At 59.3% G+C, this 56,649-nt stretch carries 54 protein-coding genes and 2 tRNA genes (1 of these 56 only partly in view); 31 read left to right on the top strand and 25 right to left on the bottom strand.

Going from position 1 to position 56,649, the window contains the following annotated elements:
* Both Q0931_RS15660 and Q0931_RS15655 read left to right on the top strand, forming a co-directional pair.
* A protein-coding gene (locus tag Q0931_RS15660; protein WP_299261936.1) for a type II toxin-antitoxin system RatA family toxin crosses the window boundary here: on the top strand, positions 1-116 show its final stretch. 319 nt of this gene lie to the left of the window's left edge; only the last 116 of its 435 coding nucleotides appear in the window; the start codon falls outside the window, past its left edge; its stop codon occupies positions 114-116.
* Positions 116-424, top strand: coding sequence for an RnfH family protein (locus Q0931_RS15655; protein WP_299261935.1), 309 nt, complete (start codon positions 116-118; stop codon positions 422-424). Before Q0931_RS15660 ends, Q0931_RS15655 begins: the two co-directional genes overlap by 1 nt.
* 23 nt (positions 425-447) lie before the next feature.
* Here the strand turns inward: Q0931_RS15655 and Q0931_RS15650 are convergent, their stop codons facing one another.
* Positions 448-888 carry an outer membrane protein assembly factor BamE gene (locus Q0931_RS15650; protein ID WP_299261934.1) on the bottom strand — a complete coding sequence of 147 codons (441 nt, stop codon included), beginning with the start codon at positions 886-888 and terminating at the stop codon, positions 448-450.
* Positions 889-961: 73 nt separating this feature from the next.
* Here Q0931_RS15650 and fur point away from each other — a divergent pair, with 73 nt between their 5' ends.
* Positions 962-1,414 carry a ferric iron uptake transcriptional regulator gene (fur, locus tag Q0931_RS15645; RefSeq protein WP_086620854.1) on the top strand — a complete coding sequence of 151 codons (453 nt, stop codon included), beginning with the start codon at positions 962-964 and terminating at the stop codon, positions 1,412-1,414.
* A gap of 82 nt (positions 1,415-1,496) precedes the next feature.
* Here fur and recN read toward each other — a convergent pair whose 3' ends face one another.
* Positions 1,497-3,170 carry a DNA repair protein RecN gene (gene recN, locus Q0931_RS15640; RefSeq protein ID WP_299261933.1) on the bottom strand — a complete coding sequence of 558 codons (1,674 nt, stop codon included), beginning with the start codon at positions 3,168-3,170 and terminating at the stop codon, positions 1,497-1,499.
* A gap of 290 nt (positions 3,171-3,460) precedes the next feature.
* Between recN and grpE the strand changes: the two genes are divergently transcribed.
* From grpE to Q0931_RS15615, 5 genes are all read left to right on the top strand, one after another.
* Positions 3,461-4,087: a nucleotide exchange factor GrpE gene (grpE, locus tag Q0931_RS15635; RefSeq protein WP_299261932.1), complete on the top strand. Its 627-nt coding sequence runs from the start codon at positions 3,461-3,463 to the stop codon at positions 4,085-4,087.
* A gap of 145 nt (positions 4,088-4,232) precedes the next feature.
* The gene (gene dnaK, locus Q0931_RS15630) at positions 4,233-6,155 is read left to right on the top strand and encodes a molecular chaperone DnaK (protein WP_299261931.1); all 1,923 of its coding nucleotides are present in this window, start codon (positions 4,233-4,235) and stop codon (positions 6,153-6,155) included.
* An 87-nt stretch (positions 6,156-6,242) separates the two neighbouring features.
* Entirely contained in the window at positions 6,243-7,394 is a 1,152-nt protein-coding gene (dnaJ, locus tag Q0931_RS15625) for a molecular chaperone DnaJ (RefSeq protein ID WP_299261930.1), read from the top strand.
* Positions 7,395-7,518: 124 nt separating this feature from the next.
* Positions 7,519-7,923, top strand: a complete 405-nt coding sequence (locus Q0931_RS15620; protein ID WP_299261929.1) for an organic hydroperoxide resistance protein — start codon at positions 7,519-7,521, stop codon at positions 7,921-7,923.
* A 79-nt stretch (positions 7,924-8,002) separates the two neighbouring features.
* On the top strand, positions 8,003-8,410 hold the full coding sequence (locus Q0931_RS15615; protein ID WP_299261928.1) for a septal ring lytic transglycosylase RlpA family protein: 408 nt from the start codon (positions 8,003-8,005) through the stop codon (positions 8,408-8,410).
* A 45-nt stretch (positions 8,411-8,455) separates the two neighbouring features.
* On the opposite strand, the gene Q0931_RS15610 is transcribed toward Q0931_RS15615, so the two are convergent.
* The 8 genes from Q0931_RS15610 to Q0931_RS15575 form a co-directional block, all read right to left on the bottom strand.
* Positions 8,456-9,205 (bottom strand): ABC transporter ATP-binding protein, encoded by a 750-nt coding sequence (locus tag Q0931_RS15610; RefSeq protein ID WP_299261927.1) that lies wholly within the window; start codon positions 9,203-9,205, stop codon positions 8,456-8,458.
* The gene (locus Q0931_RS15605; RefSeq protein WP_299261926.1) at positions 9,199-10,269 is read right to left on the bottom strand and encodes an iron ABC transporter permease; all 1,071 of its coding nucleotides are present in this window, start codon (positions 10,267-10,269) and stop codon (positions 9,199-9,201) included. The genes Q0931_RS15610 and Q0931_RS15605 overlap by 7 nt, the downstream gene beginning before the upstream one ends.
* A complete protein-coding gene (locus tag Q0931_RS15600; RefSeq protein ID WP_299261925.1) occupies positions 10,262-11,119 on the bottom strand; it encodes an ABC transporter substrate-binding protein in 858 nt (285 codons plus the stop codon). The genes Q0931_RS15605 and Q0931_RS15600 overlap by 8 nt, the downstream gene beginning before the upstream one ends.
* A gap of 33 nt (positions 11,120-11,152) precedes the next feature.
* Positions 11,153-11,392: a hypothetical protein gene (locus Q0931_RS15595; RefSeq protein WP_299261924.1), complete on the bottom strand. Its 240-nt coding sequence runs from the start codon at positions 11,390-11,392 to the stop codon at positions 11,153-11,155.
* Positions 11,393-11,678: 286 nt separating this feature from the next.
* Positions 11,679-11,942 carry a formate dehydrogenase subunit delta gene (locus tag Q0931_RS15590; RefSeq protein WP_299261923.1) on the bottom strand — a complete coding sequence of 88 codons (264 nt, stop codon included), beginning with the start codon at positions 11,940-11,942 and terminating at the stop codon, positions 11,679-11,681.
* A 40-nt stretch (positions 11,943-11,982) separates the two neighbouring features.
* Positions 11,983-14,943: a formate dehydrogenase subunit alpha gene (gene fdhF, locus Q0931_RS15585; RefSeq protein ID WP_299261922.1), complete on the bottom strand. Its 2,961-nt coding sequence runs from the start codon at positions 14,941-14,943 to the stop codon at positions 11,983-11,985.
* On the bottom strand, positions 14,937-16,505 hold the full coding sequence (locus tag Q0931_RS15580) for an NADH-quinone oxidoreductase subunit NuoF (RefSeq protein WP_299261921.1): 1,569 nt from the start codon (positions 16,503-16,505) through the stop codon (positions 14,937-14,939). Before Q0931_RS15580 ends, fdhF begins: the two co-directional genes overlap by 7 nt.
* Positions 16,505-17,011, bottom strand: a complete 507-nt coding sequence (locus tag Q0931_RS15575) for a formate dehydrogenase subunit gamma (protein WP_299261920.1) — start codon at positions 17,009-17,011, stop codon at positions 16,505-16,507. Before Q0931_RS15575 ends, Q0931_RS15580 begins: the two co-directional genes overlap by 1 nt.
* Before the next feature lie 146 nt (positions 17,012-17,157).
* Between Q0931_RS15575 and Q0931_RS15570 the strand changes: the two genes are divergently transcribed.
* Entirely contained in the window at positions 17,158-18,249 is a 1,092-nt protein-coding gene (locus Q0931_RS15570) for a substrate-binding domain-containing protein (protein WP_299261919.1), read from the top strand.
* A gap of 33 nt (positions 18,250-18,282) precedes the next feature.
* Here Q0931_RS15570 and Q0931_RS15565 read toward each other — a convergent pair whose 3' ends face one another.
* Positions 18,283-19,257 (bottom strand): esterase-like activity of phytase family protein, encoded by a 975-nt coding sequence (locus Q0931_RS15565; protein ID WP_299261918.1) that lies wholly within the window; start codon positions 19,255-19,257, stop codon positions 18,283-18,285.
* An 89-nt stretch (positions 19,258-19,346) separates the two neighbouring features.
* On the opposite strand from Q0931_RS15565, the gene dapB reads away from it, so the two are divergent.
* The 4 genes from dapB to greA all read left to right on the top strand — a co-directional run bounded on the left by dapB (position 19,347) and on the right by greA (position 25,397).
* Positions 19,347-20,180, top strand: a complete 834-nt coding sequence (gene dapB / locus Q0931_RS15560) for a 4-hydroxy-tetrahydrodipicolinate reductase (protein WP_299261917.1) — start codon at positions 19,347-19,349, stop codon at positions 20,178-20,180.
* Between the two features lie 267 nt (positions 20,181-20,447).
* The gene (gene carA / locus Q0931_RS15555) at positions 20,448-21,602 is read left to right on the top strand and encodes a glutamine-hydrolyzing carbamoyl-phosphate synthase small subunit (protein ID WP_299261916.1); all 1,155 of its coding nucleotides are present in this window, start codon (positions 20,448-20,450) and stop codon (positions 21,600-21,602) included.
* An 88-nt stretch (positions 21,603-21,690) separates the two neighbouring features.
* Positions 21,691-24,921, top strand: coding sequence for a carbamoyl-phosphate synthase large subunit (gene carB / locus Q0931_RS15550; protein WP_299261915.1), 3,231 nt, complete (start codon positions 21,691-21,693; stop codon positions 24,919-24,921).
* Positions 24,918-25,397 carry a transcription elongation factor GreA gene (gene greA, locus Q0931_RS15545; RefSeq protein WP_299261914.1) on the top strand — a complete coding sequence of 160 codons (480 nt, stop codon included), beginning with the start codon at positions 24,918-24,920 and terminating at the stop codon, positions 25,395-25,397. Before carB ends, greA begins: the two co-directional genes overlap by 4 nt.
* A 96-nt stretch (positions 25,398-25,493) precedes the next feature.
* Here greA and yhbY read toward each other — a convergent pair whose 3' ends face one another.
* Positions 25,494-25,805 (bottom strand): ribosome assembly RNA-binding protein YhbY, encoded by a 312-nt coding sequence (gene yhbY, locus Q0931_RS15540; RefSeq protein WP_299261913.1) that lies wholly within the window; start codon positions 25,803-25,805, stop codon positions 25,494-25,496.
* 157 nt (positions 25,806-25,962) lie between these two features.
* Between yhbY and rlmE the strand changes: the two genes are divergently transcribed.
* The 15 genes from rlmE (at position 25,963) to pnp (ending at position 41,331) form a co-directional block, all read left to right on the top strand.
* The gene (gene rlmE / locus Q0931_RS15535; protein ID WP_299261912.1) at positions 25,963-26,610 is read left to right on the top strand and encodes a 23S rRNA (uridine(2552)-2'-O)-methyltransferase RlmE; all 648 of its coding nucleotides are present in this window, start codon (positions 25,963-25,965) and stop codon (positions 26,608-26,610) included.
* A gap of 87 nt (positions 26,611-26,697) precedes the next feature.
* On the top strand, positions 26,698-28,680 hold the full coding sequence (ftsH, locus tag Q0931_RS15530; RefSeq protein ID WP_299261911.1) for an ATP-dependent zinc metalloprotease FtsH: 1,983 nt from the start codon (positions 26,698-26,700) through the stop codon (positions 28,678-28,680).
* 95 nt (positions 28,681-28,775) lie between these two features.
* The gene (gene folP, locus Q0931_RS15525) at positions 28,776-29,630 is read left to right on the top strand and encodes a dihydropteroate synthase (protein ID WP_299261910.1); all 855 of its coding nucleotides are present in this window, start codon (positions 28,776-28,778) and stop codon (positions 29,628-29,630) included.
* 2 nt (positions 29,631-29,632) lie between these two features.
* Positions 29,633-30,994 (top strand): phosphoglucosamine mutase, encoded by a 1,362-nt coding sequence (glmM, locus tag Q0931_RS15520; protein ID WP_299261909.1) that lies wholly within the window; start codon positions 29,633-29,635, stop codon positions 30,992-30,994.
* 109 nt (positions 30,995-31,103) lie between these two features.
* Positions 31,104-31,853 carry a triose-phosphate isomerase gene (gene tpiA, locus Q0931_RS15515; RefSeq protein ID WP_299261908.1) on the top strand — a complete coding sequence of 250 codons (750 nt, stop codon included), beginning with the start codon at positions 31,104-31,106 and terminating at the stop codon, positions 31,851-31,853.
* A gap of 4 nt (positions 31,854-31,857) precedes the next feature.
* Positions 31,858-32,265: a preprotein translocase subunit SecG gene (secG, locus tag Q0931_RS15510; protein ID WP_299261907.1), complete on the top strand. Its 408-nt coding sequence runs from the start codon at positions 31,858-31,860 to the stop codon at positions 32,263-32,265.
* A gap of 147 nt (positions 32,266-32,412) precedes the next feature.
* Positions 32,413-32,499, top strand: a tRNA-Leu gene (locus Q0931_RS15505).
* 75 nt (positions 32,500-32,574) lie between these two features.
* Positions 32,575-32,651, top strand: a tRNA-Met gene (locus Q0931_RS15500).
* Positions 32,652-32,802: 151 nt separating this feature from the next.
* Positions 32,803-33,264, top strand: coding sequence for a ribosome maturation factor RimP (gene rimP, locus Q0931_RS15495; RefSeq protein ID WP_086623267.1), 462 nt, complete (start codon positions 32,803-32,805; stop codon positions 33,262-33,264).
* Positions 33,265-33,304: 40 nt separating this feature from the next.
* Positions 33,305-34,789, top strand: coding sequence for a transcription termination factor NusA (nusA, locus tag Q0931_RS15490; RefSeq protein ID WP_086620832.1), 1,485 nt, complete (start codon positions 33,305-33,307; stop codon positions 34,787-34,789).
* Positions 34,790-34,830: 41 nt separating this feature from the next.
* Positions 34,831-37,356 (top strand): translation initiation factor IF-2, encoded by a 2,526-nt coding sequence (gene infB / locus Q0931_RS15485; RefSeq protein WP_299261901.1) that lies wholly within the window; start codon positions 34,831-34,833, stop codon positions 37,354-37,356.
* Positions 37,357-37,383: 27 nt separating this feature from the next.
* Positions 37,384-37,788, top strand: coding sequence for a 30S ribosome-binding factor RbfA (rbfA, locus tag Q0931_RS15480; RefSeq protein WP_299261899.1), 405 nt, complete (start codon positions 37,384-37,386; stop codon positions 37,786-37,788).
* On the top strand, positions 37,788-38,708 hold the full coding sequence (truB, locus tag Q0931_RS15475; RefSeq protein ID WP_299261897.1) for a tRNA pseudouridine(55) synthase TruB: 921 nt from the start codon (positions 37,788-37,790) through the stop codon (positions 38,706-38,708). The genes rbfA and truB overlap by 1 nt, the downstream gene beginning before the upstream one ends.
* Before the next feature lie 75 nt (positions 38,709-38,783).
* Positions 38,784-39,053 (top strand): 30S ribosomal protein S15, encoded by a 270-nt coding sequence (rpsO, locus tag Q0931_RS15470; protein ID WP_086620828.1) that lies wholly within the window; start codon positions 38,784-38,786, stop codon positions 39,051-39,053.
* 154 nt (positions 39,054-39,207) lie between these two features.
* Complete coding sequence (gene pnp / locus Q0931_RS15465) at positions 39,208-41,331, top strand: polyribonucleotide nucleotidyltransferase (protein WP_299261956.1); 2,124 nt, start codon at positions 39,208-39,210, stop codon at positions 41,329-41,331.
* 60 nt (positions 41,332-41,391) lie between these two features.
* Here the strand turns inward: pnp and panC are convergent, their stop codons facing one another.
* From panC to dksA, 6 genes are all read right to left on the bottom strand, one after another.
* On the bottom strand, positions 41,392-42,243 hold the full coding sequence (panC, locus tag Q0931_RS15460; RefSeq protein WP_299261892.1) for a pantoate--beta-alanine ligase: 852 nt from the start codon (positions 42,241-42,243) through the stop codon (positions 41,392-41,394).
* Between the two features lie 18 nt (positions 42,244-42,261).
* Positions 42,262-43,056 carry a 3-methyl-2-oxobutanoate hydroxymethyltransferase gene (gene panB / locus Q0931_RS15455; RefSeq protein WP_299261890.1) on the bottom strand — a complete coding sequence of 265 codons (795 nt, stop codon included), beginning with the start codon at positions 43,054-43,056 and terminating at the stop codon, positions 42,262-42,264.
* Positions 43,057-43,102: 46 nt separating this feature from the next.
* Positions 43,103-43,588 carry a 2-amino-4-hydroxy-6-hydroxymethyldihydropteridine diphosphokinase gene (folK, locus tag Q0931_RS15450; protein ID WP_299261888.1) on the bottom strand — a complete coding sequence of 162 codons (486 nt, stop codon included), beginning with the start codon at positions 43,586-43,588 and terminating at the stop codon, positions 43,103-43,105.
* On the bottom strand, positions 43,585-44,928 hold the full coding sequence (pcnB, locus tag Q0931_RS15445; RefSeq protein WP_299261886.1) for a polynucleotide adenylyltransferase PcnB: 1,344 nt from the start codon (positions 44,926-44,928) through the stop codon (positions 43,585-43,587). The genes folK and pcnB overlap by 4 nt, the downstream gene beginning before the upstream one ends.
* Positions 44,929-45,807: 879 nt before the next feature.
* Positions 45,808-46,722: a tRNA glutamyl-Q(34) synthetase GluQRS gene (gluQRS, locus tag Q0931_RS15440; protein WP_299261884.1), complete on the bottom strand. Its 915-nt coding sequence runs from the start codon at positions 46,720-46,722 to the stop codon at positions 45,808-45,810.
* On the bottom strand, positions 46,723-47,154 hold the full coding sequence (dksA, locus tag Q0931_RS15435; RefSeq protein WP_299261883.1) for an RNA polymerase-binding protein DksA: 432 nt from the start codon (positions 47,152-47,154) through the stop codon (positions 46,723-46,725).
* 200 nt (positions 47,155-47,354) lie between these two features.
* Here dksA and sfsA point away from each other — a divergent pair, with 200 nt between their 5' ends.
* Complete coding sequence (sfsA, locus tag Q0931_RS15430; protein ID WP_299261882.1) at positions 47,355-48,047, top strand: DNA/RNA nuclease SfsA; 693 nt, start codon at positions 47,355-47,357, stop codon at positions 48,045-48,047.
* A gap of 2 nt (positions 48,048-48,049) precedes the next feature.
* On the opposite strand, the gene Q0931_RS15425 is transcribed toward sfsA, so the two are convergent.
* From Q0931_RS15425 to Q0931_RS15400, 6 genes are all read right to left on the bottom strand, one after another.
* Positions 48,050-48,457 (bottom strand): hotdog domain-containing protein, encoded by a 408-nt coding sequence (locus Q0931_RS15425; RefSeq protein ID WP_299261880.1) that lies wholly within the window; start codon positions 48,455-48,457, stop codon positions 48,050-48,052.
* 73 nt (positions 48,458-48,530) lie between these two features.
* Positions 48,531-49,121 (bottom strand): methionine biosynthesis protein MetW, encoded by a 591-nt coding sequence (metW, locus tag Q0931_RS15420; protein ID WP_299261878.1) that lies wholly within the window; start codon positions 49,119-49,121, stop codon positions 48,531-48,533.
* Positions 49,121-50,287: a homoserine O-acetyltransferase gene (locus tag Q0931_RS15415; protein WP_299261876.1), complete on the bottom strand. Its 1,167-nt coding sequence runs from the start codon at positions 50,285-50,287 to the stop codon at positions 49,121-49,123. Before Q0931_RS15415 ends, metW begins: the two co-directional genes overlap by 1 nt.
* Positions 50,288-50,428: 141 nt before the next feature.
* A complete protein-coding gene (locus tag Q0931_RS15410; protein WP_299261874.1) occupies positions 50,429-51,010 on the bottom strand; it encodes a YggT family protein in 582 nt (193 codons plus the stop codon).
* Positions 51,011-51,055: 45 nt separating this feature from the next.
* Positions 51,056-51,883, bottom strand: coding sequence for a pyrroline-5-carboxylate reductase (gene proC / locus Q0931_RS15405; protein WP_299261872.1), 828 nt, complete (start codon positions 51,881-51,883; stop codon positions 51,056-51,058).
* Between the two features lie 26 nt (positions 51,884-51,909).
* A complete protein-coding gene (locus Q0931_RS15400) occupies positions 51,910-52,638 on the bottom strand; it encodes a YggS family pyridoxal phosphate-dependent enzyme (RefSeq protein ID WP_299261870.1) in 729 nt (242 codons plus the stop codon).
* A 38-nt stretch (positions 52,639-52,676) separates the two neighbouring features.
* Here Q0931_RS15400 and Q0931_RS15395 point away from each other — a divergent pair, with 38 nt between their 5' ends.
* The gene (locus Q0931_RS15395) at positions 52,677-53,684 is read left to right on the top strand and encodes a type IV pilus twitching motility protein PilT (protein WP_299261867.1); all 1,008 of its coding nucleotides are present in this window, start codon (positions 52,677-52,679) and stop codon (positions 53,682-53,684) included.
* Between the two features lie 52 nt (positions 53,685-53,736).
* Here the strand turns inward: Q0931_RS15395 and Q0931_RS15390 are convergent, their stop codons facing one another.
* The gene (locus Q0931_RS15390) at positions 53,737-54,852 is read right to left on the bottom strand and encodes an anhydro-N-acetylmuramic acid kinase (protein WP_299261865.1); all 1,116 of its coding nucleotides are present in this window, start codon (positions 54,850-54,852) and stop codon (positions 53,737-53,739) included.
* Between the two features lie 129 nt (positions 54,853-54,981).
* Here Q0931_RS15390 and tyrS point away from each other — a divergent pair, with 129 nt between their 5' ends.
* Positions 54,982-56,187: a tyrosine--tRNA ligase gene (gene tyrS, locus Q0931_RS15385; RefSeq protein ID WP_299261863.1), complete on the top strand. Its 1,206-nt coding sequence runs from the start codon at positions 54,982-54,984 to the stop codon at positions 56,185-56,187.
* The last annotated feature ends 462 nt before the right edge of the window (positions 56,188-56,649 follow it).

Below are 56,649 nucleotides of genomic sequence, written 5' to 3'. Positions count from 1 at the left end.
AGTTCGAGTTTTCCAGCCGGCTTTTGGGGATGGCCTTTGGACGCCTTTTCAATCAGCTGGCGGGCCAGCTGGTGGATGCCTTTATCGAGCGGGCAGACAGGGTGTACGGACGCTAATGCATGACGAAGAGAAATACATTACCTGCGAGGTCGTCTGGGCGACACCGGAGTCACAGTATCTCGAAATCATCACGGTACCTTTGGGTACCACGGTGCTGGGTGCGCTCGAAACTTCGGGTTTTTGCAATCGAGTAAGCGAATTGAGGAATGTGCCTCTCAATACGTTGAAGCTGGGGATATTCGGCGAGCATGTAAAATCGCCCGCCGATCAGCCAGTGCATCAAGGGGATCGCATCGAGATTTACAGGCCACTACAGGTTGACCCGAAGCAGGCTCGTCGGGCCCGGGCCCGACGAAAGGTCTGAATGCCGGTTATCCAGTCGATGACCTACAGGGCCGGATCCGCCGCGCCACCTTCGGGATTTGATGTTGGCTGGCCCATCGGAGAGACGACCTCTCCAGGACCGGCTGCGGCGGCTGACGCAGGGGCGTCACCCTGCTGGGTCCGGGGGCTGGCATCGATATCGCCGGCGGTCTGAATCTCCGCCAGTTGATTGCCATTAAAGACGAGCGAAACCTGCTTTTCAGTGATATTGTCGTCAGCATCCTTCAGCCGATAGACATAATTCCAGTGTGAATCGTCAAAGGCGTTGTACATCAAAGGGCTCCCCATGACCTGTACCACCTGCTGACGGCTCATGCCGGGCTGCAGCTGCGACACCATGTCAGGAGTGATCAGATTGCCCTGTGGCAGGTCGCGCTTATAAACGCACGCCGCTAACAGGCTGATCAGAAAAGAAAAAATTATAATCTTGAGCGTGTTTTGCATTTGCCTGGGACTTTCCCTATCGTTTGCCTTGATCGATCATACCCGATACATCCAGAGACTGCGAAGAGCTACCATGGCCGATAGAAATCAGGAATTACGCAAGGCGGGCCTCAAGGTGACCCTGCCCCGCGTAAAAATCCTTCAGATCCTCGAGGCGACTCGGGAAGAGGATCTGCACATGAGCGCTGAAGACGTCTACAAGGCGCTGCTGGATTCCGGTGAAGACGTCGGTCTGGCCACCGTTTATCGTGTTCTGACACAGTTCGAATCTGCAGGCCTTGTTGTACGTCATAATTTTGACGGCGGCCATGCTGTATTCGAAATGTCTCAGGAAGAACATCACGATCATATGCTGTGTCTGGAAACGGGCGAAGTCGTCGAGTTCTTTGATCGCGATATCGAACGCCGTCAGCGCGAGCTTGCCGAAGAGCGCGGCTACGAGCTGGTCGATCACGCCCTCGTGCTTTATGTTCGCCCCAAGGGGTCCAGTGCGACGCGTCAGGATGGCGGTGGCAATCGCCGCTGATCAGAGGCGACGAAGACCTGGGTGATCATGAAAACGCCGCGAATGTTCGCGGCGTTTTGACGTCGGTAAATCGAAGGCCCTTCTAATGGGCGGATCGTTGGCTGACGTCCAGCATCTCGCGGGCATGGGCCAGCGTGCGCTCTGAAAGGTGTACGCCCCCCAGCATTCGCGCCAGTTCTCGTACACGCCCACCCTCATCAAGCAGTGCCATGGTGGTATGCGTGGTGCGCTCATCCGCCTGCTTTTCGATATGCAGATGCTGATGTCCCTGCGCGGCGACCTGAGGCAGGTGCGTGACGCAGAGAATCTGACCGTGACTGCCCAGTTGACGCAGCAGCTGTCCGACGATTTCTGCCGTGGCGCCTGAAATGCCCACGTCCACCTCGTCAAAGACCAGTGTCGGAATGGTGCTGTGTTGTGCGGCAACCACCTGGATGGCAAGACTGACGCGGGACAGTTCGCCGCCCGATGCCACCCGCGTCAGGGCACGTGCCGGTTGCCCGGGGTTGGCGCTGATCAAAAAGCTGACCCGGTCCATCCCGTCGGGCTGTGCCGTCTCCCTGTGCGCGACATCAACGGTAAAGTCTGCCTTTTCCATGCCCAGAAAGGCCAGCTGGGACTTCACTTCCTCGCCCATGCGGCGTGCCGCCTCGATACGCTGTTCGGAGATCTGGCGCGCCAGCTCGCGCCAGGCGTTGCGCGCGGTTTCTGTGGCCTCGACCAGCGTCTCCATGTCTTCCCCGCCCTCCTGAAGATCGGCAAGCTCCGCCTGCAGGCGTTGATGCAGCGCCGGTACTTCCTCGGGCATGACGTGGTGCTTGCGTGCAATGCGGTGAATTTCGGCCAGACGTGACTCGACCGTCATCAGACGATCAGGGTCCAGTTCGGTAGCATTGACGTAGCGATGCAGCTCATAGCCTGCTTCCTGCAGCTGAATGCAGGCATCCCCCAGCATACCCAGAATGTTGGCCAGAGCGCCGCTATCGCTGCCGGGCAACTGCTCCAGTCGCTGTCTGGCCTGAGTCAGCCGGGGCAGGGCGCCACTCTCATCGTCGTCGCAACAGTCCGCGGCGAACTGTGCCTGGGTGATAAGCTCTTCGGCATTGGCCAGACGGGTCTGTTCCTCTTCAAGTGCCGAAAGCTCTTCTTCACCCAGTGCCAGCGCATCGAGTTCTTCAACCTGATAGCGCAGCAGCTGACAGCGAGCCTGCTGCTCGTCACCGCTTTCCCGTGCATTTTTCAGTCGGCGGCTGGCCTGTTGCCACTGGCGATAGATCTGCGTGAGCTGTTCGACCTTCTCGCTGTGGCCTGCAAAATCGTCCAGCAGGCGCAGGTGCGTTTCCTCACGCATCAGGGTCTGATGGGCATGCTGACCGTGGATATCAATCAGATGTTCGCTGAGCACCTTGAGATCGGCAAGCGTGGCCGGTACGCCGTTGATCCAGGCCTTCGAGCGACCGTTGGCGGTAACCGAGCGTCGCATCAGGCACTCCGTATCGTCGAGGTCGCGCTCGGCAAGCCAGGTGCGTGCCTCTGGTAGTTTCTCGACATCAAAGCGCACAGCCAGATCGGCCCGCGAAGCGCCATGGCGCACGCTGCCGGCATCGGCTCTTTCTCCCAGACAAAGCGACAGGGCATCCAGAAGAATGGACTTGCCGGCACCGGTTTCGCCGGTGATGGCCGTCATGCCATCCCGGAAATCCAGTTCCAGATGTTCAACGATGGCGTAGTTACTGATGGATAGCTGAGACAGCATGGCCACTCCCGTGTGCGGTGTCGCAAATGACTGGGTTTAGTGGATGGAGACTGATTTTATATACAGTGAATGTGTTTTTATACAGCTGCTCTGAACGGGCTTCAATACCCTGAATTGGTAATTTCATCGTCGTCATGCCTTGAGATTGCGACCCGAATGCCCCATCTGGGTAAACAGTTTTCAGCATGAATGTCGCTCTACAGGATGACGCACTGACAGCCGGTCGCGTATGCCCGCGCAAAATGAGCGCCATGATTCAAATGGTAGACACAGCGAGTCAGGAGTGGGGTATGACCAACAAGCCGCATGATCCAAGGGATGAAGAACTCGAGCGTGCCGAGCGCGAAGGCGAGCCGCAACCGCTTGACACCGACAATACGGATACTCTCGAGGATATCGAAGGCGAGCTGGCCTCGGACGACGATGCCGTACTGAGCCAGAGCGAGCAGGAAGCCGACGTTCTGGCCGGGCGCGTGGCAGAGCTCGAGCAGGAGCTGGCGCAGGCGAAGGACCAGCAGGTTCGGGCTGCGGCCGAAGCGCAAAACGTACGCCGCCGTGCCGAGCAGGATGCCGAGAAGGCCAAAAAGTTTGCGCTGGAAAAGTTCGTCAAGGAGCTGCTGCCGGTCGTGGACAGCCTCGAAAAGGGCCTTGAAAGCATGAGCGAGGATGTCAGCGAGACGCATCGTGAAGGCGTGTCCATGACCCTTCGGATGCAGCTGGACGTTCTCGGAAAGTTTGGCGTCGAGCAGATCGACCCGCACGGCGAGCCCTTCGATCCCCAGTACCATGAAGCCATGACGCAGGTGGCCAATCCGGAGCTGGATCCCAATACGGTCATGGACGTCATGCAGAAGGGATACACGCTCAATGGTCGCCTGGTGCGTCCGGCCATGGTGGTGGTGAGCAAGCAGGCCTGATTACCCGGTTTCGGATGATTTGTCGACAACGATACGTGTGGGGTCTTGAAAAGCAGCGTAATGCCCACACATAGGTAGACATACACGCAGCGTTGGCTGCGCATCGACAGCAATTCTGGTTCAAAAGATTTTTCGAGGTGACACTATGGGACGCATTATTGGTATCGACCTTGGCACAACCAACTCCTGTGTGGCTGTGCTTGATGGCGACAAGACCCGCGTAATCGAAAACGCTGAAGGTGCTCGCACGACACCTTCCATCATCGGCTATACCGATGACGGCGAAACACTGGTTGGTCAGGCGGCCAAGCGTCAGGCCGTCACCAATCCGAACAACACCCTGTATGCGGTCAAGCGTCTGATCGGCCGCAAGTTCAAGGATGACGTTGTTCAAAAGGACATCAAGATGGTGCCCTACAGCATCATCGAAGCCGACAACGGCGATGCCTGGGTTCAGGTCAACGACAAGAAGATGGCGCCGCCGCAGGTCAGCGCTGAAGTCCTGAAGAAGATGAAAAAGACCGCAGAGGATTATCTCGGTGAAGAGGTCACGGAAGCGGTCATCACCGTACCAGCCTACTTCAACGACTCTCAGCGTCAGGCCACCAAGGACGCCGGTCGTATCGCCGGTCTTGAAGTCAAGCGCATCATCAACGAACCGACGGCAGCCGCGCTGGCCTACGGGATGGACAGCAAGGGCGGCGACCGTACCATCGCGGTCTACGACCTGGGCGGTGGTACCTTTGATATCTCCATTATCGAAGTGGCTGATGTCGATGGTGAAAAGCAGTTCGAAGTGCTCGCAACCAACGGTGATACCTTCCTTGGCGGCGAAGACTTTGACCTCAAGCTGATCGACTATCTTGTCCAGCAGTTCAAGACGGATTCCGGTATCGACCTGTCGGGCGATTCGCTCGCCATGCAGCGTCTGAAGGAAGCCGCCGAGAAGGCCAAGATCGAGCTGTCTTCTGCCCAGCAGACCGAAGTCAATCTGCCCTATATCACGGCCGATCAGACCGGTCCCAAGCACCTGGCCGTCAAGGTCACGCGTGCCAAGCTTGAGTCGCTGGTCGAAGATCTGGTACAGCGCTCGCTCGGCCCGTGCAAGACGGCCATGCAGGACGCCGGTCTCTCCAACAGCGAGATTCAGGATGTGATCCTGGTCGGTGGCCAGACGCGCATGCCGATGGTTCAGCAAAAGGTAGCCGAATTCTTTGGTCAGGAAGCTCGCAAGGACGTCAACCCCGACGAAGCCGTGGCCATGGGTGCTGCGCTTCAGGGCGGCGTACTGGGCGGTGATGTCAAGGACGTGCTGCTGCTCGACGTGACGCCGCTGACGCTGGGTATCGAAACGATGGGGGGCGTCATGACGCCGCTGATCGAAAAGAACACCACGATCCCGACCAAGAAGACACAGACCTTCTCCACGGCCGAGGACAACCAGACAGCGGTGACCATCCATGCGCTGCAGGGTGAGCGCAAGCAGGCGGCACAGAACAAGTCGCTGGGTCGTTTTGACCTGGCCGACATTCCGCCGGCGCCGCGTGGTGTACCGCAGATTGAAGTGGCCTTCGATCTTGATGCCAACGGCATCCTGAACATTACGGCGAAGGACAAGGCGACCGGCAAGGAACAGTCGATCGTCATCAAGTCCTCCGGCGGTCTCTCCGATGACGAGATCGATCAGATGGTCAAGGACGCCGAAGCGCACGAGGCCGAGGACAAGAAGTTCGAGGAACTCGTTCAGCTGCGAAACCAGGCCGACGGCATGATTCACGCCTCGCGCAAGACGCTGGAAGAGTCCGGTGACAAGGCCACTGATGAAGATCGTCAGAGCATTGAAACGGCCATCAGCGAACTGGAAGAAGCGCTCAAGAGCGATGACCCCGAGCAGATCCAGCCGAAGCTGGATGCCCTGACCGAGGCTTCCGGTAACCTGGCCCAGAAAATGTACGCCGAGCAGGGCGAACAGGCTCAGGGCGAGCAGCCGGAAGGCGCTCAAAAGAGCGGTGATGATGTGGTCGATGCGGACTACGAAGAAGTCAACGACGATCAGAAAAAGCAGTAAGGTTTTCCACGCCTGATCTGTACAACGCGGGAGCCTTGCTCCCGCGTTGTTTTTGCAGGTGTCAGACTTCGGAGGATTCGTTAGACCATGTCCAAGCGTGACTATTATGAGGTCCTCGGCGTCGAGCGCGGCGCCGACGACAAGGAAATCAAGAAGGCCTATCGTCGCCTGGCACAGAAGTATCATCCCGATCGCAACCCTGATGATGAGACGGCTGCCGAGAAGTTTCGAGAGGTCTCTGACGCCTATGAAGTATTAGCCGACAGTGACAAGCGGGCGGCCTACGACCAGTTCGGTCATGCCGGCGTTGATGGTCAGGGCGGCGGCTTTGGCGGCGGTGGCTTTGGTGGTGCCGGTGGCTCAGGCGGTTTCAGCGATATCTTTGGTGACGTGTTCGGCGACATCTTCGGGGGTGCCGGCGGACGGCGTGGCCCGGGTGGTGCCGCGCGTGGCAGTGACCTGCGCTACAACCTGGAAATCGATCTGGAAGAGGCCGTTGCCGGCACGACGGTCGATATTCGCGTGCCGCGGCTGGTGGAATGCGATCGCTGTCACGGTGACTGCGCCGAACCCGGTACCAGCAAGCGCACCTGCTCCACCTGTAACGGCATGGGTCAGGTTCGCATGCAGCAGGGCTTTTTTGCCGTGCAGCAGCCCTGCCCGACCTGTCATGGCCAGGGGCAGATGGTGGATACGCCGTGCCGCAAGTGCCACGGTGAAGGGCGCGTTCAGGAGACGCGGACCCTGTCGGTCAAGATTCCGGCCGGCGTCGATACCGGTGATCGCATTCGTCTCAACGGTGAAGGTGAGGCCGGCGTGAACGGTGGCCCGGCAGGCGATCTGTATGTGCAGGTGGCCATCAAGGCCCATGCCATCTTCGAACGCGACGGGCGTGATCTCTACTGCGAAGTGCCCATCAATTTCGTGGACGCCACCCTCGGTGGTGAGCTTGAAGTGCCAACGCTCGAGGGTCGCGTCAAGCTGCGCATTCCGCCCGAGACCCAGACCGGCAAGCTTTTCAGGTTGCGCGGCAAGGGCGTCAAGCCGGTACGTGGCGGCGCACCGGGCGATCTGATGTGCAAGGTGGTACTGGAAACGCCGGTCAATCTCGATGAAGAGCAAAAGCAGCTGCTGCGTCAGTTCCAGGAAAGTCTGGACGGCACGGACACGCGCCATTCGCCGCGTAAAAGCCGCTGGTTTGACGGCGTGAAAAAGTTTTTCGATGACATGCGCCCATAAGCGTCTGGATCGACATCAAAACCCTGCCGGTCGGCAGGGTTTTTTTATGTTTGTCTGCATGGCCAGGCGTCCTGAGCCGGTATCAACTACGCTTGCAGCAGGTTTTCAACACAGGAAGAGCATCATGTCAGTCATGTATGAAACCACCGTCAATGTCTCCGGCGGACGCAAGGGACATGCCAGAAGTGATGACGGCATTCTTGATGTCGACCTCGCCATGCCGGGCAGTGGTACAGATGCCACCAATCCGGAGCAGCTGTTTGCTGCCGGTTATGCTGCCTGTTTCTCCAGCGCGGCCATGGGCGTGGCACGCCAGCAGGGTCACAAGCTCGATGACATCCCGGTGGCCGCTCATGTCACGCTGGATGCTGAAAATCATGACTACAATCTGGCGGTTAAACTGACTGCGGAAGTGGCTCTGCCCCAGGCCGAAGCGGAAAAGCTGATCGCTCAGGCGCATGAGATGTGCCCGTACTCCAAGGCCACTCGAGGCAACATTCAGGTCGATATCGAAGTGAAGGGTCACTGAGACCACCGTGTGATCCCGTCAAAAAACGCACCGCAGCTCTGATAGACTGCGGTGCGTTTTTTTATGAAGAGTACGGGCCATGTCGATCGTATCAATGCCGGCAAAGTGCTGGCTGAAAGGGCAGCAGCTTCTGGCGCTGCTGTGTCTTCTCGCTCTTGCCGGGTGCGCTGGCAGGCAGCTGTCTGAGGCACCGGGGGCCACCGCCTCGGGTGAGGCCTCCTTTTACAGCGACCGCCATCAGGGTGCGCGCACTGCCAGCGGTGAACGCTACAACAAAAATGCCATGACGGCAGCCCATCGAACGCTCGCCTTCGGTACCCGGGTGCGAGTGACCAATCTGAACAATCAGCGCCAGACAGTGGTGCGCATCAATGACCGCGGGCCCTTTTCCAAAGGGCGAATCATCGACCTGTCCCGAGCTGCGGCCAGTCAGATCGGCATGATTCGCAGTGGCGTCGCGCCGGTCAGGGTGGAAGTGCTGAAGTAGCTGTTCGACGGTTCGAAGCCGCCTGCCGGCAGGTGTTGCCAGAGCCTAAAGCGCGGTCTCAACCACCAGCATCGGGCTGCCTCTGGAGCAGGTTTCGATGCGCCCTTCGACCTGATAGACCTCGCGCAGGAGTTCGGCGGTGACCACGGCCCGCGTCGGCCCGCATGCCTTCAGGGCGCCGCCGGCCAGCACAATGGCCTGATCGGCAAAGCGCAGCGCGTGGCCAAGATCGTGCAGAGCCACGATGATCAGCATCTGACGCTGTTCGGCCAGTCGGCGAAGCACGCTCAAAAGCCCGATCTGGCGATGCAGGTCAAGCGCGGACGTGGGTTCATCCAGCAGAAGAATGTCAGGAGACTGGACCAGCGCCTGGGCGGCACTGACCAGCTGACGCTGGCCGCCGCTGAGATCCCCGATATCGCGTTGGGCCAGTGGCTGAAGATTGAGCTCGTCAAGGGCAGCATCCACCTGGGCCAGGTCCTCGGGCTGCACCTTGAGACGGCGACCCTGCATGCGTGCCAGCAAAACGCTTTCGTAGACGCTTAACACCGCATCGATGCGGGTTTCCTGTGGCATGTAGGCCACGGGGCGCTCGGCGTTTGTCCCGGCGATGCGAACCTGCCCGCCACCGGTTAGCAGCCCCAGAATGCGTCGAAACAGCGTGGACTTGCCCGCAGCATTGGGGCCCAGCAGCGCCACCACCTGGCCGCCCGACAGCGTCGGAGTGGTAATGCTCGAGAGCACTTCACGCTTGCCGTAGTGAGCGGTCACCTGTTCAAGCGTCAGGCTTACCATATCGATTTCTTCTGGTTGAGAACAAGAAAGAGAAAAAACGGAATGCCGACCAGCGAGGTGATGATGCCGATGGGAATCACCGTGCCCGGAATCAGCATCTTGGAAATCACTGATCCCACCGACAGGATCAGGGCGCCGCAGAGGGCGGACGCCGGCAGGAAGAAGCGTTGATCCTCTCCCACCAGCATCCGCGCGATATGCGGCCCCACCAGGCCGATAAAGCCGATCGTGCCGACAAAGGCCACGGACACTGACGCCAGCAGCGATACCAGCATCAACACCTGAAGCCGGAGCCGACGCGGCCGCACGCCCATGCTTTCGGCCTTGGCATCGCCCAGTCGCATGGCGGTCAGCGCCCAGCCGTGACGGGCCAGCAGCGGAATCGCAATCGCCAGTACCGCAAGCGATACCCAGACCTTGGGCCAGGTCGCCTTGGTCAGGCTGCCCATGGTCCAGAACACCACGGCCGACAGGGCCTGCTGGCTGGCAAAGAACTGGATCAACGCCATGAGCGCGTTGAAGATAAACACCATGGCAATGCCCAGCAGCACGATGGTTTCAATCGTCACGCCCCGGCGCATGCTCAATAGGTGAATCATCAGCGCCGTGAGCATGGCGACCAGAAACGCATTGATCGGCACGATATAGTCCACTGCGAACGGCACGATCGACACCCCAAAGGCCAGCGCCAGCGCCGCGCCGAACCCGGCACCGGCCGAAATGCCCAGTGTAAAAGGGCTGGCCAGCGGGTTGCTGAGGATGGTCTGCATCTGCGCGCCGGCAATAGAGAGACTCGCGCCAACCACGATCGCCATCAGCGCCACCGGCATACGGATCTGCCAGACAATGACGCTGATCTGTTCACTGACCGAGCCGGGCGTGAGCAGCGCGCTCAGCACCTCTGTCAGCTCATATCGAGCAGGCCCAAGTGCCAGATCGACGCAAAAGCTTAAAAACAGGGCGCCCAGAAGCCCCAGCAGGATCACCTGACGGCGCAGGACCATGGTGCGATAGAAGGTGCGACCCTGTTGGGGAGAGGTCATGGCGGCCGTCGACTTATTCATCTTCCGCCTCGAGCGACACCCAGTACCCTGGCTGGTACGTCAAAGGCAAAAAGCGTTCATGAAGCTCGCGCAGGGTGGCATCCGGATCGAGATCCTTGAAAAGGTCCGGATGGAACCATTTGGCCAGCTGCTGAATCGCCACAAAGTAATAGGGGCTGTTGTAGAACTGATGCCAGATGGCATGGACACGATCGTGTTTGACGGCATCGATGCCGGTCATGGCCGTGCGATGTGTCAGGGCTTCGAGCTTGCGGCGGGCTTCCGTCATGTCAGCGCCCGGCCCGACACCCACCCAGGCACCGCCGGGGACATAGGCTTCCCAATCGCCACCGGTGACCACGACCTGCTGCGGGTTGGAGGCGATGATCTGTTCGGGATTGAGGGTGCCAAAGGTGTTGGGGATGATGTCGTCGGCAATGTTCTGGCCGCCAGCAATGCGAACGTAGTCACCGAAATTGTGCGGACCAAAGCTCATGCAGCAGTCATCAGAGTAGCCGCCGGCGCGGTCGATAAATACGCGCGGGCGCTCCGGGTCGGCCTGTTCAATCACATCGGTGACGCGCGCCATCTGCTGGTTGGAAAAGTTGATAAAGCGCTCTGCTTCATTTTCCTTGTCCAGAAGCCTCCCCATGAGCCGGATCGAGGCCGGGGTGTCCTTGATGGGATCTTCACGAAAATCCACATAGACAATGGGGATGCCCAGGGCGGCGAGCTTGTCCTCGTAGCCGGCATCTTCGGTGGCCGTTTGCGCCTCGATGTTCATGAAGACCACATCGGGTTTGAGAGAAGCGGCCTGCTCCACGTCAAAGGTGCCATCCTTGAAACCGCCAAAGGTCGGAATGTCTTTCAATTCGGGAAATTTTGCGGCATAGGCGGCGTATGTTTACGGATCGGCCTGCGAGAGGTTCTCGCGCCAGCCCACCACACCGTTAAAGGGGGTTTTCGGCTGCAGTACGCTCAGCAGATAGATCTGGCGGCCCTCGCCAAGAATCATGCGTTTGACCGGGGTCTCGACATGGACCTGACGGCCTGCCACATCGGTGACCACCATTTCCTTTGCCGAAGTGATGCCGGAGAACAGGACAAGCGCTACGAAAGCGGTAAACAGCAGGTTTCTTTTCATGATCGTTGTAATGGCCAGAGAGGGAAACACACGTTGTGAACGCGATACCGGTCAGCGTCCTGCCATGTGATGATAAGGTTTATCATTCGCATTTTTCGGCATTATGCGAGGTTTCACGCAGACCGTCGAGCGCCACGAGTCGGGAATCGCATTGAGGCAGGTGCGAAAGTAACAGAACCTTCTTTCAGGTCGCCTGAGGTATATAAGAGCTCCATTAAAATGGCCCCGTTCGCAGACTGCGAACGGGGCCATGGGCCTTGTGATACCAGATAAAAGAGCCCTTGGTTTATCCGGCGTCGGAGGTTTCCTCCCAGTCTTTGACCACATCCGACATGGTCTTCAGTCGTGCCACCGCAAGTCTGGAAACGGGATCGAGCTCACTGCCGTCATGATCGGCATAGTCGATGATCCGGCGCTTCATGTCGCGGGCCCAGAATTTCTTGAGATGGCCGGCAATCTGCTCGGCTGATGCCTCATCGCTGTCATGATGGCGATTATTGAGGCTGATCTGATTGACCATTCTGATCAGCGGTGTCACGGGATCGTTCATGTCCACCTCGCACTCTGGATGAATTCCGGGGTGACAGCGCTCACTTGAGCGCCGGCTCCGGTGACTCGGCACTGGCCAGATAGCCCTGCTGGCGTTCATCAAAACGCTGGAACTGCTGCTGCCAGGTCGACGGCTGCGAGACCTTCTCGACCTGCACTGCCGTCACCTTGTACTCGGGGCAGTTGGTGGCCCAGTCGGAGTTGTCGGTCGTGATCACGTTGGCACCACTGCCCGGATGGTGGAAGGTGGTGTAGACCACGCCCGGCGCCATGCGATCGCTGACCAGACAGCGCAGCACGGTGTGGCCCACGCGGCTGCGAATGCCCAGCCAGTCACCGTCACGCAGGCCGCGATCCTCGGCATCTGACGGATGGATCTCCAGCACGTCTTCCGAGTGCCAGCTGCTGTTGGCGGTGCGGCGTGTCTGGGCGCCAACATTGTACTGGCTAAGGATGCGCCCGGTGGTCAGCAGCAGCGGATAGCGCGCATTGACCCGCTCTTCGGTGGCCACGTACTCGGTGATGGCAAAGCTTCCCTTGCCGATCGGGAAGTCCACGCCGTGCATGGTGGGCGTACCCAGCGGGTAGTCGTCATTACAGGGCCACTGGATACTGCCCAGCTGCTCGAGCTTGTCATAGCTCACCCCGGTGAAGGTCGGTGCAAGGCTTGCGATCTCGTCCATGATCTCGGACGGATGGCTGTAGTGCATGGGATAGCCCAGCGCGTTGGCCAGATCCTGAGTGACTTCCCAGTCTTCCTTGCCGGCCACCGGCGGCATCACCCGCCGCACGCGATTGATGCGACGCTCGGCGTTGGTGAAGGTGCCGTTTTTCTCGAGGAAGGTGGCACCCGGCAACAGTACATGGGCGTATTTCGCCGTTTCGTTGAGGAAAATATCCTGCACGATCAGACAGTCCAGCGCTGACAGGGCCGATTCGACGTGCTGGGTGTTGGGATCGGACTGTGCAATGTCCTCGCCCTGCACGTAGAGCGCCTTGAAGGTGCCGTTGATGGCGGCATCAAACATGTTGGGGATACGAAGCCCCGGCTCGTCATCAAGTGTGGTGTTCCATACGGCTTCAAAGCGCTGGCGGATTGCCGGATCGGCCACGTGCTGATAGCCCGGCAGTTCATGCGGGAACGAGCCCATGTCGCAGGAACCCTGCACGTTGTTCTGACCGCGCAGCGGATTGACCCCGACGCCTTCCCGACCGATGTTGCCGGTCGCCATCGCCAGGTTGGCGATGGCCATGACCGTGGTCGAGCCCTGGCTGTGCTCGGTCACGCCCAGTCCGTAGTAGATCGCACCGTTGCCGGCGCTGGCGTAGGCACGCGCGGCTTCGCGAACGGCCGCGGCAGGAACGCCGGTGTCGCTTTCCACCGCTTCCGGGGCGTGGCGCGGGTCAGAGATGAAGGCGCGCCAGCGCTGATAGCCCTCGGTGTCGCAGCGACGGGCGATGAAATCAGTGTCTTCCAGGCCTTCGGTAACCACCACATGGCCCAGCGCATTGACCAGCGCCACGTTGGTCCCCGGCTTGAGCGCCAGGTGCAGGCCCTGACCGCCGTGAGGCGTTCTCAGCAGATCGATGCGGCGCGGGTCGGCGACGATCAATGTGGCGCCCTGGCGCAGGCGACGCTTCATCTGCGAGGCGAACACCGGGTGGGCATCGGTGGGGTTGGCACCGATGACCAGAATGGTGTCGGCCTTCATGACCGAATCGAAGGTCTGGGTGCCGGCGGACTCGCCCAGCGTGGTCTTGAGGCCGTAGCCGGTCGGCGAGTGACAGACACGGGCACAGGTGTCGGTGTTGTTGTTGCCCAGCGCGGCGCGAATCAGCTTCTGGACCAGATAGGTCTCTTCGTTGGTACAGCGCGACGAGGTGATGCCACCGACGCTGTCGCGACCGTACTGATGCTGAATCTCCTTGAGACGGCGAGCGGCAAAGCCGATGGCCTCCTCCCAGGAGACCGCACGCCAGGGCTGGTCGATTGAGTCGCGGATCATCGGTTCGCGAATGCGATCCTTGTGGGTGGCGTAGCCAAAGGCAAAGCGACCCTTGACGCAGGAGTGACCGTGGTTCGCGTCGCCGCCCTTGTACGGCACCATGCGCACCAGCTTGTCGCCCTTCATCTGTGCCTCGAACGAGCAGCCCACGCCGCAGTAGGCGCAGGTGGTGACGACGCTGTGCTCCGGCACGCCTTCCTCGATGACGCTCTTTTCCATCAGCGTCGAGGTGGGGCAGGCCTGAACACAGGCGCCGCAGGAGACGCACTCGGAGTCCATGAAGGGTTCGTTCTGGCTGGCGGCCACCTTCGAGTCGAAACCGCGACCTTCGATGGTCAGGGCAAAGGTACCCTGCACTTCGCCGCAGGCGCGCACGCAGCGTGAGCAGACGATGCACTTGCTGGGGTCGAAGCTGAAATAGGGGTTGGAGTCATCGATCTCGGCGTCGAGATGGTTGGCACCCTCAAAGCCGTAGCGCACCTCGCGAAGTCCCACGACGCCCGCCATGTCCTGCAGCTCACAGTCGCCATTGGCCGGACAGGTCAGACAGTCCAGCGGGTGATCGGAGATGTAGAGCTCCATGATGTTGCGGCGCAGTTTTGCGATTCTGGCGTTCTGCGTCGTGACCGACATGCCCTCAACCACCGGCGTGGTGCACGACGCCGGCATGCCGCGTCGGCCTTCGATCTCTACCGCACAGAGTCGGCAGGAGCCAAACGCCTCAAGGTTGTCCGAGGCGCACAGGCGGGGGATGGTGATGCCGGCCAGCGCCGCAGCGCGCATGACCGAAGTCCCTTCCGGAACGCGAATGGCGGTGCCGTCGATGGTCAGCTCGACCGGCGTCTCGGACGTGCGCGCCGGCGTGCCCAGGTCGCGGTCGAAAAAGGCCGGATTGAAGGTGTTCTGATGGTCACCGACGCCACCCAGTCCAGCATTGAAGGCGTGTGGGTCGGCCTGTTTGGGATCGACTGTCTTGGGATCGAAGTAGTTCAGCATGTCGTACCTCCCGCCGTGACGGCTTGTCGAGGTGTCAGATCATCGGGAAAGTGCTGCATGACGCTCTGGACCGGGAACGGGGTCATCCCGCCCATGGCACATAGCGATCCATCGACCATGGTGTCGCAGAGATCGGTGAGCAGGGCGAGGTTCTTGTCAAACGACTCCCCGGCGCGGATGCGATCAATGACCTCCACGCCACGCACGGCGCCGATCCGGCACGGCGTGCACTTGCCGCAGGACTCCACGCTGCAAAATTCCATGGCAAAGCGGGCCTGGTCGCCCATGTCGACGGTGTCGTCGAACATCACCACCCCGCCGTGGCCCACCACGCCCCCAAACGCGGCGAAGCCTTCATAATCGACCGGATGGTCCCACTGGCTTTCTGGCAGATAGGCACCCAGTGGGCCGCCGACCTGAACGGCCTTGAGCGGACGACCGCTCAGGGTGCCGCCGCCAAACCCTTCCATCAGTTCACGCAGGTTGGTGCCGAAGGCGAGTTCCACCAGTCCGCCGCACCGGACGTTGCCGGCCAGTTGAATGGCCAGTGTCCCGCGCGAGCGTCCCAGACCGTAGTCGGCGTAGGTCTGACCGCCCTGATCCAGAATAAAGGGCACTGCCGCCAGCGACAGTACGTTATTGACCACGGTGGGCCGGCCAAACAGCCCCTCGATGGCGGGCAGCGGCGGTTTGGCCCGCACCAGCCCACGCTTGCCTTCGAGGCTTTCCAGCAGGGACGTTTCTTCGCCGCAGATATAGGCACCGGCCCCCAGACGCACTTCCAGATGAAAGGCGCGGCCGCTGTCCAGAATATTGTCACCGAGATAGCCGGCCGCCACGGCGCGCTCGATCGCTTCATCCAGAATGGCATGCGCCAGCGGGTACTCGGAGCGCAGATAGATGTAGCCCTGATCGGCGCCCACGGCGAGGCCGGCAATGGTCATGCCCTCGATCAGCATGTAGGGATCACACTCCATCACCAGGCGGTCGGCGAAGGTGCCGGAGTCGCCTTCATCGGCGTTGCAGACCACGTATTTCTGCCCCGGCGGCTGATCGTGGACGGTCTGCCACTTGATGCCGGTGGGGAAGGCCGCCCCGCCACGACCGCGCAGGCCGGAGGTCTTGACCTCATCGACCACGGCCTGGCTGTCCAGTGCCAGCGTCTTTTTCAGGCCTTCAAAGCCGCGCAGGGCCGTGTAGTCCTCGATCGATACGGGGTCGGTAATGCCAATGCGCGAGAAGGTCAGGCGCTGCTGGCGCTTGAGGTAGGCGATCTCTTCGGTCAGCCCCAGTGCCAGGGGATGATCCTGTCGGCCCTCGAGCAGTCCGGCCTCCAGCAGGGCGTCGACATCACCGGGCGTGACCGGACCGAACGCCACCCGGCCCTCGGGTGTATCAATCTCGATCAGCGGTTCCAGATAAAACAGGCCACGGGAGCCGTTGCGCACGAGGTTGATCTCGACATCGCGGGCTTTTGCGCCGCGCTGGAGACGAATGGCGACCCGATCGGCACCCAAGGCCAGCGCCGTGGTGTCCCGGGGGACGTAAACGGTAACGGTCATCACTTCACCTCCACGACGGTCGCCGACAGCTCATCCGTCAGTTGATCGAACCGCTCGGGCGTCATGCGCCCATACACGTCGTCATTGACGCGAATGGACGGTCCGCAGGCACAGTTGCCCAGACAGTAGACCGGCTCGAGGGTGAGTTCGTGATCCGGCGTGGTCTGGTGGTAGTCGATGCCCAGCGCCTTTTTCGCATGCGCCTCGAGCTGGCGGCTGCCCACCGACTGACACGCCTCGGCGCGACAGATCTGGACGACGTTGCGTCCTGCCGGATGGGTGCGAAAGTGATGATAGAAGCTGATGATGCCGTGCACTTCGGCGCGGGTGTGGCGCAGGGCGTCGGCGATCATGGGCACTGCCGCCTCGGGTATGAAGCCGAAACGGTCCTGAAGGGCGTGCAGCGTTGGCAGCATGGCGCCCGGTCTCTCGCGATGAGCGTCAATCACTGCCTGAATTTGCGCCGGCGTCCAGGCATCGGCGACGGGGGATGGGGTCTGTGACATGGCCGGATCTCATCAGGTCGGAGGATGCAAGCGACAACGCTCATCCGATCGTCTTATAGGAATCGTTATGCATAACTGTTTTTAAGTCAGGGTCACGCTCTCGACCAAATTAGCACTCTCTATACGGCGGCAAAATATGAATGAAAATGCTTAGCAAAAAGTTGAATATCGCCCCGGCCTGGCGTTTTTATCGCGAGGATGGCGAGCTGCTCGACCCGGTGTTGTTCGTGCTTCTGGCGGGGCTGCTCGATACCGGCAAGCTCACCCACGCCGCCAGCCGGGCCAATGTTTCCTATCGTCATGCCTGGAATCTGCTCAATCGGGCCGAGACCTTTTTTGGCATGTCGTTGGTGGAGATGCGCCGTGGCCATGGCACGCAGCTCTCGCCGCTGGGGGAGAAGCTCTTGTGGGCGGAGCAGCGGGTACGTGCGCGGCTGGGGCCACAGATCGACAGCATGGCCTCCGAGCTTAATCACCAGCTGCAGCAGCTGTTGGACGGCGCGCACCCAGTGCTGCGTCTTCACGCAAGTCATGGCTATGCCGTGGCCCTTTTGCCGGAGTTTCAGGGCGAGCTGGATCTGCGCTACTGCTCCTCCATTGAGGCACTAGAGGCGCTGCGACGCGACGAGTGTGATCTGGCAAGCCTGCATCTGCCGGTGGACCCACCTCTGGCCGAGCAGGTCATGACGGTCTATCGTCCCTGGCTGTCCGGCCAGAATTTAAGCGTTATCCGCTTTGTGACCCGGTGCCAGGGACTGATGCTGCGTCATGAGGATCATCATCGAATTCGTACCATGGCCGATCTGGCCTGTGGCGATATTCGATTTATCTATCGCAATGAACGCTCAGGGACCCGCATGCTGTTCGATCTTCTGCTGGCGGAGCATGGCGTTGATGGGACCGAGCTCCCCGAGGCACGCCATGAGGAGTTTACGCATACGGCGGTCGCCGCCTACGTGGCGGCGGGCATGGCAGATGCCGGCTTTGGGGTAGAGGCGGCTGCTACGCAGTTCGGACTTGATTTCGTTTCCCTGGCCACCGAGCACTATTTATTGGTCTGTCACACCGAACGGCTGGCTCAGGAAAATATGCAGGCGCTGCTGGGCTATATGGCCTCGCGTGGCTTTCTGGCCGAGCTGGCGAGCCTGAATGGTTACGCGCCGGACCGCTGCGGGGAGGTGATGACCCTTGAGACGCTGTTGGCAGAAAACGCGGCCGGTCCTGAAGCGGAGTGCTGATGACCGGTGGCTCCAGGGCCGGCACCGGGGTGGTCACTCTGCAGGTGTCGGGACGTCAAAACACCACAGAAGCGAGCGCTGTAGCCAGCTGAGGTTATCGTCGCTGATCATCAGATAGCGCTGTGGCGCGATTTGTGCCAGCCCTTCAAAGTTGTCCAGCCGCCAGCCCTCGTCGCTGGCCAGACGGGCAATGGTGCTGCCGGGAACAACGCTGTCCGGTGCAGCGCCTGAAAGCCGGGCGCGACGCAATGAGATGATCAAGGGACGGCCGATCTTGAAGTTGCGCTCCAGCAGCAGTAGATCGTCGCCCAATGGGGCCATCGCCGTCAGGCCGCTTTGTGCCTCGGTGCGCTGCCAGCGCCACTGACGGCCGTCGAGATCAAACAATCGACTTTCATGGTCAGTCATTCCCTTTGAGGCAAACTCGAGCCCGGCAATAATTCCATGGTCGGGATGGTTGACCAGCGCTTCCAGACTGCCGTTGTCGCGCGCGCCTTCCAGCGCCGAAGGCTGTATCGCCTCTCCCAGTGGTCTCCCGTCAAGCGTGAAACGCTGCAGCCGATGGCGACGCTCAAACCCGATCAGCAGCTGTGGTTCTCCCTGCTCCCCCTTGATCAACACCATGGATTCACTGTCGGCCCAGGGCATCTCAAGCGGTTTTCCCGTTTGATCACGAAGCGGTGTCGAGTCGAGCAGCTCAAGGCGCGTCAGTTGCTGGCGGTCGTCGAAATGGGGGCGTGCCCGATAGAGCCGGGCACGATCGGAAAGCATGTACAGCAGATGGTTTTCCTGATCAAACGCCAGCTCCGACAGTCCTCCGAGGGGTTGACCGTCGGGCATGCGATCCGGCAGCTCCAGCATGCCGCACCACTCAAGGCGCTCGGGAGATGAGCCGCCCGGCGGGCCGCCCGGGTCGACAACGCCTGCCCGGGTGCAGCCGGGCAGCAGGGCCAGCCACAGGGCCAGGGCAGCTGTAGAAAGGAAGTGTTGGGTACGTCTGTCCGCCATGGGGTCGTCCGGTTGCGAGGTCTGATGGGTTATAGTGGCAGAGATGAGCACGAGTAAATGACGAACATGAGCAATGAGCAGGGGGATGTGTGACACGAATGGCCATCATGGGCGCGGCAGGACGCATGGGCAAAATGCTGATCGAGGCGGTCAGCGGTGACGATAACGCTCGATTGACGGGCGCCGTTGTCCGTCCGGACAGCTCGCTGAAAGGGGCCGATGCCGGTGAGCTGGCCGGGCAGGGGCGTCTGGGCGTGATGCTGGCCGGCAGTCTCGAAGACATCATTGATGACTTCGATGTCCTGATCGACTTCACCACGCCGGCCCTGACGCTGGATAATCTGGCGATTTGCGCCGAGTACGGCAAGCGTCTCGTGATCGGGACAACCGGGTTCAACGAGGAGCAGTTGAAAACGCTGGAAGGCTACGCCTCGACGGTACCTTTTGTGTTTGCCGCCAACATGAGTACCGGCGTCAACCTGTCGCTCAACCTGCTGTCTACGGCGGCCCGTGCACTGGGTGATGCCGGCTTTGACATCGAAATCATCGAAGCCCATCACCGTCACAAGGTGGATGCGCCCTCGGGTACGGCCCTGATGATGGGCCGGGCAGTGGCCGAGCCGCTGGGCCGTGATCTGAAAACCGATGGCGTCTATCAGCGCGTGGGTCAGATCGGCCCCCGAAGTGCACGGGAAATCGGCTTTTCCACCGTGCGCGGTGGCGACATTGTAGGTGAGCACACCGTGCTCTTTGCCGCCGAGGGCGAGCGTATCGAGATTACCCACAAGGCGTCGAGCCGGCTGACCTTCGGGCGCGGTGCGGTGCGTGCGGCACACTGGCTGATGGACCGGAAGGCCGGTCATTACGACATGCAGGATGTGCTGGGGCTCAGGCAGGCATCGCCTGACGTCTCCGGGACCTGAACATTGGGTGATGGCATGCGGGCGTGAAATCCGATATCATCGGCACAATTTGGCCGGGTCGAACCCGCAGACCATGGCGATCAAACAAAGCGGGATGAAGCCCTTCAGGGTTTCGTCCCGCTTTTTTGCAGCCCGGGGGTCGCGCCTGCCGTCAGAACGCGCCGGGCGGGCATGGTCGACGGGGTCGCCAGACGGCCGGTTTTGCGGTCAGCGTGGTGGCATGTCGCTTTCGCTGACAGTTTCTTTTGCCCTGTGGAGGACGTTGCATTGATCAAACCCGCGATTCTGGCGCTCGAGGATGGCAGCGTATTTCACGGCGTCTCCATTGGCGCCGACGGAGAAACCAGTGGCGAGGTGGTCTTCAATACGGCCATGACGGGCTATCAGGAGATCCTGACCGACCCTTCCTACTCTCGCCAGATTGTCACGCTCACCTACCCCCATATCGGCAATACCGGCATCAATGAAGAGGATGTTGAATCCCACCGCATTCATGCTGCCGGCCTGGTCATTCGCGATCTGCCTCGTCTGGTCAGCAATTTCCGCAGTGTCCGGGCGCTCGATGACTATCTGGCGGCCCATGGCATTCTGGGCATTGCCGATATCGATACGCGCCGTCTGACCCGACTTCTGCGTGACAAGGGAGCACAAAACGGTGCCATTGTGGCCGGGGTGGATGCCCAGGGGGATGAGGCCGTGGCGCGTGCCCTGGCGGCTGCAAAAGCCTTCCCGGGGCTCAAGGGGATGGATCTGGCTCGCGAGGCCGGTACCCGCGAGATTCATGAGTGGCATGACGGTGAGTGGCAGCTGAGCAAGGGATACGCCGATTTTCGCCAGCGCGAACGCCCCTGGCACGTGGTGGCCTATGACTTCGGTACCAAGCACAACATCTTTCGCATGCTGACCAGCCGGGGCTGCCGCCTGACCGTGGTGCCGCCGCAGACGCCCGCCAGTGAGGTGATGGCGATGAATCCGGACGGCGTTTTTCTGGCCAACGGCCCGGGTGACCCGGAGCCGTGTGACTATGCCATCCGGGCCATTCAGGAGATTCTGGCCACCGGGACGCCGGTCTTTGGCATCTGTCTGGGGCATCAGCTGCTGGCCCTGGCCAGTGGGGCGAAAACCGTCAAGATGAAACAGGGCCATCACGGCGCCAATCATCCGGTGCTGGATATCGATCGCGGCCATGTCATGATCACCAGTCAGAACCATGGTTTTGCTGTTGACGAGGCCTCCCTGCCGGCCAATGTGCGGGCCACCCATCGGTCGCTGTTTGATCAAACCCTGCAGGGGATCGAATTGACCGATACACCGGCCTTCAGCTTTCAGGGGCATCCGGAAGCCAGTCCCGGGCCACATGATGTTTCACCGCTGTTTGATCGCTTTGTGGCCATGATGGAGGGCCGCCGTCAGGCAGCCTGACCCGGTCCCGGCGGCGGCTTATGCCGGCGCCGGGTCGCCATCGCATCCGACTTGTTCGCATCCCATTTTTCGACGCAGTGAAATCGTCATGCCAAAACGTACTGACCTGAAAAGCATTTTGATCATTGGCGCTGGCCCCATCGTTATCGGCCAGGCCTGTGAATTCGACTATTCCGGCGCCCAGGCCTGCAAGGCGCTGCGTGAGGAGGGATACCGGGTCATTCTGGTCAACTCCAATCCGGCCACCATCATGACCGACCCGGTCATGGCGGATGCCACCTATATCGAACCGGTCACCTGGGAAACCGTCGCACGCATTATCGAGCGCGAGCGCCCCGATGCGGTGCTGCCGACCATGGGCGGGCAGACCGCGCTCAACTGTGCGCTTGAACTCGACCGCCGCGGCATTCTGGATGACTTCGGCGTCGAGCTGATCGGTGCCAATGCCAAGACCATCGAAAAGGCCGAAGACCGGGATCTTTTTGACAAGGCGATGAAAAACATCGGCCTTGAGTGTCCGAAGGCCAAGGTGGCGCACTCGATGCCGGAGGCCTGGGAAATCCAGTCCGAGCTGGGCTTTCCCTGCATTATTCGTCCGTCCTATACCATGGGTGGCTCCGGTGGCGGCGTGGCCTACAACCGGGAAGAGTTTGAAGAGATCTGCCATCGGGGGTTTGAGCTCTCTTCCAACCATGAGCTGCTGATCGACGAATCACTGCTGGGCTGGAAAGAGTACGAGATGGAGGTCGTGCGGGATAAAAACGACAACTGCATCATTGTGTGCGCGATCGAAAACTTCGATCCGATGGGCGTGCATACCGGTGACTCCATTACCGTGGCACCGGCGCAGACGCTGACCGATAAAGAGTACCAGATCATGCGTAATGCATCGCTGGCGGTACTGCGGGAAATCGGCGTCGAAACCGGCGGCTCCAACGTGCAGTTTGGCGTGGATCCGGATACCGGGCGCATGGTGGTTATCGAGATGAATCCGCGTGTCTCTCGCTCCTCGGCACTGGCGTCCAAGGCCACCGGTTTCCCGATCGCAAAGGTCGCGGCCAAGCTGGCTGTGGGCTATACGCTTGATGAGCTGCAAAACGACATTACCGGCGGTACCACGCCGGCCTCGTTTGAGCCGGCCCTCGATTATGTCGTGACCAAGATTCCGCGCTTCACCTTCGAGAAGTTCCCCCAGGCAAACGATCGGCTGACCACCCAGATGAAATCGGTGGGTGAGGTCATGGCCATCGGGCGCACCTTCCAGGAGTCACTGCAAAAGGCGCTGCGCGGTCTGGAGATCGGTGTCGACGGGCTGGATCCGAAGCTTGCCAGTTTCGACGAGGCGTCGCGTCAGCTGATGCAGGGTGAGCTGCAGCGTCCGGGCGCCGATCGTATCTTTTATGTGGCCGATGCCTTCAGAGCCGGCCTGTCGCTGGATGACGTTTTCAACTTCACCAAAATCGATCGCTGGTTTTTGATTCAGATTCAGGAGCTGATGGTTCTGGAAGGGCAGATTGCCAAGGCTTCCCTGAACGACCTCAGTCGCAAGCAGGTCTATTTCTACAAGCGTCGTGGCTTTGGTGATGCGCGTCTGGCACGGCTGATCGGCGTCAGTGAAAAGGCCTTCAGAGAGCGTCGTCAGGCGCTGGATGTGCGTCCGGTCTTCAAGCGGGTGGATACCTGCGCGGCCGAGTTTGCGACCTCAACGGCCTACATGTACTCCACCTATGAAGAGGAGTGCGAGGCCAACCCCAGCGACCGCAAAAAGATCATGGTGCTGGGCGGTGGCCCCAATCGGATCGGTCAGGGCATCGAGTTTGACTACTGCTGCGTCCATGCCGCACTCGCCATGCGCGAAGACGGTTATGAGACCATCATGGTCAACTGTAACCCTGAAACCGTCTCGACCGACTATGACACGTCCGATCGTCTTTACTTTGAGCCGGTAACGCTCGAGGACGTGCTGGCCATTGTCGAAAAGGAAAGGCCGGTGGGGGTCATCGTGCAGTTCGGCGGCCAGACGCCGCTGAAGCTGGCGCGTGATCTGGAAGCCGCCGGCGTCCCCATTATCGGCACTACACCGGATGCCATTGATCGCGCCGAGGACCGTGAGCGTTTTCAGCAGATGATCGAAAAGCTCGGTCTCAAGCAGCCTCATAACGCGACCGCGCGCAGCTTTGAAGATGCTTTCGTCAAGGCGTCCAGGATCGGTTATCCGCTGGTGGTACGTCCGTCCTATGTGCTGGGGGGGCGCGCCATGGAGATCGTCTATTCGGCCGACGAGCTCGAGAACTACATGACCCATGCGGTCAAGGTCTCCAACGACTCGCCGGTACTGCTGGATCATTTCCTTAATGCCGCTATCGAGGTGGACATCGACGCCATCAGTGACGGCAAGGAGGTCGTGATCGGCGGCATCATGCAACATATCGAGCAGGCCGGGGTGCACTCCGGTGACTCGGCATGCTCGCTGCCGCCCTATTCGCTGCCGGGCGAAGTGCAGGATCGCATGCGTGATCAGGTGCAGCGCATGGCACTGGAGCTCAACGTGGTGGGCCTGATGAACGTGCAGCTGGCCTGGCAGGATGGCGAGGTCTATGTTATCGAGGTCAATCCGCGTGCCTCGCGTACCGTGCCGTTTGTCTCGAAGTGCATCGGCCGCTCGCTGGCCCAGCTGGCGGCGCGCGTCATGGCCGGCAAGACGCTGGCGGAGCTTGAGTTTACCCGTGAGCACATTCCGAACTTCTATAGCGTCAAGGAAGCGGTTTTTCCCTTCAACAAGTTCCCGGGCGTGGATCCGATCCTGACGCCGGAGATGAAGTCGACCGGTGAGGTCATGGGGACCGGTACGACCTTCGCCGAGGCCTTCTACAAGGCGCAGCTGGGCGCGGGAGAGGCCATTCCGGCACTCAGTGGTGATCGTCAGGCGTTCCTCTCTGTTCGTGATCCGGACAAGGAGGGCGTTATTGACGTGGCCCGTTCTCTGTTAACATTAGGGTTTACGTTGATCGCCACGCATGGCACGGCACAGGCCATCGAGGCTGCGGGTCTGCCGGTCAAGGCGGTCAACAAGGTGTTTGAAGGCCGTCCCCATATTGTCGACATGATCAAAAACGATGAGGTTGCCTACATCGTGAACACGACCGAGGGGCGGCAGGCCATTAACGATTCTTCCATGATTCGCCGCTCGGCGCTGTCACACAAGGTGCCCTATGCCACGACCCTGGCCGGGGCGCGTGCCGTGTGTATGGCGCTTGAGTATGGTAACGAGATTACCGTGCGGCGACTTCAGGAACTCCATACGAGTGTAACGGCATGACCAGGGTTCCGATGACAGTGCAGGGCGAAAAGGCCCTGCGTGAAGAGCTTAACCAGCTCAAGGGTGTTGATCGTCCGCGCGTGATTGCAGACATTGCCGAGGCGCGCGAGCACGGCGACCTCAAGGAAAATGCGGAGTATCACGCCGCGCGTGAACAGCAGGGGTTCATTGAAGGGCGGATTCAGGAGATCGAGTCGCGCCTGTCCAATGCCCAGGTCATTGATGTCACCAAAGTGGCGCATACCGGCAAGGTCATCTTTGGCACTACGGTCAAGCTTTTAAACCTCGATACCGATGAGAAAGTGGCCTATCGCATCGTGGGTGAAGACGAGGCCAGCATCAAGGACGGCAAGATTTCAGTCAATTCGCCCATCGCGCGTGCGCTGGTCGGCAAATCCGAAGGGGATGTTGTCAATGTGCGCACGCCCGGCGGCGATGTCGAATATGAAATTGACAGCGTCGAGCACGTTGGCTGATCAGTGCCATATTGCCTGCCATGAAAAAGCCCCCGACACTGTCGGGGGCTTTTTGAATTCAGATCATCGGCGTGGGCCGTCAACGCTTTATGACGATTACTGCGTATAGCGCGCCACGTTGGAGAGCCTGGGGTCGGCCCTGGGGTTGTGGCGGTAAAGCAGGGCAGTCTTGCCGATGCTTTGTACCAGTTCGGCGCCTGATTGCTCCAGTAAGTGTTGAATGATCCCGGCACGCTCGTCGCGCTCTGCGCCGGCGATGCTGATCTTGATCAGTTCATGGTCGGTGAGCGCTCGTTCAAGCTCACCCGTGACACCCTCGGTCAGGCCCTTGTCACCGATCCGGACAACCGGATTGAGGATATGGCCGACGCTACGCAGGGTTTTCTTTTGTGCCGCTGTAAGGCTCATGATATGTTGAAAACTCTCGATCCCTTTTCATGTGCAATCATCTTACTCCACACGACGGTAGTGGCGCCAACGGTTGTATCGCGTTTGGTGTTCTTTCCCTTGATCGTGCTGGTGTTTGATCGCTATAGCACGGCAATCCCTCTTTTCGGAAGTTAACGTGACACGCGCCAAAAAGCCGCCTGCCGGCAAGAAGGCTTCAGCCGACAATGGCTGGATGAAGGAACACTTTGATGATATCTGGGTAAAGCGCAGCTGGGCGGATGGCTATCGCTCCCGTGCCAGTTACAAGCTGCTTGAAATCGACGATCGCGATCGTCTGTTTGCGCCCGGCATGAGTGTGGTTGATCTGGGCGCCGCTCCGGGCGGGTGGAGTCAGGTCGCCATGGCGCGCGTAGGGGATCAGGGGCAGGTCATCGCCACTGATATCCTCGAGATGGACGCCATTGCGGGCGTGGATTTCATTCAGGGTGACTTTACGGAAGAAAGCACGCTGCATGCTATGCTCGAGGCGCTGGGTAATCGACAGGTCAACGTTGTGCTATCGGACATGGCGCCCAATTTAAGTGGGCAGATGGCCATTGATCAGCCCGGAGCCATGTATCTGGTAGAGCTGGCACTTGATATGGCCCAGCAGGTGCTGATGCCGGGTGGCGATTTTCTGACCAAGATCTTCCAGGGTGAGGGTTTTGATCAGTATCTAAAGGAAATGCGCCTTCGGTTCGATAAGGTAGTTACTCGTAAGCCCGATGCCTCGCGTCCAAGATCGCGGGAAGTATATCTGCTGGGGCGCGGTTTTCGCGCATGAGCTTGTAATCGACAGGCTGCGCCCCAAGCTATCCGACACATACCGGGCCACGCCTGGCAGGCAGAATCACGTAGTGAGGGTGTCCCCTTGAACGACATGGCCAAGAATCTGATCCTATGGTTGATTATCGCAGCGGTGCTGCTGACGGTATTCAATAACTTCAGCGTCGATAATTCGCCGCAGGCGATGAACTATTCCCAGTTTGTCGAGCAGGTGCAAAACCACCAGATCCGTCAGGTCACCATCGATGGCTACGATATTCGTGGCGAGCGCGATGATGGCTCCAGCTTTCAGACCATCAGGCCGTCTGCAGAAGACCCGCGCCTGATGGATGATCTGCTCAGCAATAACGTGACCGTGGTGGGCAAGAAGCCCGATCAGCAGAGCATCTGGTCGCGTTTGTTGATTGCCAGCTTCCCCATACTGCTGATCCTGGGCATCTTTCTGTTCTTTATGCGGCAGATGCAGGGCGGGGGTGCCGGCAAGGGCGGTCCCATGAGCTTTGGCAAGTCCAAGGCCAAACTGCTGTCACACGAACAGGTCAAGACAACCTTCAAGGATGTGGCCGGCTGTGACGAGGCCAAGGAAGAAGTCGAGGAGCTGGTCGACTTTTTGAAGGATCCTTCCAAGTTTCAGCGTCTTGGTGGACAGATTCCAAGGGGCGTACTGCTGGTAGGCCCTCCCGGAACGGGCAAGACCCTGCTGGCCAAGGCCATTGCCGGCGAGGCTCAGGTACCGTTTTTCACTATTTCGGGTTCGGACTTTGTTGAAATGTTTGTGGGTGTCGGCGCCTCTCGAGTGCGTGACATGTTCGAGCAGGCCAAAAAGCAGGCGCCCTGCATCATCTTCATCGATGAGATCGATGCCGTGGGCCGCTCGCGTGGCTCCGGTATGGGCGGTGGTCATGACGAACGTGAGCAGACCCTGAATCAGCTGCTGGTCGAGATGGATGGTTTTGAAGCCAATGAAGGCATCATCATCGTTGCCGCCACCAACCGCCCCGATGTGCTTGATCCTGCGCTGCTGCGCCCGGGCCGTTTTGATCGTCAGGTCACTGTGGGTCTGCCTGACATCAGAGGCCGTGAACATATTCTGGGCGTGCATCTTCGCAAGGTACCGCTGGCCGATGACGTCAAGCCCGAGATGATTGCGCGAGGAACCCCGGGCTTTTCAGGGGCGGAACTTGCCAATGTGGTTAACGAGGCAGCCCTTTTCGCTGCACGCAAGAACCGTCGCCTGATTGGGATGGCAGAGCTTGAAATGGCCAAGGACAAGATCATGATGGGGGCTGAAAAGCGCTCGATGGTCATGTCCGAGAAGGAAAAGCGCAATACGGCCTATCATGAGGCCGGTCACGCCATCATTGGCCTGCTGATGCCGGAACATGATTCTGTCTATAAGGTCACCATTATCCCGCGCGGCCGGGCTCTGGGTGTCACCATGTTCCTCCCCACCGAGGATCGTTACAGCTATACGCGTCAACAGATCATCAGCCAGATCTGTTCATTGTTCGGCGGCCGTATCGCTGAAGAGATGACGCTGGGGCCCAATGGCGTGACCACGGGTGCTTCCAATGATATCAAGCGTGCCACCGAGCTGGCTCATAACATGGTCGCCAAATGGGGGCTGTCGCAGGAAATGGGGCCGCTGATGTATGATGAGGACGAGTCACACCAGTTTCTGGGTGGCCCGGGCGGTGGCGGCAGCAAGTTCAGCTCGGCAGAAACATCGTCGAGACTGGATCGCGAGATTCGGCGCATCATTGACGAGTGCTATAAGCAGGCCGAGCAGATCCTGCATGACAATCGTGACAAGCTTGATGCAATGACCGATGCCTTGATCAAGTTTGAAACCATCGATGCCGATCAGATCAACGATATCATGGAAGGTCGCGATCCGCGTCCGCCGAAGGAGCCGGGCGGCAACGGCCCGGGCGGCGGTCTGGGTACTCCTGCCGATACCAGCCCTTCGGATGTACGCCCGGTTGAAGATCCGGAAGGGGATGGAGACAGCGCTGATGATACACGGCGACGCCCGTCCGATCCGCTTGGCGGCTCCTCCGGACATTGATCGAGGCTTTACGTATCATGACCGCCCTTCGGGGCGGTTTTTTTATGTCCAGTGATTATAATGGCGGGTCGTCAGCCCGGGTTTCAGGAATCATCATGTCGAAAGAAACTACTTCCATGTCGTGCGGCGAGCGCCACCGGCTGTCATTGGGCCGGCCCCATGTGATGGGAATTCTCAATGTGACGCCGGATTCCTTCTCTGACGGAGGAAGGCATGCGGTGAGCGATGCGGCACTGCGCCGCGCTGAAGAGATGCTTCGTGAGGGGGCCGATATCATCGACGTTGGGGGAGAGTCCACCCGACCCGGTGCCACGCCTGTTGATGTACAGCAGGAAATGGATCGTGTAGTGCCGGTCGTGGAGCGACTGACCGGCGAGCTGGGTGCACTGGTGTCAGTGGATACCAGTGCACCGGAAGTCATGACGGCCATCACCGTGGCGGGTGCCGGCATGATCAACGATGTCCGTTCCTTAAGGCGTCCGGGCGCGCTTGAGGCGGCGGCAGCCTCGGGGCTGCCCGTATGTCTCATGCATATGGTGGGCGAGCCCGATAACATGCAAAATGATCCACGTTATGAACGCCCCATCGAAGAGGAGGTGGCAACCTTTCTCGAGCAGCAGATCGCTCGTTGTCGCGGTGTCGGTATTGATGGCGATCGTTTGCTGGTCGATCCGGGCTTTGGCTTTGCAAAGACGCTTGCGCACAATCTGCGTCTGATGAATCGCCTAGAGTATCTCCAGTATCTGGGCTATCCCCTGCTGGTCGGTACCTCTCGCAAGGGCATGATCGGTCGTGCGCTGTCTCGCGAGGTCGATGAACGTCTCTATGGTGGGTTGGCGTTGACAACCCTTGCCGTCAGCAAGGGCGCCTGGATTATCAGAACACATGATGTCGCTGCCAGCGCTGATGCCGTTGGCATGACCAGTGCAGTACTCAAGGAAGGCAAATAGCAATGGCAAGACAATATTTCGGTACGGATGGTATTCGCGGCACGGTCGGCCAAGCGCCCATTACGGCAGATTTCATGCTGCGTCTGGGCTGGGCTGCCGGTCGTGTCTTTGCACGTCAGAACCGTCGCGCACGCGTGCTGATCGGCAAGGATACCCGTATCTCCGGCTATATGTTCGAGTCAGCACTGGAAGCCGGTTTTTCGGCAGCCGGGGTAGATGTAGCCCTGCTGGGACCGATGCCCACACCGGGCATTGCCTATCTGACCAGTACACTGCGCGCCAGCGCAGGCGTCGTGATCAGCGCCTCACACAATCCGTATCAGGATAACGGCATCAAGTTCTTTTCACAGCACGGCACCAAGCTGCCTGATGCGCTGGAAGACGAGATCGAGCGGGAGCTCGAAGGGCTTCAGGAAACGGTAGGGCCTGACAGACTGGGCAAGGCGGTGCGCATCGAGGATGCGGCCGGACGCTATATCGAATTCTGCAAGTCCACGGTCCCCAACCGCTTCGGCCTGCATGGTCTGAAAATCGTCATCGACTGCGCCAACGGTGCCACCTACCACATTGCGCCCAATGTCTTCCGTGAACTGGGTGCCGAAGTCATTACGCTGGGGGTCACGCCCGACGGTCTCAACATCAACCAGCAGGTCGGCTCTACTCATCCGGAAGTCATGCGCGAGAAGGTGCTCGAGACCGGTGCTGATCTCGGCATCGCTTTTGATGGCGACGGTGATCGTGTGATCATGGTGGATCACTCCGGTCGCATCGTGGATGGTGACGACATTCTCTACATCATTGCTCGCGATCGTCATCGTCGCGGTGTGCTGGGTGGTGGCGTGGTCGGTACGCTGATGAGCAATTTTGGACTGGCGTCGGCGTTCGAAGAGCTGGGTATTCCCTTTGAGCGTGCCAGGGTTGGCGACCGCTATGTCATCGAGCGGATGCAGGCGCGTGACTGGCATCTGGGCGGGGAGTCTTCGGGCCATATCCTGTGTGGTCATGCCCAGACAACCGGCGACGGCATTGTGTCTGCCCTGCAGGTGCTGGCCACCATGGTGATTGAGGAGCGAAGCCTTGATGAACTGCTTGAAGGGATGGAAAAGGCCCCGCAGGCGCTGATCAACGTGCGCCTGGTGCCCGGCATTGACAAGACTGCGCTGATGGAAAGCGCTCCGGTGGCCGGGGCCGTCCGGGATGTCGAGAAGACGCTGGGTGAATCCGGGCGTGTGCTGCTCAGGCCGTCGGGCACCGAACCACTGATTCGCGTTATGGTTGAAGGCCGTCCGCGCTTTGATGTTCAGGCGTTGGCACAGAAAATTGCCGATGAAATCGAGCAGGGCATGACATCTGCCCAGGGTTGAAGAAAACGGGGCATGGTTGTGTTCACGCCATCGCTCCATTAACATCGCCCTCCTTGCGGAGGCGTCTACCAATACTTTCCTGTTCCCGACAGGCTAGGGAGAAGTCACCATGCGTAAGCCGCTGATTGCCGGCAACTGGAAGATGAATGGTTCGCTGGCGCTGCTGGAAACCATGAGTCAGACACTGTCGTCGGCGCGGATTTCCTCCAGTGTTGATGTCACCATTATTCCGCCTTTCACGCTGCTTATGTCAGCAGGGAAGATGCTGGAGGGAAGTGGTGTCGGACTCGGTGCCCAGACGCTCCACCCTGAAGCATCCGGGGCCTATACCGGTGAAGTCAGCGCCTCTCTGTTGAGCGAGTGCGGTGTCAGCCATGTGCTGGTGGGACATTCCGAACGCCGTACCCTGTTCAATGAAGATGACCAGGCCGTGCTTGTTCGCGTTAAGGTAGCCCTTGATGCCGGTCTGATTCCCATACTGTGTGTGGGTGAGACGCTCGAAGAGCGTGAAGCAGATCAGGTGGAAAAGGTGGTGCTGGGTCAGGTTCGAACGGTCATGGATGCGCTTTCACAGGAGCAGTGCTCACGGCTGGTCATTGCTTATGAGCCGGTCTGGGCCATTGGTACGGGCCGCACCGCCACGCCTGAGCAGGCGCAAGAGGTGCATGCCATGATCCGTTCCTGGCTGTCAGGTAAGGATCCCGCTCTGGGGGAAGGCATGCGTCTGCTTTATGGCGGTAGCATGAAGGCCGACAACGCTGCCGATCTTCTTTCCCAGCCGGATATCGATGGGGGGCTGATAGGCGGCGCCTCGCTTAAACCCGATGACTTTATTGCGATTTGTCACGCAGCAGGTTGATTAAATGTACGTTGCCATCATTTTGATTCACGTCCTTCTTGCCATCAGCCTGATTGCTCTGGTGCTCTTGCAGCGCGGCAAGGGAGCCGAGGCTGGCGCTGCCTTTGGAGGCGGTGCTTCACAAACGGTACTGGGCTCGCAGGGTGCCTCCAAGACACTTGCCCGTCTGACAGGCGTGCTCGCTGCGCTGTTCTTTGTAACGTCGCTGGGGCTTGCTTGGCTGGTCGATCGTGGCGGCGATTCACAAAGCGGTATTCCCGATGCCCGCGTGATCGAGCAGCAGCGTACCAGTGCGCCGAGTCTGGATGATGGTGACGACGCGCCTCGGGCGCCCGCTGCCCAGCAGGGCGCTGAAAGTGGTAGTGACGATGGGTTGAGCGTCCCTTCTACAGGCAGCAGCAACGATAATTGATGCATGAGGTCGTGCATCGCTTGACGAATCATGTCATGGGATGCATAATCTCGCGCCAGTGATGAGGCGCTCGATTCAGCAGGGCTTTGTCACTGGTTCGGCAGAAATGCCGAGCAAGACAGAAAGCAGGTTTCTGTCAAACCGAAAGCCGAAGTGGTGGAATTGGTAGACACGCTATCTTGAGGGGGTAGTGACCTTATGGTCGTGCGGGTTCAAGTCCCGCCTTCGGCACCATCGGAACTGCAAGTCGCGACAGACGGATCATGTTGATTCGGCAGGACAAAGTCCTTATACTGATTGCGCTATTGATGCGGGGTGGAGCAGCCTGGTAGCTCGTCGGGCTCATAACCCGAAGGTCGTCGGTTCAAATCCGGCCCCCGCTACCATCCAAGTGTCAATGGATGGAAATTTTTCCCGAAAAGCCCCTTCCATTGAAGGGGCTTTTTGTTACAGCGCAACAAGATCGCTCATCAGTCACCTCATCTGCTCTCCTGTATTTTCGCTCAGGTGCCTGATGCCACTGCAGGAGGCCATGTCGTGCCAACCAGGCAAGAAACACTGCATACGCTGATAGAACCCGCCGTCGCAGCGCTCGGCTTCGAGCTCTGGGGCATCGATTACAGTGCCCAGGGCAAGCATTCCAAGCTGGTTGTCTATATCGAACACGAAAATGGTGTTGGTGTGGATGATTGTGCCGATGTCAGTCGGCAGGTAAGTGCTCTTCTGGATGTAGAAGACCCTCTCCCCGGACAGTATCAACTTGAAGTGTCCTCTCCCGGGATGGATCGCCCGCTTTATTCCCTGTCACATTTTGCCCGGTTTGCCGGTCACACGATTACGTTGAAACTGCGCGCGCCCTTCGAGGGTCAGCGTCGTTTCAAGGGGCTGCTGGCAGGAGTTGATGGCGATGAGGTGCTGCTGCAGTTCAATGACGAAGAGTATGGATTTCCTATCGAGACCATTGAGCAGGCACGTGTCGTGCCCGGGTTTGATAACTGATGCTTGATGATAACAAGGACTTTTCTGGCGAGGCACAGGCATGAGCAAGGATATTTTGCTGGTCGTCGATGCGATATCGAATGAAAAGGGTGTCCCCCGCGACATTATTTTCGAAGCCGTCGAGGCGGCGCTGGCCAGCGCCTCCCGCAAGCGCTACGAAGGCAAGGATGTTGATATCCGGGTTCGTATCGATCGTCACTCCGGTGACTATGACACCTTCAGGCGCTGGACAGTTGTGCCTGATGAAGACTACATCACTTCAGCACGTCAAATTCCGCTGGGAGCTGCTGAAGAGCGTGATGAGCCGCTGGGTCTGGGTGCCGTGGTCGAAGAGCAGATCGAGTCAGCCGAATTTGGTCGAATTGCCGCCCAGACAGCCAAGCAGGTCATCGTGCAGAAGGTGCGTGAGGCCGAGCGCGCCGAAATTGTGCGTCAGTATGCCGAGCGCGAAGGCGAACTGGTGGGCGGTAGTGTCAAGAAAACCACACGCGATGGCCTGATCATTGATCTGGGCGACAACGCGGAAGGTTTTCTGCCACGCGGTGAAATGATCCCGGGCGAGCGTTATCGTCTCAACGAGCGTGTCAGGGCCCTGCTATGGCGTGTGGATCCCGAAGCGCGCGGCGCCCAGCTGATTCTGTCCCGTACACGGCCCGAATTTCTGGTGGAGCTGTTTACCATTGAGGTTCCCGAAATCTCGGAACAGCTGATTGAAATCAAGGGTGCGGCGCGTGATCCGGGCTCTCGTGCCAAGATTGCCGTCAAGACCAACGACCGTCGTATCGATCCTGTTGGTGCCTGTGTCGGCATGCGTGGCTCAAGGGTTCAGGCCGTTTCGAACGAACTTCGCAACGAGCGTGTGGATATCGTGCTTTGGGACGATAATCCTGCTCAGCTGGTCATCAATGCCATGGCCCCTGCTGATGTAGCTTCCATCCTGGTGGATGAAGACACGCATGCCATGGATGTCGCGGTCGGTGAAGACAATCTGGCGCAGGCCATTGGCCGCAGTGGTCAGAACGTACGTCTGGCGAGTGAGCTGACAGGCTGGACGCTCAACGTCATGACGGAGGAGGAAGCCGAAGGGCGCCGCGAGCAGGAACTCGACAGCTATATCGAATACTTCATCAACCATCTGGATGTTGATGAAGAGATGGCACGACTGCTGGTGGAAGAGGGTTTCACTTCGCTGGAAGAAGTGGCCTATGTCCCGCTGGAAGAGATGCTGGAAGTCGACGGCTTTGATGAGTCGCTGGTCGAAGAGCTGCGTGCGCGTGCCAAGGATGAATTGCTCAATCTGGCGATCAAATCCGAAGAAGAACTGGACGGCACCGCGCCCGCCGAGGATCTGCTCTCGATGGAGGGTATGGATCAGCATCTTGCCTACCGACTGGCCGGGCGAGGAATTATCACCATGGAAGATCTTGCCGAGCAGTCCATTGAAGACCTCAAGGATATTGAGGGAATGGATGAAGAACGCGCAGCGGCACTGATCATGACGGCCCGGGCGCCGTGGTTCGAATAATCCATCGTATCGCGACAGGTCACGGGTTCAGGAGGTCATAAATGGCAGAAACAACAGTCAAGGAATTTGCCGGCAAGGTGGGGCGTGATGTCAGCCGCCTGCTGGAGCAGATGAGCGAAGCAGGTCTGCCTCACAAGGCAGAAAATGATGCCGTCTCGGAAGAAGACAAGCAGAAGCTGCTCGATTATCTCACCAAAAGCCACGGCGGCGCTGGTGCACGCGGTAACAAGAACCGCATTACCATGACGCGCAAGACGCGCAGCAAGATTCGCACCGGCGATGGTCGCAACAAGACCATCGAGGTGCAGGTTCGTAAAAAGCGTACCTACGTCAAGCGTGGCGACGAGGAAAACGGCGAGCAGGAGTCTCAGGATCAGGCGCCCGCGGCCGAGCAGACCGGCAATGCCGCGGCACCGACAGCATCTGAAGCGCCTGCACAGGCCGCAACGGAAGCAGCGACTGCCGAGTCGACAGCACCTGTCTCCGAAACGACCGCGAGCAACGCCGCACCGGTAGAAGCTGCCGTTGTTGCGCCTTCGGAAGATACCGGCGATAGCGCGCCTGCCGTTGAAGCGCCTCCCCGCGAGCCGCGCAATGACAACAGTCGTCGTACAGCTCGTCGCGGAGAAGGTGGCAAGTCAGCGGGTGGTCGTCGTGACGAACGTCGTGATGATGCCGATGAGCGTAGCGAGCGCAACGAACGCAAGCGTGGCGGCAAAAAGGTCAAGCGTGCCGAGCAGCGCCGTGGCAGCCGTCGTGGCGGTAGCGGTCGCAGCGACAACGCACATGGCTTCCAGAAGCCGGTTCAGAATATCGTCCGCGAAGTGCCGATCCCTGAATCCATCAGCGTGGCAGACCTTGCCGACAAGATGGCCATCAAGGCCAACGAAGTCATCAAGGCCATGTTCAAGATGGGCGCAGCCGTCACCATCAACCAGACCATCGATCAGGATACTGCCGCGATCGTGGTTGAAGAAATGGGACATACGCCCAAGCTGGTGAAGGAAGACGCACTCGAGACGGAAGTACTCGAGAACATCTCCTACGAAGGCGAACAGATCACGCGTGCGCCGGTCGTTACCGTCATGGGGCACGTTGACCACGGCAAGACCTCGCTGCTGGACTACATTCGCCGTACAAAGGTTGCCACCGGTGAAGCCGGCGGTATCACCCAGCATATCGGTGCCTATCACGTCGAGCATGAAAACGGTGATGTGACCTTCCTCGACACCCCCGGTCACGCTGCCTTTACGGCCATGCGTGCACGTGGTGCACAGGCCACGGACGTCGTTATCCTTGTTGTGGCGGCCGATGACGGTGTCATGCCGCAGACAGTTGAGGCCATCGAGCATGCCAAGGCCGCGGGTGTCCCGCTGGTCGTGGCGGTCAACAAGATCGACAAGGCTGGTGCTGATCCGGATCGAGTTCGCAACGAGCTGTCTCAGCGCGGCGTGATTTCGGAAGAGTGGGGCGGTGATACCCAGTTCGTTCATGTTTCTGCCAAAAGCGGTGAAAACATTGATGGACTGCTGGAAGCCGTGCTGCTGGTCTCCGAAGTTCTGGAGCTAAAGGCGGTTCCCGAGGCACCCGGCAAGGGTGTTGTGGTCGAGTCCCGTCTGGATCGCGGCCGTGGGCCGGTCGCCACCGTACTGGTACAAAACGGAACGCTCAAAAAGGGCGACGTGGTACTGGCCGGTCTCCATTACGGTCGCGTGCGTGCGCTGGTCAACGAGCTGGGCAAGCAGGTCGATGAAGCCGGACCTTCCATGCCGGTCGAGATTCTCGGTCTGGGCGGTACGCCGGAAGCCGGTGATGACTTCATGGTCGTGGCCGATGAGAAGAAGGCGCGTGAAGTGGCCAACTTCCGTCAGGGCAAGTATCGCGAAGTGCGTCTGGCACGCCAGCAGAAGGCCAAGCTGGAGAACATGTTCAGCCAGATGGGTCAGGACGAAACCGCAACGGTCAACATCGTACTCAAGGCCGACGTGCAGGGCTCGCTGGAAGCCATTCGCGGCGCACTTGAAGAGCTGTCGACTGATGAAGTCAAGGTGGCTGTGGTTTCCTCAGGTGTGGGCGGCATTACCGAAACCGACACCAACCTGGCCGTGGCCTCGAATGCCATCATCGTTGGCTTCAACGTCCGTGCCGATGCCTCTTCACGTGAAATCGTCGAGCGTGAAGGCCTGGATCTGCGCTACTACAGCGTCATCTATCAGCTTATCGATGAGGTCAAGCTGGCGATGAGCGGTATGCTGGCGCCGGAATGGCGTGAAGACATCGTGGGTGTGGCCGAGGTTCGTGACGTCTTCCGCGCTCCGAAAATCGGCGCTGTCGCCGGTTGCATGGTGATTGAAGGCAGCGTACACCGGAACAAGCGTATCCGTGTCCTGCGTGAAAACGTGGTGGTCTATGAAGGGGAGCTGGAATCCCTGCGCCGCTTCAAGGACGACGTCAGCGAAGTGCGTAACGGCATGGAGTGCGGCATCGGCGTACGTAACTACAATGATGTCCAGGTCGGTGACAAGATCGAAGTCTTCGACCAGATCGAGGTTCAGCGCTCCCTGTGAGCGCTGCACCCATGACGGGAGCGATTCATGCGTGAATTCAGTCGTACGGATCGGGTAGGCGAGCAGCTGGCCCACGAGCTGGCACAGCTTATCCAGCGTGAGGTCAAGGATCCCCGGCTGGGCATGGTGACGGTCACGTCGGCCGATGTCAGTCGTGATCTGGGCTATGCCGATGTTCACGTCACCCTGATGGGTGAAAATGATCCGGAGCGCATTCGTGAAAACCTGGCCGTGCTCAAGCGGGCCAGCGGGTTTTTGCGCTCGCGCGTTGCCCGGACCATGAAGCTCAGGCATGTGCCCGAGCTTCGCTTTCACTTCGATGAGTCCGTCAGCCGTGGGCATGCGCTGTCGAGTCTGATCGAGCGTGCCGTGCAGTCCGATCGTGAACGGGCTCCGGAAGACGATGGAGAGGGTTCGGAGCGCAGCGACTGATGGCAAGACGACGTCGCGGTCGCCCCATTGATGGCGTGCTGCTGCTCGACAAGAGTGGTGGCATGACGTCAAATCGCGCACTGCAGCAGGTGCGCGGGCTTTACCAGGCGCAAAAGGCCGGACACACCGGTACGCTGGACCCCATGGCCACCGGGCTTTTGCCCATCTGTCTCGGAGAGGCGACCAAGTTTTCGTCCTGGCTGCTGGATGCCGACAAGCGCTATCTGGCAGAAGTGCGTCTGGGCGCTGTCACCGATACCGGTGATCGTGAAGGCGAGGTGATCAGGGAGTGTCCTGTCCCTTCATTGAATGACAGTGATGTCGAACAGGTGCTTTCCGGTTTTCTCGGCGAGATCGACCAGGTGCCGCCGATGTATTCGGCACTCAAGCATCAGGGGCGTCCGCTCTATGAGCATGCCCGTGCCGGGCGAGAGATTGCGCGTGCACCCAGACGTGTGAGCATTTATGATATCGCGCTCACCTCGCGACATGCGCAGGGTTTTTCGCTGGATGTCAGCGTCAGCAAGGGCACCTATATCCGCACGCTGGCCGAGGAGATCGGCGAACATCTTGGCTGTGGGGCGCATCTTGAAGGGCTGCGTCGGCTCAGAACCGGGCCCTTTGATGGCAGTGACATGCTCGATATCGAGACGCTTGAGTCGATGAGCGATGAGCAGCGTCTTGAAAGGTTATTGCCCGTGGATGCGCTGATCAGCCATCTTCCGGCATTGACCACCGATGATGACGGGGCGCGGCGTATCCTGCAGGGTCAGCCCATTGCGCTTGAGACACTCGGGCTGGCAGAAGGCAGCGCGGCCAGACTTTATCATGACCACAACCTTCTGGGCGTGGTCACTATCAGCGGGTCGGGGCAGTGTTCGCCTCGCCGGCTAATCAATACTGCCGACGAGCGTCGGTAGGGTTCGCGAAGACTGCAAATATGCGTGGTCTTCGACATTTATCAATGCTCAGGCATATTAGACTGGAGAAGTAACATGGCACTGACTGCCGAACGCAAGGCCGAAATCGTCAAGGAATTCGGTACCGTTGAAAACGACACCGGCTCGCCGGAAGTCCAGATTGCCCTGCTGACGGACAACATCGTCACACTGCAGAGCCATTTCAAGGATCACAAGCAGGACCATCACTCGCGTCGTGGTCTGATCCGCATGGTTAACCAGCGCCGCAAGCTGCTGGATTACCTCAAGCGCAAGAATTTTGATCGCTACCAGCAGATCATTTCTCGTCTGGGCCTGCGTCGCTGATTGCGTCGCTTTTCCGGTACGAACTGACAGGCGGCTCCCCCTCGGGAGCCGCCTGTTTTTTGTTGTGCCGGTCGGGTGAGAGTGACACCTGGGGCGTTTGATTTTAAGATGACATCGAAAGTAGATGAATGGTTTACGAGAAAAGGACAACGCATTGAACGCGGTTAAAAAGACATTTCAATACGGCAATCACAGCGTCACACTGGAAACCGGCCGTCTGGCACGTCAGGCCACCGGCAGCGTACTGGTCACCATGGACAACACGGTGGTGCTGTGTACGGTGGTTGCTCGAAAGGACACCAAGCCTGGTCAGGATTTCTTCCCCCTTTCCGTGCACTATCAGGAAAAGACCTATTCGGTCGGCAAGATCCCGGGTGGGTTTTTCAAGCGCGAAGGACGTCCCAGTGAAAAGGAGACGCTGACCTCGCGTCTGATCGATCGCCCGATCCGTCCGCTGTTCCCCAAGGGCTTCATGAACGAGGTGCAGGTCGTCTGCACGGTACTTTCGGCTGAACGTCATCAGGATCCTGATATCGCTGCCATGCTGGGTACCTCGGCGGCGCTGGCCATCTCCGGTGTGCCCTTTGCCGGTCCGATCGGTGCTGCGCGCGTCGCTTTCACCAACGAGCGCGGTTATTTCATCAACCCCACTCAGGAAGAGCTGCAGGCGTCTGAACTCGACATGGTTGTGGCCGGTACCGAAAAAGCCGTGCTGATGGTCGAGTCCGAGGCAAAAGAGCTTTCCGAAGACGAAATGCTCGGCGCCGTGCTGTTTGCCCATGAAGAAATGCAGGTGGCCATCAAGGCCATCAACGAATTTGTCAGTGAAGGCGGCAAGGCCAAATGGGACTGGCAGCCCCAGGCCGAGAATGCCGCGCTCAAGGAGGCGCTGGTCAGCGGTTTTGAGGCAGGCATCGGCGAAGCCTACCGTATCACCGACAAGATGGCGCGTCAGGATCGTCTGAGTGAGCTCAAGGCCCAGGCGAAGGCGCAACTGGCTGAAGGTGACGCGGCACTTTACAGCAGCGAAGACGTGAGCAACGGCTTTGCCAAACTCGAGAAGCGTATCGTTCGCGAGCGTGTCCTCAACGGCGAGCCGCGCATCGATGGCCGTGATCATGCCACCGTGCGCGCGCTGGATATCGAAGTCGGTGCTCTGCCGCGCACCCATGGCTCTGCCATCTTTACGCGTGGTGAAACCCAGGCCATCGTGACCACGACACTGGGCACGACCCGGGATGCGCAGCTGGTGGAAGGTCTTGCCGGCGAGCGCCATGATCGCTTCATGCTGCACTACAACTTCCCGCCCTACAGCGTGGGCGAGGCCGGCTTCATTGGTTCGCCCAAGCGCCGCGAGATCGGTCATGGCCGCCTGGCGCGCCGTGGTATCGCGGCCATGCTGCCCTCTGCCGACGATTTCCCCTATTCGATTCGCGTGGTCTCCGAGATCACCGAGTCCAACGGTTCCAGCTCGATGGCCTCTGTCTGTGGCTCTTCGCTGGCCCTGATGGACGCCGGTGTGCCGCTGAAGGCGCCGGTGGCCGGTATTGCCATGGGTCTGGTCAAGGAAAACGATCGCTTCGCCGTTCTGACCGACATTCTGGGCGATGAAGATCACCTGGGTGACATGGACTTCAAGGTGGCGGGTTCCGTTGACGGTATCACCGCGCTGCAGATGGATATCAAGATCGAAGGGATCAATGAAGAGATCATGGAAAAGGCGCTGGAGCAGGCCTTCCATGCCCGTCAGCATATCCTGGTCGAGATGAACCGTGTGATCGCGCAGAGCCGTGGCGAAGTGGCCGAGCATGCGCCCACCATGGCCCGTCTCAAGATCGATCCCGAAAAGATCCGTGACGTTATCGGCAAGGGTGGCGCCACCATTCGCCAGATTTGCGAAGACACCGGTGCCTCGATCGATATCGACGACGATGGCAGCGTGCGCATCTATGCCGAGACCAAGGCGGGTGCGCAAAAGGCCATGGATACCGTCATGGGGATCACGGCCGAAGCCGAAATCAATAAGCTCTATCGAGGCAAGGTCGTGCGTATCGCTGACTTTGGCGCCTTCGTCAACTTCATGCCGGGTACTGACGGACTGGTTCATATTTCCCAGATTGTCCCCGAGCGCGTCAATGACGTGCGTGACTTCCTCAGTGAAGGGCAGATGGTGACCGTCAAGGTACTGGATATTGACAACCGCGGTCGCGTGAAGCTTTCCATCAAGGAAGTTGGTGAAGAAGAGAAGGCTGCCTTCGAGGCCACGCTGGAAGAGTAATTTTCCGGCAATTTCAGAAAACCCCGCGAATGCGGGGTTTTTTTTATGTGTCAGGAAAAACTACGAAGCGCTATCGTGGGACAGATTATCGATCAGCCGTGTATTTCCCAGTCGGGCTGCCGCCAGCAACACCGCGCCGGGTTGCCATGTGCTGATTGGGCACAGCGTGGTGGCATCGCACAGCGCCAGATACTCGGGTCGAAATCCTGCCTGTTGTAGCTGTTGCAGTCCCTTCGCCAGCACCTGCTCGCTGTTGGCTCCCTGCTCAAGGCGTTGGGCACTATCCACAAGGCATTGATAAAGCCGGCTTGCCTGAGCGCGCGCGTCTTCATCCAGATAGCGATTGCGTGAAGACAGGGCCAGCCCGTCATGGTCACGGGCGATGGGTACGCCAATGATATCAATGGGCATGTGCTGATCGCGCACCAGCTTTCGAATGACCGCCAGCTGCTGAAAGTCCTTCTCGCCAAAACAGGCCACATCAGGGCGCGTCAGATTGAAAAGAAGACTGACCACGGTCGCCACGCCGTCAAAGTGTCCGGGGCGATGGGCGCCGCACAGCCCTTCCGAGACCTGTGGAACGCTTACCCGGGTCAGAGAGAACTGTCCTTCGGGATAGAGAGTGTCAACACTGGGGGCAAACAGAAGATCACAGCCGCGCCCGGCCAGAAGCCGCTGGTCATCAAGAAGTGTGCGTGGATAGCGATCCAGATCCTCGTCAGGGCCAAACTGCAGCGGATTAACGAAAACGGTGGCCACTACACGATCGGCGTGCTGTCGTGCGGCATCCACCAGCCTCAGATGGCCCTCATGGAGGTTGCCCATGGTCGGCACCAGGGCGATTCGATGGCCTTCGCGGCGCCAGTCCGCCAGCGTTTGTTGAAGGGCTTTAATATCGTCAAACGTTTGCATGCCGTGTCGTACCCATACTCAAAAACAGTGCTCGGGAGCGGGAAAGCAGCGGGTGGTGACCGCCTCATGATAGGCCCTGAAGGCGCCCTCGATACTGCCGGATTCTGCCATGAAGTTCTTGACGAATCTCGGCGGTCGTCCCGTGGTGGCGCCCAGCATGTCGTGCATGACCAGAATCTGCCCATCAACGTCGGGGCCGGCGCCAATACCAATGACCGGGACATGAAGTGCCTCGCGGATGCGGCCGGCCAGTTCAGAAGGCACGCACTCCAGCAAAATGACACCGGCACCGGACTGCTCCAGCATCATGGCAGCCTTCAGCATGGCCTCGGCCTGCTCATCGTTGCGCCCCTGAACGCGATAGCCGCCCAGCGCATTGACGCTTTGTGGTGTCAGTCCCATATGCACGCAGACCGGCACACCACGATGGACCAGGGCCGTGACGGTCTCGGCAAGCCAGGCCTCCCCTTCGAGCTTGATCATGTGTGCGCCTGCCTGCATCAGCTGCCCGGCGGCCTGCAGGGTCTGCGTCGTGGTGGTATTGGTCATGAAGGGCAGATCCGCCATGATCAGGCTGGAGGTGCCGGCTCGTGCTACACATCGGGTGTGATAGATCATGTCTTCAAGGGTGACCGGCAGGGTGGACGTGTGTCCCTGCAGCACCATGCCCAGCGAATCCCCGATCAACAGGACCTCGATGCCGGCCTTGCCTGCCAGGGTGGCCAGAGTGGCGTCATAGGCGGTGAGACAGCTGAAGGGCTGTCCCGCCGCACGGCGTTCGTTCAATGTTCGGATGGTAATGGGGCGGGTCATGCATCCCTCGACAGTCAGCAGCCGGTATGGCTGATCGAGTCTAGGGTCAGAGCGACAGGCGCTTCAAGTCATTCGAGGGCGCTGCCGCTGAAAGCCGGTTCAAGGGCTGGCCGTTGGGCAGGCAAAGTTCAGGGGCAATTTCCAGCATGGGCTGGACCACGAAGGCACGCTCGGCAAGCCAGGGGTGAGGCACGACAAGGCGCGGAAGATCGAGCACCCGGTCGTCATAGAGCAGAAGATCCAGATCCAGAGTGCGAGGTCCCCAGTGACGCTTGCGTACGCGTCGATGACGCTGTTCCAGTGCCTGAAGCTGATCGAGCAGCGCCAGCGGTGACAGACGTGTGTCCAGCACTGCCACGGCATTGACGAAGTCAGGCTGATCCTGTGGGCCTACCGGGCGGCTGCCGTAAAGAGAAGAGCAGGCGCTGAGTTTGGTCAGAGGTAATCCGGCGAGGTCCTCAAGCGCGCTCAGGACCTGCCGGCGAGGATGATCCAGATTGCTGCCCAATCCGATCCAGGCCCTGTGACTCATTCCTGGTCATCCCGGGGCGCGCGACGTCTGCGGCGGCGTCTGGGCTTGCGGGCAGGGGCGGGCATGCTTTCCGGTCCCTCGTCATCAACGGGGACATCATCCTGACCCTGTTCTGCCTTTTGCACCATCTCACGCTGCTGGGTTTCGCTGGCTTCCTGAAAGCGGGTCCACCAGAGGCCAAGCCCCGAAGCTATTTCACCGGCCGTTTCCCTGAGCAGCAAAAAGTCATAGGCCGCACGAAAGCGTGGATGTACCAGCGTCTGATAGGGACGCTTGCCCCGTCGTCGTGGCAGCATCAGTTGCATGTCCCAGATTTCGCGCATGGGCAGGCTGAAGCGCTTGGGGATGGACGTGTGCTGCAACTGACGGTTCAATACCTGCTGGGAGGCCTGCTGCGCAGCAGGCACCGGTGGCACACCCTCATTGATCAGTTGCGCTGTCTGCGCGACCGTGGCCGGCCAGAGCAGAGCGGCATACAGAAAGGCCGGGCTCACCGGCTTGTCGGCCCGAATACGCGCATCGGTATTGATCAGCGCCTGCTCGACCATCTTCTCGGCCCAGCTCAGCTGCGCAAGCGACTCCTCGGTACCCGGAAACAGCATGGCAAACAGGCCATGACGTCTAAGTCCGTGAAAGGTACTCAGGGCGTAACCGGACAGAAAGAGCTTGAGTACTTCTTCAAACAGCCGCGCCGGGGGGATTTGCAAAAGCAGTGATGCGCAGTCTGCCAGCGGTGCCTCGGTTTCGGCAGCCAGGGTAAAATCCAGCTTGCTGGCAAAGCGCACGGCACGAAGCATACGGACCGGATCTTCACGGTAACGCAGGTCCGGGTCACCGATCAGACGAAGCACACGATGCTCAAGGTCTTCAAGACCGCCAGTCCAGTCGTGAATGGCGAAGTCACGCACGCTGTAATAGAGCGCATTGACCGTAAAGTCGCGACGCATGGCGTCTTCGTCGACACTGCCCCAGACGTTGTCACGCAGCAAAAGCCCTTCTTCGGACTGATGTGAATGGCGCTCGGCCATTTCGGTATCGTGACCACCGCGAAAGGTGGTGACCTCAATGATTTCACGTCCAAAACGAACATGAACGATGCGAAATCGTCGACCGATCATGCGGGCATTGCGAAAGACGCTGCGAACCTGTTCCGGTGTGGCACTGGTGGCAACATCAAAATCCTTGGGCACTTGCCCAAGAAGAGAATCTCTGACACATCCACCCACCAGATAGGCTTCAAAACCTGCCTGGTTGAGACGATAAAGTACCTTCAGCGCATTTTCGCTGAGCATTCGTCGAGAGATGGGATGTTGATCGCGGGGAAGAATGGTGGGCGTCAAGGTGAAGCCATGTTGACCTGATGGAAATTCCGGGAGGCCGATCAAATAACGGCCATGATGTCCCGATCTGTCTGCGCCCTGATAAATCGTGACGCCGATCAGAAGCTCAGTGTAGCCGAGCAGCAAAAGCTTGCAAAGCAGCCTGTCATACAAGTCAGGTTTTGGTAATGAAAACGGGGAGACATTTTTCGTCTCCCCGCCAATGATGATGCATTGTGTTTTTCTTCGTGATGGCGCATCGCCCTGAATACGTACCATGTTCACCAAACGCAATATGCCGTGATCTATTGTTTTTGTGTACTAAAACGGCTGCGAACATCTCGTATTCAAAACAATCTTCCATAACGACAGCCACAAGGCTGCTCCGAAGATTTTATTGTTGTTCCGGAGTGTCGCAGGGTTGGGTTGTTATTGTCGTACAACGCTGCAATGACATCGCATTCTGTGGATAACGAAAGGGCTTTATTGTTGTTATTAACGCCTCGTACGTGATGGTGCCATTATTATTGTTGTTATCAGCTCATCCACGCGTTTATGACGGACCTTTTCATATTGTTATTGTGCAAGGTTGTCGATCGGCACCGGGCATTGTTTTTGTTGGAAGCCGGTCAGGTGATCGCTGTTATTCTTCTTCAGTCGACTCTATTAGTGCAGAACACGTGCCACCTAAAAAAAACCCCATCAAATTCATGGTGCTATGAAAATCTAATTGGTCTGGCATTGTCCAGAATGAGTTCCGGTACATTCCAGAAATCATTTTTGCACTAAAAAAGTGCGAATATTTCGCGTGCGTGCTTATTTTTGGTGCACTGCCCTCGTTGGCTAGGGTCAGCATACGCGTAACGGGGCGTAAAAAAAGACGACGATGGTCGATAGTGGTCAATTCGAAGTCGTTTGTTGAACATTGTGAGAAACCAGAAAGTGCGGTCGCCAACTATTAATGGCGGCGCTGAGCTGGTTGCTGACAGATGCATGGCGCAGTGCCGGCTCGGGGGATTGCCCCAGAAGCGTGAGGGCTTCGTGAAGTAGTGGGCGAACGGCGTGATCCTGCAGGGGAAGAGCGGGCGCCATGTTTTGCTTGGAAAGTTTCTGGCCATTGGCGGCAACCACCAGCGGCAGGTGGAGATACCTGGGCGTGGTATAGCCCAATGCCTGCTGCAGTCGAATCTGCCAGGGCGTGTTGTCGAGTAGGTCAGCACCTCGGACGATATCCGTTATCCCCTGGCGGGCGTCATCGACCACCACGGCCAGCTGATAGGCCCATAGCCCATCGCGTCGCTTGAGCACCACATCACCGAGGGCTGGCAATGACCAGCTCTGATGGCCCAGTCGTCGGTCCTGCCAGCAGACGTCCGGAACGCCGATATCGGTCCTGAGTCGCCAGGCAACATCTCGCTCGGGATGCAGGGGACCGTGACGGCACCAGCCCGGGTAGATGCTGAAATGCCGCCACTCTTTTCGCGAACAGCTGCAGGGGTAGGCCATACCGCCTTCCACCAGCGCGTCCAGCGCCGTTTGGTAATCGCTATCATGGTCATGCTGATACTCGACGGTGCCATCGTGGTAAAGGCCGAAGGCGTCAAGCTGTTTGATGATGGTATCGCTGGCACCGGGCGGACAGCGGGGCGGATCGATATCCTCGATGCGCAACAGCCAGCGGCCGCCTTTTGAGCGGACATCCAGCCAGCTCGCCAGTGCGGCCAGCAAAGAGCCGAAATGCAAAGGCCCCGAGGGCGTTGGTGCAAAGCGACCAACAACCGCGGGGCCGTGTTCAATATGCCTTTGGCTCGGCATTCAGCCTCCGAGCTGTTTTTCCTTCAATTCCGACAGCGTTTTGCAGTCAACGCAGAGTGTGGCCGTGGGCCGGGCTTCCAGGCGTCGGATGCCGATTTCGATGCCGCACGCGTCGCAAAAGCCGTAGTCATCCTCATCGATTTTTTCGATGGTCTCGTTGATCTTCTTGAGCAGCTTTCGCTCGCGATCACGGGTGCGAAGCTCGAGATTGAAGCCTTCTTCCTGCGTGGCGCGATCGGCAGGATCCGCGTAGTTGTTGGCGTCTTCCTGAAGGTGACGAACGGTGCGATCAACCTCTGCCATCAGGTCGTTTTTCCAGTTGAGCAGAATCTGGCGAAAGTGTGCCAGCTGCTGCTCGTTCATGTACTCTTCGCCCGGCGTTGGCGCATAGGGCTTAAAGGTATCGGGCGACTGCGTCTCGGCTACTGCCATGGGAGATTGCCTCACTGCAGGTAATAGCGATGCTGTAAGCCCGCAAGACTGTTCCTGATTACCGCATCGCATGATTCAGGGTAGTGCTATTTATAGGAAATCCATGCCGATTGCAAGCCGGTTTCAACAAAAGTCAGCAGGCCTGGAGATCACCTCATGAGTATAGTTCAAGGCATGGTATCGGCGCTGGGGCCGGGAACATGAGGTTGCCGCCACTATGGTCGGGCGTACTTATTGCACGCTATAAACGCTTTCTGGCCGACATCCGCCTTGATGACGGGCGCATCATTACCGCGCATTGCCCCAACACCGGCTCGATGCGCGCGGTTAATGTGCCTGGCTGCCGGGTCTGGGTATCCTGGCACGACAATCCAAAACGCCGTCTGGCATGGACCTGGGAACTGATCGAGCTGCCGGATGGGGCGTTGGCCTCTATTCATACCGGGCGTGCCAATGCGCTGGTGCAGGAAGCACTGGAAACGGGAACACTGCTGCCGTTCGAGCCGCCGTGGACATTACAGCGTGAGGTCAGGGCAGGGGACTCAAGGCTTGATTTTTGTCTGACGCCTGAAGGCGGCGTTCCGGTCTGGCTGGAGGTCAAGCAGGTGACGCTCAAGGAGGGGGACTGTGGCTACTTCCCGGATTCGGTCAGCACCCGTGGGCGCCGTCATCTGGAAACACTGATGGCACTGCGCGCCGGCGGTGATCGGGCAGTGCTGGTCTTTCTGGTCGCCCATGACGGTATTGATGACGTCCGCCCGGCAGCGCATCTGGATCCTGCCTATGCCCGCACCTTTCAGATGGCATACGAGGCCGGTGTAGAAGTCATGATGCTGGGCTGTGAGATCACGCCCGAACAAGTGACAGCCTGTCACTATCGCCGCCTTTATTAGGTTCAGGTGGCGCTGTCGGGACCTTCCAGCTCGCGATCGCGAAGGTAGGTGATCTTCGTTTTGCCATGCGGGGCGGGGCGGCCGTCATCGCCCATGTTGACGAAGACAATCTCATCAATGGTCAGGATGTTTTTATGGGTGATCTTGTTGCGGACCACGCAGTGAAGGGTGAGCGATGTCTTGCCGAATCTGGTGGCGGTAATCCCCAGCTCGATGATGTCACCCTGACGTGCGCTGGAAACAAAGTTGATGGACGACATGTATTTGGTCACCACGCGCGAATTGGCCAGCTGAATGACCGCATAGATGGCCGCCTCTTCGTCGATCCACTTCAGAAGACTTCCCCCGAAGAGTGTCCCATTGGGGTTGAGATCCTCGGGCTTGATCCACTTGCGGGTATGAAAATTCATGTTCAGGCCTCGCTGGGCGTCGCAGATTGATCACTCGATCATACCAAAGTCCAGGGTTCCGGAGCCGTCTGTTCTAGCGCTTGACTCGAAAGATGGCATCCTGGCCGAAAAGGTTGGGCCAGCGTCGGTGGCGCCACTGGCCTTCCCGGTTGCCATTGCCCACCGCCTGATCGGTGATGGTATGCCCCTGCTGGCGGCACAGATCGGCAAAGTCCCGGAAGGTCGACAGGTGAATATTGGGTGTGTCGTACCAGGCATGCGGCAGCGAGCGTGATACCGGCATGCGGCCCTTGAGCCCCAGCGACAGGCGATGACGCCACCAGGCAAAGTTGGGGAAGGCAATAATGCATTCATTGGCGACCCGCAGCATTTCGTCGAGCATCAGGTCGGGGCGTCTCAGGACCTGAAGCGCCTGAGTCATGATCACCAGGTCGAAGGTGTCATCGGGAATATTGGTCAACCCCTGGTCCAGATCCTGTTCGATGACATCCACGCCCTTTTCAAGACAGCGTGAAATCCCGTCGCTGTCGATCTCCAGACCATAGCCCGTGACCTGCTTTTGCGCCGAGAGCGCTGCCAGCAGGGTCCCGTCGCCACAGCCCAGATCCAGAACGCGAGCGCCATGCGGGACCCAGTCATAAATCAGTGCAAGATCGGCCCGCATCACGAATTTCCTCCGGTAGCCTGTTCCACGTCATTGGCAACACGCGTCATGAAGCCACCCAATACGGCCTCATAGCGCTCATTGGGTAGCAGAAAGGCATCATGTCCATGGGGGGAGTCGATATTGGCATAGCTGACATGCTTGCCGGCCCGCAGTAGCGCATCGACCAGTTCGCGTGACCGGGCCGGCGCGAAACGCCAGTCGGTCGTGAAGCTGACCACCAGAAAACGACACGTCGCCGTGGACAGGGCACGGGGGAGGTCATCCTCGTGTTCGCCGGCCGGGTCGAAGTAATCAAGTGCCTTGGTCATCAGCAGATAGGTATTGGCATCAAAGCGTGTCGAGAAGGTGTCGCCCTGATAGCGCAAATAGGACTCCACCTCGAATTCAACGTCATAGCCATAGTTGAGGCTGTCGGTGCGCAGATCGCGTCCGAAGCGCGCGCCCATGGAGTGTTCCGAGAGATAGGTAATATGGCCAACCATACGGGCCAGCCGCAGCCCTTGTCTGGGCAGGGTCTGATGCTCGCTGTACCAGCCGTCGAAGAACTCGGGGTCGGAACGTATGGCCTGGCGCGCCACTTCATTAAAGGCAATGTTTTGTGCCGAAAGCCGTGGCGTCGCGGCAATGACGGTGGCGTTGGCCACCCGCTCGGGCAGGCTCATGGCCCATTGCAGGACCTGCATGCCGCCCAGACTGCCCCCGACCACGGCGGCGAAGCGCTGGATGCCCAGCCGATCAGCCAGCATGGCCTGGCTGTTGACCCAGTCGGTCACCGTCATGAGCGGAAAGTCGGGGCCCCAGATACGGCCGGTGGCCGGATTTTCACTGGAGGGACCGGTACTGCCGTGGCAGCCGCCAAGGTTGTTGACCGTAATCACGAAAAAACGCCGGGTGTCGATGCTTTTGCCGGGGCCGATGTGAGCATCCCACCAGCCGGGCTTTCGGTCATCGACATGATGATAGCCGGCAGCATGATGGTGACCCGACAGCGCATGGCAGATCAGGACCGCATTGCTGGCCGTTTCGTTGAGCGTACCGTAGGTTTCATACACCAGCTCAAAGGCCGGGAGTTCACGGCCACAGGCAAGCCGCAGGGGCGTATCAAAGCGGGCGACCTGGGGGGTTACCAGGCCAACCGAGGTAGAAGACAGTGTCTCGGGCATCAGCACTCAAATCCGGTCAGACAGGGCAGGCCGAAATTGCGGCCCGGCGTCGCAGGCGCACTGTAGCATATCGTTGCAGACGTCGGGTGGCGAGCGCTGGCGGGGCGGCTGTCGTGCGCGGGCACGACAGCCTGTCAGGTCTTAAATCAGCGGGGCAAGGGGGCCGGCTGCGCGGCTCAGGGCGCCCACCAGAAAGCTGTCGAGTACGTTGATCAGCAAAAAGACCACAATGGGGGACAGGTCAATCATGCCAATCGAAGGGATAACGCGTCGTACCGGCGCCATGACCGGCTCGGTAATCTGAAACACCAGCAGTGCTCCGGGGTGGCCGGACTGAGGCGCGACCCAGCTCAGAATGATCATGATGATCATGGCAAAGAAATAGATCTTCAAAATGGCGTTGACCACGCCAGCCAGCGCCGCCACGGCCAGAAGCCCGATGGGCGGAAAGCCAAAGATCGCCATGCAGATCAGGGCGATGCCCACCATCTTGAACAACAGCGCGACCACAAGCGTTGCAATATCGATGGGACCGGCAGGTCGCAGGACGCGCTGCAGAGGGGCCACCAGCGGCGAGGTTGCCTTGACGATCGCCTGGCTGATGGGGTTGTAGTAGTCGGCACGTGAAGCGTGCAGCAAAAAGCGCAGCATCAGCACAAACAGATAAAGGTTGATCAGGGTGTTGACCAGCATGATGCCGGTATCGCCCAGTGCGCTCCCCATGGAGACTCTCCGTTATGTCGTCACAAGATGACAGATACAGTGAATTTACTGATCCCGCAGCTCACGTGCCAGTGATTCGGCACGCTCGAAACAGGCCAGTGTGGCATCATCCACCATTTTCTCGAAGCCGGCCTGCTCAAAACTGGCAATGGCGCGCTCCGTAGTACCTTTCGGCGACATGACCTGTTGCTTGAGCGTTTTCGGGTCCTGCTCACTTTCTTTTGCCATATGGGCTGCGCCCAATGCCGTCTGAATGGCCAGACGCCGTGCTGTCTCACGTGACAGTCCTCGTGCCACGCCGGCATTTTCCATCGCCTCCAGCATATAGAAGAAGTAGGCGGGCGCACTGCCGGCGATGGCCGTCACGGCACTGAGCAGGGTTTCTTCCTCTACCCATTCGATGATGCCAACGGCTGACAGCAGATCGCCGGCCAGGGCGCGGTGGTGCTCGCCGAGGCCGGGGGACGCATACAGGCCGGTGGCGCCCTGGCCCACCAGTGCCGGTGTGTTGGGCATACAGCGCACGATGGGCAGGCTGTCATCGCCCAGCCACTGGCCCAGCGTATCGATGGTGAGGCCGGCGGCAATGGAGATGATCAATGGACGGCTGATCTGAAGCGCCTCCTGAATCGTCTCGCACACCTCACGCATGATCTGTGGCTTGACGGCCAGAATGACGACATCGGCTTCGCTGACCCCTGCAGCATTGTCAGTGGTGGTCTGAATGCCGTAGCGCGCGCGATGCTGTTCGAGCATGGTCTCATCGGGAGAGGTGGCCGTAATGGCATCAGCCGGATAGCCATTGTCGATCAGCCCGCCGAAGATGGCGCTGGCCATATTGCCAGCTCCGATGAAGGTCAATTGACTTGCCATGAAAGGTGTCCTTGTAGTCGGGATGTTCAGTCGCGGCTGCCGAAAATGACTGTTCCAAGTCTGACCAGCGTGGCGCCCTCGTCAATGGCCGCTTCCATATCACCGCTCATGCCCATCGACAGGGTGTCCAGTGGCGCCTCGGGATAACGCCTTGCCAGTGCCTCGAAAAGCTCGCGCAGCGCCGCATGGGGACGTCGCTGTTGCGCCGGGTCATCGCTGGCCGCCGGAATGGCCATCAGGCCCCGCAACCGAAGGCCCGGCAGGGCCAGTACCTGTTCAGCCAGCGCCGGCAGCGCTTCGGGTGTGACGCCCGACTTCGAGCTCTCCCGGCTGATATTGACCTGCAGACAGATATTGAGTGCTCCCATGGAGGCCGGGCGAGCCTCGCTCAGGCGTCGGGCGATCTTCTCGCGATCCACGGTGTGAACCCAGCTGAAGTGTTCGGCCACGTCACGTGTCTTGTTGGACTGAAGTGCGCCGATATAGTGCCATTCGATCTCTTCAAGGTCTGCCAGCGCCTGCTGTTTTTCCAGCGCTTCCTGCAGGTAGTTTTCACCAAAAAGACGCTGCCCGACGTCAAACGCCTCCCGCAGCATGGCCGCCGGTTTGGTCTTGCTGACCGCCAGTACCGCCGCGCTATCGGCCGACCGACCGGCGCTGGCAAGCGCCTGCTCAAGTCGGTGGCGTATCGCGACGATATTGTCCTTTACGGCGTGGCTCTGATCGGGGGTCGCGCGTGACTGCTGATCGCTCATGAGTGATCACTCTTTGTGACGTCCGGAACTGCGAACGCATGGATATTACCGAACTGCTGGCTTTTACGGCAAAACAGGGTGCCTCGGATCTACACCTGTCGGCAGGTCTACCTGCCATGATGCGCGTCGACGGCGAGATTCGTCGCCTTAATGCCCCGGCGCTTGAACACGAAGACGTCGAGCGTCTGCTGCTGGCGGTCATGAGTGAGGCCCAGCAGAAAAGTTTCAGGGAAGCGCTGGAGATCGATTTTTCCGTCGATGTCCCCGGCGTTTCCCGCTTTCGCGTCAATGCCTTTCATCAGGACAGGGGCGTAGCCGGGGTTTTTCGTACTATCCCTTCTCATGTGCCCAGCCTTGAGTCGCTGGGACTCGGAGACGTCTTTCGGCGACTGGCCTCCTGTCCGCATGGACTGGTGCTGGTGACGGGGCCGACCGGTTCGGGCAAGTCCACCACGCTAGCGGCCATGGTGGATCATATCAACGGCGCCCGCGCCCAGCATGTGCTGACCATCGAGGATCCCATCGAATTCGTGCACTACTCCCGGCGAGCGCTGATCAACCAGCGCGAGGTGCAACGCGACACGCATGATGTGGCCAGTGCCCTGCGCTCGGCGCTGCGCGAAGATCCTGATGTCATTCTGGTGGGAGAGATGCGCGATCTGGACACCATGCGGCTGGCGTTGACGGCTGCCGAGACCGGCCACCTGGTGCTGGCCACGCTGCATACCACATCTGCGGCCCGAACGGTGGATCGTATCGTGGATGTCTTTCCCGGTGATGAAAAGGCAATGGTACGCGCCATGCTGTCCGAGTCCCTTCAGGGCGTGATCTCTCAGCAACTGATGCGCCGTATCGGCGGGGGCAGGATTGCCGCCCACGAGATTCTGATCGCCACGCCCGCCATCCGAAATCTGATCCGCGAGGACAAAGTGGCTCAGATCTATTCTGCCCTGCAGACCGGCGGCGGACTGGGCATGCAGACCATGGAGGCCGCCGTGTCGAAGCTGGCGGCTGAAGGGCTGATCGTACGCGAAGAGAAAGGGTGAGGGGCCGGGTGTGCTGACATGGTGCTGAACGCCCCGGCAGCAGCCGGAAAACTCAGCGCTCGTAAACCCCGCCCAGAATGCGAGGCCCGGCTGCGCCGGTGACCGAGGCCAGGTTGCCTGCAAGCCCTTCCAGCCGCCGCCAGGCAAGCCAGGCGAAGGCGCCGGCTTCCAGCCAGTCCGGTGACCAGCCCAGCGCCTGACAGGACCCGGTTTTGATTGGTGACAGTCTTGCGTTCAGAGCGTCCATCAGGGCGACGTTGTGTGCGCCGCCGCCGCAGGGGATGACACAGGCATCCGTCTGCGCCTCGGCAGGCAGGTGGCGCTCCAGTTCACGAGCAATGCTTTCAACGGTCAGAGCCAACAAGGTGGCCTGAACATCTGCCGCGGGCTCATCTTCCAGGTGCGTCTCAAGCCACTGCAGATGAAAATGCTCTCGGCCCGTACTCTTGGGCGGTGCGCTATCAAAAAACGGATCACTCAATAGCCTTGCCAGCAGCGCCGGCTGGCAGCGTCCCTGATCCGCCCACTGGCCATCGCGATCGAACCGGCCATCATGATGGCGGGCATACCAGCCATCCAGCAGGGCGTTGGCCGGTCCGGTATCAAAGCCGATCACCGGTATGTCACTGCCCCCTGGCGGGAGCAGGGTGACGTTGGCAAATCCCCCCAGATTCAGCAGTACGCGCCACTGATGAGGGTCACGAAAAATCGCGTTATGGAAGGCGGGGGCCAATGGTGCGCCCTGACCGCCGGCGGCGAGATCACGCCTTCGAAAATCAGCCACGACGCGACAGCCGGTCAGTTCGGCCAGTCTTGAAGGGTTATCCAGTTGCCAGGTATATGGGAAAGGCTCTGCCGGACGGTGTTCAATGGTCTGTCCATGGCTGCCGATGGCGGTGATGTCCGAGACGGCATGACCACTTTTACCCAGCAGTGCCGCGACGGCCTGCGTTTGAAGCCGGCAGAACGCCTCTTCGGTTTCCGCCAGGGTTTCAAAGGCCGCCTCTCTGGCATGACACAGATGCCAGAGCTGGCGGCGCAAAGGCTCCGGCATGTCGATGCCCGTGGCTTCCAGTAGAAGAGGGCGGTGATGGTGGTCGCATTCCACCAGCGCTGCATCGATACCGTCCAGGCTGGTGCCGGACATCAGACCTATAAAAAGACTCATCTGCTCACTCCTGCCGGGGCGGTCTCCGTGTTGGACGCCATGCTATCATGCCCCACATTTCCTGCTGCTCGCCCGCGGATCAGGTGAGGGGGAGCAGCTGCAATCATCTGAACACAGGAGAGGCAGGTCATGGCCGATGTTGCCGATGCGCTGGCACTGATCAAGCGCGGTGTCCACGAGGTGCTGGTAGAGGACGAGCTGGAGAAGAAGCTCTCTTTGGGACGGCCGCTGCGCATCAAGGCCGGCTTCGATCCTACTGCGCCCGATCTTCACCTGGGGCACACGGTGCTTTTAAACAAGCTGCGCCAGTTTCAGGACCTGGGGCATGAGGTGCTGTTTCTGATTGGTGATTTTACCGGGCGGATCGGTGATCCCACTGGCAAGAGCGTGACGCGAAAACCGCTGACGGAAGAAGACGTCATGGCCAACGCGCGTACTTATCAGGAGCAGGTGTTCAAGGTACTTCATCCCGAACGCACAAAGGTGGTTTTCAATGCGCAGTGGATGAGTGCCATGTCGGCCGCTGATTTGATCGGTCTGGCCGCCCAGACCACCGTGGCCCGCATGCTGGAGCGTGATGATTTTGAAAAACGCTATCGCGGTAATCAGCCCATCGCCATCCACGAGTTTCTCTACCCGCTGATACAGGGGTATGACTCTGTGGCGCTGGAAGCCGATATCGAGATCGGCGGCACCGATCAGAAGTTCAATCTGTTAATGGGGCGTGAGCTTCAAAAGCATTATGGGCAGGCACCGCAGGTGGTATTGACCATGCCGTTGCTTGAAGGCCTGGATGGTGTACAGAAGATGTCCAAGTCACTGGGCAACTATGTCGGCATTACCGATCGTCCCGGTGAAATGTTCAACAAGGTTGTGTCCATGCCGGATTCACTCATGTGGCGCTACTTCGAGCTGCTGTCGCTCAAGCCCATGGAAGACGTCAAGGCGCTGATGAGTGACGTGGACAACGGTGCCAATCCGCGTGACGTCAAGATGGTACTGGCACGTGAGCTGGTGGCCCGCTTTCATGGGGAGGAGGCAGCTGCCGGTGCGCACCGCGCCAGTGGCAATCAGCTCAAGGAAGGCGAGCTGCCTGATGACCTGCCGGAAGTAGAGGTTATGGTCGAGGGTATGGAGGAAGCCCCCATTGCCCTGATCCTGAATCGAGCCGGCCTTGCCAACAATAGCGCTCAGGCAAAGGACATGCTGAAAAATGCACGTGTCTGGGTGGATGGCAACAAGGTAGAGGCAGGACACATGCTCGCAGTGGGTCATGAATATGTGATTCAGGCCGGCAAAAAGCGTTATGCCAGGGTCCGCTTGCATAAGGGATAATCTTATTCCTGGACAAGTCATACATCTGCAGCAGTTTTTTGTGCAAAAAAGTTGGACATGACCCCTACAATTCGGTAAGTTGTACAAACACTGAGGTAGCAAGCGCATGGAGGCGTTGCACCCACGGAAGGGAAGCCTTGGTGTAAATTTCAAGGGCATCACCATGGAGGGTGATGTTTAAGGATCAGGAAGATCCATAGGGCCTGCCACTGACACGATCAGCGGTGGGCCCTTTCTTTTGGCTACTGCTCTACATGTAGTAGAGACGCTCTCTCTAACAAGAGAGGAAGCATAAATACCCCGGCATGGAGAGGGTAAATGCGTACTCTCCCTTGCGGTTTAAAGACGACATCGAAAACTTTTTGCCGGAAGGGGTTGCGCGATTCCGGGGTGATCTATAAAGTACGCATCCGCTGCCACGGAGCACACGGCGACGAGGCGGCGGGGAAGTCTGGCAGGTGA

This window comes from uncultured Kushneria sp. (assembly GCF_947497025.1).
Lineage (GTDB): Bacteria > Pseudomonadota > Gammaproteobacteria > Pseudomonadales > Halomonadaceae > Kushneria.
This window is presented reverse-complemented; position numbering and strand designations above follow the sequence as displayed.

Excerpts from the sequence above, each read along its gene's own strand:
- Q0931_RS15565 (WP_299261918.1), bottom strand. The coding sequence starts at position 19,257 with ATGGCGGACAGACGTACCCAACACTTCCTTTCTACAGCTGCCCTGGCC.
- folP (WP_299261910.1), top strand. The coding sequence starts at position 28,776 with ATGTCGAAAGAAACTACTTCCATGTCGTGCGGCGAGCGCCACCGGCTG.
- Q0931_RS15570 (WP_299261919.1), top strand. The coding sequence starts at position 17,158 with ATGCTTAGCAAAAAGTTGAATATCGCCCCGGCCTGGCGTTTTTATCGC.
- rbfA (WP_299261899.1), top strand. The coding sequence starts at position 37,384 with ATGCGTGAATTCAGTCGTACGGATCGGGTAGGCGAGCAGCTGGCCCAC.
- Q0931_RS15410 (WP_299261874.1), bottom strand. The coding sequence starts at position 51,010 with ATGGGGAGCGCACTGGGCGATACCGGCATCATGCTGGTCAACACCCTG.
- gluQRS (WP_299261884.1), bottom strand. The coding sequence starts at position 46,722 with ATGCCGAGCCAAAGGCATATTGAACACGGCCCCGCGGTTGTTGGTCGC.
- proC (WP_299261872.1), bottom strand. The coding sequence starts at position 51,883 with ATGGCAAGTCAATTGACCTTCATCGGAGCTGGCAATATGGCCAGCGCC.
- metW (WP_299261878.1), bottom strand. The coding sequence starts at position 49,121 with ATGCGGGCCGATCTTGCACTGATTTATGACTGGGTCCCGCATGGCGCT.
- Q0931_RS15650 (WP_299261934.1), bottom strand. The coding sequence starts at position 888 with ATGCAAAACACGCTCAAGATTATAATTTTTTCTTTTCTGATCAGCCTG.
- tyrS (WP_299261863.1), top strand. The coding sequence starts at position 54,982 with ATGGCCGATGTTGCCGATGCGCTGGCACTGATCAAGCGCGGTGTCCAC.
- greA (WP_299261914.1), top strand. The coding sequence starts at position 24,918 with ATGACCAGGGTTCCGATGACAGTGCAGGGCGAAAAGGCCCTGCGTGAA.
- dnaJ (WP_299261930.1), top strand. The coding sequence starts at position 6,243 with ATGTCCAAGCGTGACTATTATGAGGTCCTCGGCGTCGAGCGCGGCGCC.
- Q0931_RS15605 (WP_299261926.1), bottom strand. The coding sequence starts at position 10,269 with ATGAATAAGTCGACGGCCGCCATGACCTCTCCCCAACAGGGTCGCACC.
- tpiA (WP_299261908.1), top strand. The coding sequence starts at position 31,104 with ATGCGTAAGCCGCTGATTGCCGGCAACTGGAAGATGAATGGTTCGCTG.
- grpE (WP_299261932.1), top strand. The coding sequence starts at position 3,461 with ATGACCAACAAGCCGCATGATCCAAGGGATGAAGAACTCGAGCGTGCC.
- Q0931_RS15425 (WP_299261880.1), bottom strand. The coding sequence starts at position 48,457 with ATGAATTTTCATACCCGCAAGTGGATCAAGCCCGAGGATCTCAACCCC.
- dnaK (WP_299261931.1), top strand. The coding sequence starts at position 4,233 with ATGGGACGCATTATTGGTATCGACCTTGGCACAACCAACTCCTGTGTG.
- glmM (WP_299261909.1), top strand. The coding sequence starts at position 29,633 with ATGGCAAGACAATATTTCGGTACGGATGGTATTCGCGGCACGGTCGGC.
- yhbY (WP_299261913.1), bottom strand. The coding sequence starts at position 25,805 with ATGAGCCTTACAGCGGCACAAAAGAAAACCCTGCGTAGCGTCGGCCAT.
- infB (WP_299261901.1), top strand. The coding sequence starts at position 34,831 with ATGGCAGAAACAACAGTCAAGGAATTTGCCGGCAAGGTGGGGCGTGAT.
- rpsO (WP_086620828.1), top strand. The coding sequence starts at position 38,784 with ATGGCACTGACTGCCGAACGCAAGGCCGAAATCGTCAAGGAATTCGGT.
- Q0931_RS15615 (WP_299261928.1), top strand. The coding sequence starts at position 8,003 with ATGTCGATCGTATCAATGCCGGCAAAGTGCTGGCTGAAAGGGCAGCAG.
- Q0931_RS15655 (WP_299261935.1), top strand. The coding sequence starts at position 116 with ATGCATGACGAAGAGAAATACATTACCTGCGAGGTCGTCTGGGCGACA.
- Q0931_RS15610 (WP_299261927.1), bottom strand. The coding sequence starts at position 9,205 with ATGGTAAGCCTGACGCTTGAACAGGTGACCGCTCACTACGGCAAGCGT.
- nusA (WP_086620832.1), top strand. The coding sequence starts at position 33,305 with ATGAGCAAGGATATTTTGCTGGTCGTCGATGCGATATCGAATGAAAAG.
- Q0931_RS15400 (WP_299261870.1), bottom strand. The coding sequence starts at position 52,638 with ATGAGCGATCAGCAGTCACGCGCGACCCCCGATCAGAGCCACGCCGTA.
- Q0931_RS15395 (WP_299261867.1), top strand. The coding sequence starts at position 52,677 with ATGGATATTACCGAACTGCTGGCTTTTACGGCAAAACAGGGTGCCTCG.
- Q0931_RS15575 (WP_299261920.1), bottom strand. The coding sequence starts at position 17,011 with ATGTCACAGACCCCATCCCCCGTCGCCGATGCCTGGACGCCGGCGCAA.
- Q0931_RS15415 (WP_299261876.1), bottom strand. The coding sequence starts at position 50,287 with ATGCCCGAGACACTGTCTTCTACCTCGGTTGGCCTGGTAACCCCCCAG.
- panC (WP_299261892.1), bottom strand. The coding sequence starts at position 42,243 with ATGCAAACGTTTGACGATATTAAAGCCCTTCAACAAACGCTGGCGGAC.
- fur (WP_086620854.1), top strand. The coding sequence starts at position 962 with ATGGCCGATAGAAATCAGGAATTACGCAAGGCGGGCCTCAAGGTGACC.
- carB (WP_299261915.1), top strand. The coding sequence starts at position 21,691 with ATGCCAAAACGTACTGACCTGAAAAGCATTTTGATCATTGGCGCTGGC.
- recN (WP_299261933.1), bottom strand. The coding sequence starts at position 3,170 with ATGCTGTCTCAGCTATCCATCAGTAACTACGCCATCGTTGAACATCTG.
- panB (WP_299261890.1), bottom strand. The coding sequence starts at position 43,056 with ATGACCCGCCCCATTACCATCCGAACATTGAACGAACGCCGTGCGGCG.
- sfsA (WP_299261882.1), top strand. The coding sequence starts at position 47,355 with ATGAGGTTGCCGCCACTATGGTCGGGCGTACTTATTGCACGCTATAAA.
- folK (WP_299261888.1), bottom strand. The coding sequence starts at position 43,588 with ATGAGTCACAGGGCCTGGATCGGATTGGGCAGCAATCTGGATCATCCT.
- Q0931_RS15620 (WP_299261929.1), top strand. The coding sequence starts at position 7,519 with ATGTCAGTCATGTATGAAACCACCGTCAATGTCTCCGGCGGACGCAAG.
- dksA (WP_299261883.1), bottom strand. The coding sequence starts at position 47,154 with ATGGCAGTAGCCGAGACGCAGTCGCCCGATACCTTTAAGCCCTATGCG.
- Q0931_RS15595 (WP_299261924.1), bottom strand. The coding sequence starts at position 11,392 with ATGAAAAGAAACCTGCTGTTTACCGCTTTCGTAGCGCTTGTCCTGTTC.
- secG (WP_299261907.1), top strand. The coding sequence starts at position 31,858 with ATGTACGTTGCCATCATTTTGATTCACGTCCTTCTTGCCATCAGCCTG.
- fdhF (WP_299261922.1), bottom strand. The coding sequence starts at position 14,943 with ATGCTGAACTACTTCGATCCCAAGACAGTCGATCCCAAACAGGCCGAC.
- truB (WP_299261897.1), top strand. The coding sequence starts at position 37,788 with ATGGCAAGACGACGTCGCGGTCGCCCCATTGATGGCGTGCTGCTGCTC.
- Q0931_RS15580 (WP_299261921.1), bottom strand. The coding sequence starts at position 16,505 with ATGACCGTTACCGTTTACGTCCCCCGGGACACCACGGCGCTGGCCTTG.
- Q0931_RS15390 (WP_299261865.1), bottom strand. The coding sequence starts at position 54,852 with ATGAGTCTTTTTATAGGTCTGATGTCCGGCACCAGCCTGGACGGTATC.
- Q0931_RS15590 (WP_299261923.1), bottom strand. The coding sequence starts at position 11,942 with ATGAACGATCCCGTGACACCGCTGATCAGAATGGTCAATCAGATCAGC.